This is a genomic window from Shewanella surugensis, from assembly GCF_023284005.1.
Lineage (GTDB): Bacteria > Pseudomonadota > Gammaproteobacteria > Enterobacterales > Shewanellaceae > Shewanella > Shewanella surugensis.
Map to the genome: position 1 here is coordinate 57,672 of NZ_JAKIKS010000001.1, position 57,671 is coordinate 115,342.

The 57,671-nt window shown below is 42.3% G+C and carries 53 protein-coding genes and 1 pseudogene (2 of these 54 cut by a window edge); 21 read left to right on the forward strand and 33 right to left on the reverse strand.

What is annotated here, in order from left to right; translation table 11 throughout:
• Positions 1 to 880, forward strand: the 3' portion of a protein-coding gene (locus L2764_RS00240) for a glycerophosphodiester phosphodiesterase family protein (RefSeq protein WP_376708354.1). Its footprint begins 488 nt before the window's first position; the window shows 880 of its 1,368 coding nt (coding positions 489-1,368); the start codon falls outside the window, past its left edge; its stop codon occupies positions 878 to 880.
• 126 nt (positions 881 to 1,006) lie between these two features.
• Here L2764_RS00240 and L2764_RS00245 read toward each other — a convergent pair whose 3' ends face one another.
• From L2764_RS00245 to L2764_RS00260, 4 genes are all read right to left on the reverse strand, one after another.
• The gene (locus tag L2764_RS00245) at positions 1,007 to 1,507 is read right to left on the reverse strand and encodes a DUF4447 family protein (protein WP_248938227.1); all 501 of its coding nucleotides are present in this window, start codon (positions 1,505 to 1,507) and stop codon (positions 1,007 to 1,009) included.
• Between the two features lie 24 nt (positions 1,508 to 1,531).
• Entirely contained in the window at positions 1,532 to 1,939 is a 408-nt protein-coding gene (locus L2764_RS00250; RefSeq protein ID WP_248938228.1) for an SMI1/KNR4 family protein, read from the reverse strand.
• 162 nt (positions 1,940 to 2,101) lie between these two features.
• On the reverse strand, positions 2,102 to 2,890 hold the full coding sequence (locus tag L2764_RS00255; RefSeq protein WP_248938229.1) for a RelA/SpoT domain-containing protein: 789 nt from the start codon (positions 2,888 to 2,890) through the stop codon (positions 2,102 to 2,104).
• Positions 2,891 to 3,083: 193 nt separating this feature from the next.
• Positions 3,084 to 5,168 carry a M13 family metallopeptidase gene (locus tag L2764_RS00260; RefSeq protein ID WP_248938230.1) on the reverse strand — a complete coding sequence of 695 codons (2,085 nt, stop codon included), beginning with the start codon at positions 5,166 to 5,168 and terminating at the stop codon, positions 3,084 to 3,086.
• 282 nt (positions 5,169 to 5,450) lie between these two features.
• Here L2764_RS00260 and L2764_RS00265 point away from each other — a divergent pair, with 282 nt between their 5' ends.
• Positions 5,451 to 6,182 (forward strand): pseudouridine synthase, encoded by a 732-nt coding sequence (locus tag L2764_RS00265; RefSeq protein WP_248938231.1) that lies wholly within the window; start codon positions 5,451 to 5,453, stop codon positions 6,180 to 6,182.
• Between the two features lie 73 nt (positions 6,183 to 6,255).
• Here L2764_RS00265 and L2764_RS00270 read toward each other — a convergent pair whose 3' ends face one another.
• Positions 6,256 to 7,218 carry a DUF4097 family beta strand repeat-containing protein gene (locus L2764_RS00270; RefSeq protein ID WP_248938232.1) on the reverse strand — a complete coding sequence of 321 codons (963 nt, stop codon included), beginning with the start codon at positions 7,216 to 7,218 and terminating at the stop codon, positions 6,256 to 6,258.
• Between the two features lie 486 nt (positions 7,219 to 7,704).
• Between L2764_RS00270 and L2764_RS00275 the strand changes: the two genes are divergently transcribed.
• From L2764_RS00275 to L2764_RS00285, 3 genes are all read left to right on the forward strand, one after another.
• A complete protein-coding gene (locus L2764_RS00275) occupies positions 7,705 to 8,163 on the forward strand; it encodes a hypothetical protein (protein ID WP_248938233.1) in 459 nt (152 codons plus the stop codon).
• Between the two features lie 80 nt (positions 8,164 to 8,243).
• Complete coding sequence (locus L2764_RS00280) at positions 8,244 to 9,194, forward strand: hypothetical protein (protein WP_248938234.1); 951 nt, start codon at positions 8,244 to 8,246, stop codon at positions 9,192 to 9,194.
• A gap of 104 nt (positions 9,195 to 9,298) precedes the next feature.
• Entirely contained in the window at positions 9,299 to 9,868 is a 570-nt protein-coding gene (locus tag L2764_RS00285; protein WP_248938235.1) for a DUF4879 domain-containing protein, read from the forward strand.
• 5 nt (positions 9,869 to 9,873) lie between these two features.
• Here the strand turns inward: L2764_RS00285 and L2764_RS00290 are convergent, their stop codons facing one another.
• The 7 genes from L2764_RS00290 to L2764_RS00320 form a co-directional block, all read right to left on the reverse strand.
• Positions 9,874 to 10,674, reverse strand: coding sequence for a hypothetical protein (locus L2764_RS00290; RefSeq protein ID WP_248938237.1), 801 nt, complete (start codon positions 10,672 to 10,674; stop codon positions 9,874 to 9,876).
• Between the two features lie 283 nt (positions 10,675 to 10,957).
• Positions 10,958 to 13,312 (reverse strand): penicillin-binding protein 1B, encoded by a 2,355-nt coding sequence (mrcB, locus tag L2764_RS00295; RefSeq protein ID WP_376708355.1) that lies wholly within the window; start codon positions 13,310 to 13,312, stop codon positions 10,958 to 10,960.
• Between the two features lie 12 nt (positions 13,313 to 13,324).
• On the reverse strand, positions 13,325 to 15,970 hold the full coding sequence (hrpB, locus tag L2764_RS00300) for an ATP-dependent helicase HrpB (protein WP_248938238.1): 2,646 nt from the start codon (positions 15,968 to 15,970) through the stop codon (positions 13,325 to 13,327).
• A gap of 286 nt (positions 15,971 to 16,256) precedes the next feature.
• Entirely contained in the window at positions 16,257 to 16,679 is a 423-nt protein-coding gene (locus L2764_RS00305; RefSeq protein ID WP_248938239.1) for a helix-turn-helix domain-containing protein, read from the reverse strand.
• Positions 16,676 to 17,359 (reverse strand): hypothetical protein, encoded by a 684-nt coding sequence (locus L2764_RS00310; protein WP_248938240.1) that lies wholly within the window; start codon positions 17,357 to 17,359, stop codon positions 16,676 to 16,678. Before L2764_RS00310 ends, L2764_RS00305 begins: the two co-directional genes overlap by 4 nt.
• A gap of 9 nt (positions 17,360 to 17,368) precedes the next feature.
• Positions 17,369 to 17,689 (reverse strand): hypothetical protein, encoded by a 321-nt coding sequence (locus tag L2764_RS00315; protein WP_248938241.1) that lies wholly within the window; start codon positions 17,687 to 17,689, stop codon positions 17,369 to 17,371.
• Positions 17,690 to 17,973: 284 nt separating this feature from the next.
• Positions 17,974 to 18,870, reverse strand: a complete 897-nt coding sequence (locus L2764_RS00320; protein WP_248938242.1) for a LysR family transcriptional regulator — start codon at positions 18,868 to 18,870, stop codon at positions 17,974 to 17,976.
• Positions 18,871 to 19,106: 236 nt separating this feature from the next.
• Between L2764_RS00320 and L2764_RS28585 the strand changes: the two genes are divergently transcribed.
• From L2764_RS28585 to L2764_RS00330, 3 genes are all read left to right on the forward strand, one after another.
• A complete protein-coding gene (locus tag L2764_RS28585; protein ID WP_512701016.1) occupies positions 19,107 to 19,259 on the forward strand; it encodes a hypothetical protein in 153 nt (50 codons plus the stop codon).
• Between the two features lie 83 nt (positions 19,260 to 19,342).
• Positions 19,343 to 20,686 (forward strand): aldehyde dehydrogenase family protein, encoded by a 1,344-nt coding sequence (locus L2764_RS00325; RefSeq protein WP_248938243.1) that lies wholly within the window; start codon positions 19,343 to 19,345, stop codon positions 20,684 to 20,686.
• A gap of 66 nt (positions 20,687 to 20,752) precedes the next feature.
• Complete coding sequence (locus tag L2764_RS00330; protein WP_248938244.1) at positions 20,753 to 21,538, forward strand: 2OG-Fe(II) oxygenase; 786 nt, start codon at positions 20,753 to 20,755, stop codon at positions 21,536 to 21,538.
• 67 nt (positions 21,539 to 21,605) lie between these two features.
• Here L2764_RS00330 and L2764_RS00335 read toward each other — a convergent pair whose 3' ends face one another.
• The 11 genes and pseudogenes from L2764_RS00335 to L2764_RS00380 all read right to left on the reverse strand — a co-directional run.
• Entirely contained in the window at positions 21,606 to 25,022 is a 3,417-nt protein-coding gene (locus L2764_RS00335) for a DUF6531 domain-containing protein (protein WP_248938245.1), read from the reverse strand.
• 202 nt (positions 25,023 to 25,224) lie between these two features.
• Positions 25,225 to 25,347 (reverse strand): hypothetical protein, encoded by a 123-nt coding sequence (locus L2764_RS27635; protein WP_283106868.1) that lies wholly within the window; start codon positions 25,345 to 25,347, stop codon positions 25,225 to 25,227.
• Positions 25,348 to 25,427: 80 nt separating this feature from the next.
• Positions 25,428 to 25,712, reverse strand: coding sequence for a type VI secretion system PAAR protein (locus L2764_RS00340; RefSeq protein ID WP_248938246.1), 285 nt, complete (start codon positions 25,710 to 25,712; stop codon positions 25,428 to 25,430).
• Positions 25,713 to 25,827: 115 nt separating this feature from the next.
• Positions 25,828 to 26,376, reverse strand: a complete 549-nt coding sequence (locus tag L2764_RS00345; protein ID WP_248938247.1) for a hypothetical protein — start codon at positions 26,374 to 26,376, stop codon at positions 25,828 to 25,830.
• Positions 26,377 to 26,397: 21 nt separating this feature from the next.
• Positions 26,398 to 26,844 (reverse strand): hypothetical protein, encoded by a 447-nt coding sequence (locus L2764_RS00350; RefSeq protein ID WP_248938248.1) that lies wholly within the window; start codon positions 26,842 to 26,844, stop codon positions 26,398 to 26,400.
• An 87-nt stretch (positions 26,845 to 26,931) separates the two neighbouring features.
• Entirely contained in the window at positions 26,932 to 27,990 is a 1,059-nt protein-coding gene (locus tag L2764_RS00355; RefSeq protein WP_248938250.1) for a hypothetical protein, read from the reverse strand.
• A 112-nt stretch (positions 27,991 to 28,102) separates the two neighbouring features.
• Positions 28,103 to 31,687: a hypothetical protein gene (locus L2764_RS00360; protein ID WP_248938251.1), complete on the reverse strand. Its 3,585-nt coding sequence runs from the start codon at positions 31,685 to 31,687 to the stop codon at positions 28,103 to 28,105.
• Positions 31,677 to 32,630: a DUF4123 domain-containing protein gene (locus L2764_RS00365; RefSeq protein WP_248938252.1), complete on the reverse strand. Its 954-nt coding sequence runs from the start codon at positions 32,628 to 32,630 to the stop codon at positions 31,677 to 31,679. The genes L2764_RS00360 and L2764_RS00365 overlap by 11 nt, the downstream gene beginning before the upstream one ends.
• Before the next feature lie 5 nt (positions 32,631 to 32,635).
• Positions 32,636 to 34,846, reverse strand: a complete 2,211-nt coding sequence (locus L2764_RS00370) for a type VI secretion system Vgr family protein (RefSeq protein WP_248938253.1) — start codon at positions 34,844 to 34,846, stop codon at positions 32,636 to 32,638.
• A 262-nt stretch (positions 34,847 to 35,108) separates the two neighbouring features.
• Positions 35,109 to 35,627 (reverse strand): Hcp family type VI secretion system effector, encoded by a 519-nt coding sequence (locus L2764_RS00375; protein ID WP_248938254.1) that lies wholly within the window; start codon positions 35,625 to 35,627, stop codon positions 35,109 to 35,111.
• Positions 35,628 to 36,292: 665 nt separating this feature from the next.
• A pseudogene (locus L2764_RS00380) lies at positions 36,293 to 36,439 on the reverse strand (transposase); the annotation flags it as partial.
• A gap of 72 nt (positions 36,440 to 36,511) precedes the next feature.
• On the opposite strand from L2764_RS00380, the gene L2764_RS00385 reads away from it, so the two are divergent.
• Positions 36,512 to 36,748 carry a hypothetical protein gene (locus tag L2764_RS00385; protein ID WP_248938255.1) on the forward strand — a complete coding sequence of 79 codons (237 nt, stop codon included), beginning with the start codon at positions 36,512 to 36,514 and terminating at the stop codon, positions 36,746 to 36,748.
• 261 nt (positions 36,749 to 37,009) lie between these two features.
• A complete protein-coding gene (locus tag L2764_RS00390; RefSeq protein ID WP_248938256.1) occupies positions 37,010 to 37,876 on the forward strand; it encodes a hypothetical protein in 867 nt (288 codons plus the stop codon).
• 457 nt (positions 37,877 to 38,333) lie between these two features.
• On the opposite strand, the gene L2764_RS00395 is transcribed toward L2764_RS00390, so the two are convergent.
• Positions 38,334 to 38,540, reverse strand: a complete 207-nt coding sequence (locus L2764_RS00395) for a hypothetical protein (protein WP_248938257.1) — start codon at positions 38,538 to 38,540, stop codon at positions 38,334 to 38,336.
• A 142-nt stretch (positions 38,541 to 38,682) separates the two neighbouring features.
• Here L2764_RS00395 and L2764_RS00400 point away from each other — a divergent pair, with 142 nt between their 5' ends.
• Positions 38,683 to 39,030: a hypothetical protein gene (locus L2764_RS00400; protein ID WP_248938258.1), complete on the forward strand. Its 348-nt coding sequence runs from the start codon at positions 38,683 to 38,685 to the stop codon at positions 39,028 to 39,030.
• Positions 39,020 to 39,547: a hypothetical protein gene (locus L2764_RS00405; RefSeq protein WP_248938259.1), complete on the forward strand. Its 528-nt coding sequence runs from the start codon at positions 39,020 to 39,022 to the stop codon at positions 39,545 to 39,547. Before L2764_RS00400 ends, L2764_RS00405 begins: the two co-directional genes overlap by 11 nt.
• A gap of 210 nt (positions 39,548 to 39,757) precedes the next feature.
• Here the strand turns inward: L2764_RS00405 and L2764_RS00410 are convergent, their stop codons facing one another.
• The 7 genes from L2764_RS00410 to pepB form a co-directional block, all read right to left on the reverse strand.
• Positions 39,758 to 39,958, reverse strand: a complete 201-nt coding sequence (locus L2764_RS00410; RefSeq protein ID WP_248938260.1) for a hypothetical protein — start codon at positions 39,956 to 39,958, stop codon at positions 39,758 to 39,760.
• The gene (locus L2764_RS00415; RefSeq protein WP_376708356.1) at positions 39,933 to 41,120 is read right to left on the reverse strand and encodes a bacteriophage T4 gp5 trimerization domain-containing protein; all 1,188 of its coding nucleotides are present in this window, start codon (positions 41,118 to 41,120) and stop codon (positions 39,933 to 39,935) included. Before L2764_RS00415 ends, L2764_RS00410 begins: the two co-directional genes overlap by 26 nt.
• A gap of 150 nt (positions 41,121 to 41,270) precedes the next feature.
• Positions 41,271 to 41,753 carry a hypothetical protein gene (locus L2764_RS00420; protein WP_248938262.1) on the reverse strand — a complete coding sequence of 161 codons (483 nt, stop codon included), beginning with the start codon at positions 41,751 to 41,753 and terminating at the stop codon, positions 41,271 to 41,273.
• 28 nt (positions 41,754 to 41,781) lie between these two features.
• Positions 41,782 to 42,261, reverse strand: coding sequence for a hypothetical protein (locus L2764_RS00425; protein ID WP_248938263.1), 480 nt, complete (start codon positions 42,259 to 42,261; stop codon positions 41,782 to 41,784).
• Positions 42,255 to 44,975 (reverse strand): type VI secretion system tip protein TssI/VgrG, encoded by a 2,721-nt coding sequence (gene tssI, locus L2764_RS00430; protein WP_248938264.1) that lies wholly within the window; start codon positions 44,973 to 44,975, stop codon positions 42,255 to 42,257. The genes L2764_RS00425 and tssI overlap by 7 nt, the downstream gene beginning before the upstream one ends.
• A 225-nt stretch (positions 44,976 to 45,200) precedes the next feature.
• Positions 45,201 to 45,719, reverse strand: coding sequence for an Hcp family type VI secretion system effector (locus tag L2764_RS00435; RefSeq protein WP_248938265.1), 519 nt, complete (start codon positions 45,717 to 45,719; stop codon positions 45,201 to 45,203).
• A 432-nt stretch (positions 45,720 to 46,151) separates the two neighbouring features.
• Positions 46,152 to 47,429 carry an aminopeptidase PepB gene (pepB, locus tag L2764_RS00440; protein ID WP_248938266.1) on the reverse strand — a complete coding sequence of 426 codons (1,278 nt, stop codon included), beginning with the start codon at positions 47,427 to 47,429 and terminating at the stop codon, positions 46,152 to 46,154.
• 282 nt (positions 47,430 to 47,711) lie between these two features.
• Here pepB and sfsA point away from each other — a divergent pair, with 282 nt between their 5' ends.
• The 8 genes from sfsA (at position 47,712) to grxB (ending at position 54,677) form a co-directional block, all read left to right on the forward strand.
• Entirely contained in the window at positions 47,712 to 48,416 is a 705-nt protein-coding gene (sfsA, locus tag L2764_RS00445) for a DNA/RNA nuclease SfsA (RefSeq protein WP_248938268.1), read from the forward strand.
• A 168-nt stretch (positions 48,417 to 48,584) separates the two neighbouring features.
• Positions 48,585 to 49,028, forward strand: coding sequence for an RNA polymerase-binding protein DksA (dksA, locus tag L2764_RS00450; protein WP_248938269.1), 444 nt, complete (start codon positions 48,585 to 48,587; stop codon positions 49,026 to 49,028).
• Between the two features lie 184 nt (positions 49,029 to 49,212).
• Positions 49,213 to 50,094, forward strand: coding sequence for a tRNA glutamyl-Q(34) synthetase GluQRS (gene gluQRS, locus L2764_RS00455; protein ID WP_248938270.1), 882 nt, complete (start codon positions 49,213 to 49,215; stop codon positions 50,092 to 50,094).
• 237 nt (positions 50,095 to 50,331) lie between these two features.
• Positions 50,332 to 51,645 carry a polynucleotide adenylyltransferase PcnB gene (gene pcnB, locus L2764_RS00460; protein WP_248938271.1) on the forward strand — a complete coding sequence of 438 codons (1,314 nt, stop codon included), beginning with the start codon at positions 50,332 to 50,334 and terminating at the stop codon, positions 51,643 to 51,645.
• Entirely contained in the window at positions 51,642 to 52,130 is a 489-nt protein-coding gene (gene folK, locus L2764_RS00465) for a 2-amino-4-hydroxy-6-hydroxymethyldihydropteridine diphosphokinase (protein ID WP_248938272.1), read from the forward strand. Before pcnB ends, folK begins: the two co-directional genes overlap by 4 nt.
• Before the next feature lie 46 nt (positions 52,131 to 52,176).
• A complete protein-coding gene (panB, locus tag L2764_RS00470; protein ID WP_248938274.1) occupies positions 52,177 to 52,971 on the forward strand; it encodes a 3-methyl-2-oxobutanoate hydroxymethyltransferase in 795 nt (264 codons plus the stop codon).
• 37 nt (positions 52,972 to 53,008) lie between these two features.
• A complete protein-coding gene (panC, locus tag L2764_RS00475) occupies positions 53,009 to 53,854 on the forward strand; it encodes a pantoate--beta-alanine ligase (RefSeq protein ID WP_248938275.1) in 846 nt (281 codons plus the stop codon).
• A 172-nt stretch (positions 53,855 to 54,026) separates the two neighbouring features.
• On the forward strand, positions 54,027 to 54,677 hold the full coding sequence (gene grxB, locus L2764_RS00480) for a glutaredoxin 2 (RefSeq protein WP_248938276.1): 651 nt from the start codon (positions 54,027 to 54,029) through the stop codon (positions 54,675 to 54,677).
• Between the two features lie 196 nt (positions 54,678 to 54,873).
• Here the strand turns inward: grxB and L2764_RS00485 are convergent, their stop codons facing one another.
• Positions 54,874 to 55,728, reverse strand: coding sequence for an alpha/beta fold hydrolase (locus L2764_RS00485; RefSeq protein WP_248938277.1), 855 nt, complete (start codon positions 55,726 to 55,728; stop codon positions 54,874 to 54,876).
• Positions 55,729 to 56,075: 347 nt separating this feature from the next.
• A complete protein-coding gene (locus L2764_RS00490; protein WP_376708358.1) occupies positions 56,076 to 56,696 on the reverse strand; it encodes a LysE family translocator in 621 nt (206 codons plus the stop codon).
• A gap of 749 nt (positions 56,697 to 57,445) precedes the next feature.
• Between L2764_RS00490 and L2764_RS00495 the strand changes: the two genes are divergently transcribed.
• Positions 57,446 to 57,671, forward strand: the start of a protein-coding gene (locus L2764_RS00495; RefSeq protein ID WP_248938278.1) for an EamA family transporter. The gene runs 671 nt beyond the window's last position; the window shows 226 of its 897 coding nt (coding positions 1-226); the start codon lies at positions 57,446 to 57,448; its stop codon lies beyond the right edge, outside the window.

The following is a 57,671-nucleotide window of genomic DNA, read 5'->3' on the forward strand; positions in this document are numbered from 1 at the left end:
GGGAACCCCAGCTTCAGCCACTTGCTGCACCAGTGACATTACCCTCGCTGAATTTAAAAGTTTATGCGCTAAAATGGACGGCAACAACCCAGATGCCACCACAGTAGAAGAATTTATGGCGGGCACGCCTGATTGGCGCACCGATCTTTATGCTAGCTGCGCAACCGTGATGACTCACAAAGAAAGCATTGAAATGTTTAAAAAAGCGGGGGTTAAAATGGTACCCGAACTCAAAGAGCCTAGCGTAACGATGCCCTTTGATGGTTATACTCAAACCGATTATGCTCAGCAGATGCTCGATGAATACACTGAAGCAGGTGTAAAACCTTCTCAAGTGTTTGCTCAGTCTTTTAATTTAAATGACATCAAATACTGGATAGCCAACTATCCTAAATTTGCTAAGCAGGCTGTCTTTCTTGATGATCGTTATGACACCGACAATCTCGATCCTAATGATCCCAGTACTTGGACCCCAAGTATGGCGGAACTCAAAGATTCTGGCGTCGAAATTATTGCACCACCACTTTGGGTATTAGTGACCTTGGATGATAACAACAAGATTATTCCTTCTGCCTATGCAAAAGCAGCAAAAGAAGCCGGTTTAGATATCATCGCTTGGTCATTAGAGCGTTCAGGGCCACTCACGACTGATCATGGTGGCTGGTATTATCAAAGCATTAGCAAAGCCATCAACAATGATGGCGATACGCTCAAACTACTCGATGTGCTTGCGAAAGATGTGGGCGTGAGAGGCGTGTTTTCTGATTGGCCAGCAACCGTAGTCTACTATGCCAACTGCATAGGCTACTCCAGCAAAATGGCAACCAAAGAGCCAACGAAAGCTGAAAACCTTTTAGGTAAAGATAAGCCTTCGAATTAATCACAGAGTATATTGCGTTAATACCTAATATACTTGTAGGAATAAAAAGTGCTCAGCAGATGTTGAGCGCTTTTTATTTTTATCCATAACACGATAGAGTGTATCCAAATACTTTAGGAAAGAATGTTAAATTTGCGTAGCGGCCCATTTAGCACGACTATCTGGACTCTCTTTTAAGCCTGTTTTGTCTCTAAAAGCTTTGTAAGACTCAAGTTCCAGCCCTACTAAAGTAACGTCAACCTCAAGCATTAACTTGCATTCTTTTTTTATGCGCCAAGCAGACATATTGTAAAGCTCATTAAAAGGTAGAGCGCCTAAAAACTCCGAATTATACTGAGCGTATAACGCTTGGGTCGGGTAAACAACAAAACTTAATCGACGTTTAGGCTCTTTCTCGAATAAAGCCTCAATACCATCACAAGTATTAAGCACTTGCATTTCAATCGTTTCATCTATCTCTAATAACTTCTTTTGCACTGGTATATGAACGGGCTTTTCACCTGCTTCCCATGCAATCACATCAGCTTCCGATCCCTTACCTAATTCAGCCACTTGAGCGGTAGTCAACGCCAAGGAGTGACGAAGGTATTGCATTTCTAAGGCGTTATAGCCTACATCTTTAGCCATTATTTACTTTCCAATATTATTCATTTAATTATTTGTTTGCAGCCAAACCTCTTCGACCCATTGCCAGAGAGACTCCCAGATCTCTTCTTGGACTTCGCCCTCACTCCACAGCATGACTTGGCTTTGTTGATCAATACAAAAAAAGCTATCTCCCTGCTGACAAATAGCAATATATTCCCTCGACATACCAATAGACCAAGCGTAGCTCGTCACTTCGGGTAAATAGGTATGAGAGTGAGGATCGCTAGCAGTAACAGGCTCTAAATAACCATAAATAACATCACTGGCTTCGAGCAAGTATTCTTTTAAATCCATAGGCAACGGAATTAAAATTTGCTCTTCTACCTCCACCAATTGCTCAAATGTCGGTAGTTCCAATGGCACTGGCACGGTTTCACTTAAGCTTTGCAGTTGCTCAATGATTTCATTCATTAGGGGGTTATCATATTTCATGCATCAATTTAGCGAGTAGTATATACCTAAATAGCTTGGGTATACACCCAAGCCACTTGAAGAGCGACGCTGAAACACACCGCTTCAACGGATTTAAGTAACCCGAAAACCTGCTTCTCAACCCATTTGGGGTTGAGACGACTACGCGGCTGCAACGGGTAACAGGCGTACATCACACATACGCTTATAATTCAGCCATGCTTTTTGATAGAGTTTAAAAGAATCTTGCCTAAGTTGAGTAATGCTAGCCAATTCAAATTCTGACAATGCTCTTTGAGCGTGTTTAGCCCTCGCTTGAATATTCTGTATATGCTGATAAGTCTGATGTTCGGGACCACTTTTAATATCGGCAATCTGTCTAAGGTGCAGCTGGACTTCACAGATCATGTTTGATTTCGGTAATTTTACCAGCAAGTTTAAATCCCGATAACCCGACGCTTTAGGCACAGCAAAGCGATTTTTGACTCCCACTACCTCAACTTGAGCAATCAGCGCTTGATACGCACGCATTAACGCATTCACATTATCAGCCACTAAACTACCACGTGCTAAGTCTGTGATCTTTGCTCCATCACCCTCCAATTTATTGTGGATTTTTGCTTGTGCTCGCTCGACACTTTTTAACGGGGCCGTTATCGCTTGGGTTTGGGTCGCCGCACTAATACTGCTAAGAAGCGTATCTAAGTCTTGCTTGGTGTGGGAAGCTTGATGGTATAAAAGCGTTAAATCGGAGTAGGGTTGAATGGGGGATGAATAGTGTTTTGATGGGATGCCGATAAGCTCAGAAAAATCTGTTGAAACGAAAGAGGAGGTTGAGTAAGGAATACTTTCCGTCTCACTCCCTCCCACAATATGAGGTGTTTGTGCAAAGCCAGTTCGAGCCGATAATAAAAATAAGAAAATAAAAGACGTTTTAAATAATCTTTTCATGGCAGTCCTTATGCAATAACGATATAAAAAATATAAGGCCTTAAACACAAAATAAAACCCCTACTCTGAATTAAATTTTATTTATTTTGCTAAAAAATATACTTTATCATTGAATAATAACTTAATTTTTTTTATAAAAAAGATCGCCCAAGGCGACCTTTATATTAACTATAAACAATGTTAGAACAAAAAATCACCAAATCTTTACACGATTTCCAGGAGGGATATACATGGCATCATCGGGCTTTACGCCAAAGGTTCGATAAAATGCGGGCATATTAGATAATGCCCCCAAACAACGAAATTCGGCAGGAGAATGAGGATCCGTTGCCGCAAGATTACGCATGGTTTCTTCTTTAATTTTAGAGCGCCAAACCTGCGCAAAACCAATAAAGAAACGCTGATCACCCGTTAGCCCATCGATAACAGGCGCTTGTTGACCCTTTAAGGATTTTTTATAGGCTCGATAAGCTATCGTTAACCCTGATAAATCACCAATATTTTCTCCTAAGGTCAACTTACCATTGACATTTAAGCCTTCAAAAATAGAATAACCATCATATTGAGCAATTAACGCTTCACCTTTCTCGGTGAATTTCTCAAGATCCTGCTCTGTCCACCAATCCGTCATATTGCCTTTGCCGTCAAACTTAGCCCCTTGATCATCGAAACCGTGGCCCATTTCATGGCCAATCACAGCCCCAATCCCCCCATAATTTACCGCATCATCAGCCTGCATATCGAAAAAAGGCGGTTGTAAAATGGCAGCCGGGAACACAATTTCATTCATGGCAGGATTATAATAAGCATTCACTGTTTGTGGCGTCATGAACCATTCCCATTGACGAATGGGTCCACCGAGCTTGGACATTTCGTTTTGATGCTCAAACTCACTAGCCCGAATACTATTACCGACAAGATCATCCACTTTTATCTTAAGTGCATCATAGTTTTTCCATTTATCCGGATAACCAATTTTTGCCGTAAATTGCGCTAATTTCTCTTGAGCCGCGGTCTGGGTTGTATCACTCATCCATGTTAACGCATCAATACTGTCACCGTAAGCTTGTCGCAAATTTTCCACTAGCTCTTGCATACGCGTTTTTGCTGCAGGCGAAAAATAACGCTTCACATACACCTTGCCAACAATTTCACCCAGTTGACTATTGACGATATCCACTCCTCGTTTCCAGCGAGGTTTCGGCGTTTCTTGCCCATTTAACACCTTATCAAAAAACACAAAATGCTCATTATCCAATGCGGCATTTAAATCGCCCGCCATATTCGATAAAAGTTGCCATTGCAGGTAAGTTTTCCACGTGGCCAAATCTGTGGTTTTAATGAGTTGACCAAGCCCTTCAATATAACTGGGTTGATTGATCACAACATCTGATGCTTTAGATGCGCCCATTGCCGCTAAATAGGCTTGCCAGTTAATATCGGGCGCAAGCTTTGGTAAATCTGTTATTTTATATAAATTATAGGTTTTAGTACTATCACGTATATCAACCACATCCCACTGACTGGCAGCGAGATCGGTTTCTAATGCTAGCACTTTTTCAGCACTGGCTTTAGGATCCGCCAATCCCGCTAAGGTGTACATTGTTTCAATATGCTTCAAAAAAGCTTGGCGGATTTTGACAAAACGAGGGGCAGTATTTGTATAATAATCTTTGTCAGGTAAACTCAGTCCATCTTGCCAAATAGAACTCACATAACGCTTCGAATCTTTCGCATCTATATCAATATAAAAATTTAATGGACTTACACCGCCGATAATTTGGCTGTGAGCAAAATAATCCATCAATTCATCGGTACTGTTGATCGCAGCAATCTTATGAAACTCATTTTGTATTGGCTTCACGCCTAATTTATCGAGTGTGTTAACATCCATAAATGAACGATATAAATCAGCAACTTTTTGTTCGTCACTACCGACAGTTAAGTTATCTGCCGCTGCTAATGATGCAATAATGGTTTTAATATCTTCTTGAGACTTATCTCTTAAATCATAAAAAGCCCCAATACTGGTGCGATCGCTCGGGATCTTAGTATTCTTGATCCAAGTGCCATTAACGTAATAATAAAAGTTATCCTGTGGTCGAACCGATAAATCAAAATTAGAAAAATCCACACCTGAACTCAATACTTTCTTAACCACTGTCTCGGTATTGGTTGGTCTGCTCTGTGGGATTTCGGGGGCGGGTTTATCATTATCACAAGCCGTTAACCCTACAATTAAAGAGGCACATAAACCTCCTAATACTATTTTTTTCATCAATATTCCTTAGTCTGAAGCCCGCAATTTATACTGCCAATATCGTTCGATAATGCAACATGTAGAATAGCCGAATCAAGTAATGGTTCCATCATTAATTTATTGAATGTAAAAAGACATTATCTAGATTATGGTCATCCGCCGTATGTAAACAAGTGTATATAAAAAATGCACTGTCATCCGAAAACTTGATAGCTTGTCACTAAGTGTCGATGTTATACCAATCAAGGCAGATTAGTATTATTCAAATTCGCATTTTCAATTGACTTGAGGATCAGTATAATGACGCCATTATGTTTTCATTCTGAGTTTATTGTGCGTCTAGACAAATTTATCTGTGGTTCCACTGAATTAACCCGCTCTTTAGCTAAAAAAGCCTTGCATCGTAGCGATGTCACTTGCAACGGTGAAATAGTTAAAAGCTCTGATTTTAAAGTTAAAGATGAACATGTAATTTGTTTAAATGGAGAACAGCTTCACTTATTGGGTACGCGTTTTATCATGCTCAATAAGCCAGTTGATACTCTATGCTCAACCATAAATGAAGAATACCCATCCGTATTAAAACTCGTTGATGTGGTCAAAGTAGACAACTTACATATTGCTGGCCGTCTTGATGCTGATACGACTGGCCTAGTGCTACTCACAAGTGATGGCCAGTGGTCTCATAATATCACTTCACCTAAAAAACTGTGCATTAAGCGCTATCTGTTAGAGGTTGCCGATCCACTTGATGATCAATTAATCGACACCTTCAAACAAGGAATCGCCCTCAATAATGAAGACGGTTTGACTCAACCGGCACGATTAGAAATATTGGGCAGCCATCAAGCCCGCTTAACCATTACAGAAGGTAAATATCACCAAGTTAAGCGAATGCTCGCTGCGGTAGGAAATAAAGTTGTCAAACTGCATAGAGAAGCCATAGGTGACATTGAACTTGATACTACCCTAGCCTTAGGTGAATGGCGCTATCTCACAGCAAATGAAATAAGCTCAGTCAACTCACATTAATAGCAGCCAAAAAATGCCCGTAAAATAACGGGCATTGATGACTGACATAGTAAGACTCAATAGAAAACGAACATTATTCTATTAGCCTTTGTTTTCTTATTTGAATATGTCCACTGATACTTTTAACAAAGAAATCTGCCGCCCCTTCCCCAGTCATAAACCTTAAGTAAGTATTCGGTCTATACTTCTCCTTTGATGGCTTGTCTTTAGTAAGTGTATTAGTGATCTTACCACCTGGCCCTGCATCAATATCAAAATTACAGCTGGGCATTTTAGAAAACTGAGTAAAAATATCACCGCTCACACTACTAATATGAGCGCTATTCGTTAAACTGTCTAAGTTTAATTCAAGAGCGCCACTAATGCTTTTCACGCTAAGATTATCCACCGTCGTTAAACGCAAAGTCGTATTACCAGAAATCTGTTCCACAAACACATTCTTCGCTTGATTATTCGCACTCAAATTTCCATTCACTGAGCTATAACGCATGGTTCCTTGGCTATCATAATCGGCTATGGCACCCGAAACAGTATCTAAACTTGCGTCGCCTTGAAGGCCTTTAGTAATAATATCCCCTGAAATCGTATGCAACAAGATGGTTCCTGAGAGCTGATCGGCTTTTATATGCCCGCTCACGGTTTCGATGCTGAGCTCTCCACCCAGCTGACTCACATCATAATTTGCCGATACCCCCAAGACCGTAAGGCTAAGAGACGCTGGCACCGTTATCACTAAATCTGAACCGTATTTATTCTCGCCAGTCACTTTTTCAGGTAACTTATCTTCGATAACCACTTTATTGCCTTCCTTATCGAAAACAAAACCTTCACTGAATTTATCTAGACTTCCCGTTACCTTAATGGCATGTTTTTGCCAAGTTTGAATCAATACTTTGCCCCGTAATACCTTTACGTTTAAGGATACATCACCTTGTAATTGCATTTGTTTGTTGATGCTTTTGGCTGCAAAGCTTGCTTGACTAAAAAGTAAAAAAGGAATGAGTAAAAAATTGATCATTCTTGTGGATCGCATCATGTTTCTCCTCGATTATTTTATTTAATATCCATCGACTGCTGTTCACAGTATAAGATTGTGTCTATTTCCCTAAGTTTTGTATACCCCTTATCTTTTATTATTTTAGACTCATTTTGGAAAGATTATCTTTTCTCTTCAATGCATAAAATAAGTCACCTTAAAAGATATTTAAAGTAACAAAACATAAATATCAACAGAAGCAATAAGTTACCTGCATCATTCACGATGAGTCACTTAATGTGATATTACTCTTTGAAAATTAAAGAAATAAATAAAGCGAAAGATCTATACCCGTGACACTCAATGATGCATCATTATTTTTGCTGGGTATGTTAAGAGCCTAATCAGAATATCCTGAATGTACAATGATACTACAGAGCGGGTTTTACTCAATATCAAAATCTCTACCCATTTGATAATGATGACTTTTTTTATTATAATATTTTCATCCCCATAAAAAAATTATGATATAGGAAACATATAGCCATGTATAAAAAAAATTTTTTATTAATGCTAGTATTGTTTATAGTCAACCCACTATCAGCATTAGCAATGCCTATACCCATTGCTAGTATTCAACAACTGGACTTTCTTAAGAATAGTTTTAGTTTGGCTGAATACCAAGATTGTCAGCTACGAGTAGAAAAGTGTCCGTCTTACCAAAATACAAACCACGCCACATGCATTGCTAGCGTAATAAAACAATGTCCTTCTTGCCAGCAGACAAGTCAACTGGCCAATTTTTTAGGGGTGTTTATATCGCAAATATCAATATCTACATTCGGCCAGTTTAAAAAGGTTGTCGTCTATTTCCCTGGTGATGGAGGGAGCATCTTTTATCTCATTTCCCCCGCTGGACAATTACTCAATACCATTAATCCAGACTCGCTCAAACGTGACGACTTTCCAGTCAATTTACAAACATTTTTTCCTCACAAAAAGTAAAGGCCATATTATTTAAGCCTATACACTAGCATTATGTTACCATTTGAAAATTAACGGAATAAAAGTAAAATAGGATCAGTATGTACTTAGACGAGGCATTACAAAGAATCGCGATTATCCATCAGCAGCACAGCATAAAGTGCTTTCTTTCACTGAACTATTTACAATCCCACTTTGACTGGCCTAATGCCGAGTGGCAAGACATTAAAATGATTATCAAAATGGAAGAGCCTTATTTTTCAGGAACAATATTAGAGCACACAAGCAGTATTGATGTGGTAATCAAGAGACGTCATTGGGTTTTACAACACGCTCTCTACCCTTACTCATACTTTGTCATGCAGCAATGGATCTCCACTGAAGGCTTTGACACGGTATTCAACTATTACCTTAAAGAATGCCTGCAATCTAACCTTTATTTAAACCATCATCTTTCTATTTTATTGGCCTTTAATGAAGCCTTTACGCTACTTGAAAATAACAACCAAATATTACGCTTCACCGAACGATTTTGTGAATTTGTCACCTCAACCTTTTATGGCAACAATCAAACACAGGATCCGTCTTCCCCAAGCGACTCCCCCTTATTAGCAAATCACGGTACCCCTGATATACCAAAGGTTTTGCAAGCGTGTTTAACTCAACCTGGCTTTTGGGGACATAACTTAATCACCTTAAGCTACCTATTAAAAAATGAAGATAAACTGACAGAAGCACAATCCAAACAATTTCTTCTTCATCTTTATGAGCAATGTCATTGGGATTTTCCCGAAACGGCAGATAAGCCAAATATAAACACCCTTACCGAAAAAGAGCTGAGCTTGAAAAGCAAAAGCACCAATAAAAAAGACTTAGGTAAAATGAGTTCATTGGAAGCTGCATGCAAACAACTATTACTCCAACATCAAAGTAATTTACATCAAATCACCTTAGCCGCAGCCGTTGTTTATCTCTTTAAAAACCTATCACTGAGCCAAAAAAATGAACAAAGATTATTGAGTATTGCTCATTATTTTTCATTGCCACACTAGCTCACAAACAGGCCTGTCAGTCATAAGATAATTTGAGTTTTCAAGCAAACTACTCTATACCCAAATGTAGGCTCAAATCTTATTGGTAGAGGCAGAAGCAACACATGAGTATTTTATCACGCTTACTTTATATCATACTCACTGGCATGCTGTTTTTTAGCACCACCAGCCAAGGCGCTGATATAGAAGATGGCGTCATCATTAACATCAATCAATTTGCAAATCGACCCAGCTTGCAAGGAAACAATCTTCCCATCTCTCCATTGTTAACTTTACTACCTAAAAATACACGCCATATTAGCACCAGAAAACGAGGCATTAGCTATTTTGAAATCGTCTCAGTGGGATCGAGTCAACTTGGATGGATAGATGTTGGTCAATCACAAAGGGCGACGGAACTCGCTCATGGAGGATCACAATTACTCATCGCGGTCCTGCAATATGGTAAAGGTCATTCACCACAAGCCAGCTTAAATGGCATTACTCAAACAACCCGTCACTTAGAATATTTATGTGGAAACTTAACTGAATTACACTTGTGTCAAGCCGGAGAGAAAATCAGTGCTTGGCTACACTATTTCGATTTTAGTGGTCAGAACCAAGGCTATTTAAATGTCACTTCCTATTCTGATGGCCACCCCTTTTACTGGAGTGACACGCTGTATGTACAGTAATCTATTTATTGAATACTGTCGGTTGTTTTGAGTAAACCTTCGGCCTCATATGCGGCTCGAGTTTTGATTTCATACAAGATAAAAGCTTCACGACTCCGCGTCCAAGGTTGGCCTGAGTCTGCGTCATAATGATTCGGTAACGCATATCCTTTAGGTGAGTATGCATCAATTCCCACCTCTCGTGATAAATTAACAGCACGCAGACTATGATCATAAAAAGCCACCACGATCGCCGTCCCTAACTGTTTAGTGCCTTTTGCAAGACGCGCCGCTTCCTCGGCAACACCCAAGGTATTTAAATAAATCACCTCGCCTCCCGCATCTATTTTAGGATAAATCGAGAATAAAAACTGAGGGGCAATACGATCGCCTATTGCCTGTGCGACTTCCCATTGTGCATATACAGGTTTAGGGTTTTGATTGTAGAGATCAACAACAAGATCAGCAAGTTGCTCATTCATCGGCCCTGGGAGCTTATTACCTTTCTCATCAATTCGATTACCAAAAGAATACGCTATGATACTATCAGCTTGCTTCACATCCCGCGTTTCGGCTTTCCATGTGAGTACTTGTTGCATTAAAAATGCAGTGAGCTCTTCAGCCAACTGAGGATCATTCAACTGAGCTTGAAGGCGATGACTGATTGCGCTTGAGAGTTGCTGCTCACTGAGTTCTGGCTTTACTTCTGGTTTAAGTGCTGATTGTGAAGTTGATTTTAAATCTGGCGTATTTTGATTCGGTGCAGCGATAACTGGCTGACCAGAAAGCAGCAAAGGTAATACTATAGCGGGCGCTAAGGGTTTCATAAACGTCATACCTCAATAACAGATAAGCCACCCATACTCAAACACCTTGAAAATGGCTTAATTAACAATGACGTTCCTTCGCAAAAAATTAAATATAAAAAGTTCAAGCAATATTGAGGATCGCATAAATTGCGTCACTATTCAATAATACTATTTAACCAATTGTTTTAAATAAATAATAATCCCTTTCTTTTTACTCTCGCATACTCTTGTACACTCAACCAAAAGTCGTGTGAACTAAACAGTACAGGGCTCGGCAGCCCTGTACTTCATGATCTAACATTTAATTCAAAATACGTTGCCACCACGATAAGGGCTTACCACAATTAGCCGCTGGTTGATAACTCTCTGTGAGTGCGGGTAATGCCACCACATTGCGACAATCATCTTGCTTAGCGATCCCCGATGTACGTTCAAAATACCCATTCACGACACCGCTTACCGGCGCCATACGCAAACTCATCGGTGGACGATTATTTAAAAAGGCTTGATACACTGCCATGGCACCATTGCTGCCATAAAGTCCCGTTTTACCATTATCATCACGACCCACCCAAATAGCAGCTACATTACGCTCATCAAAACCGGCAAACCATGAATCTCTTGAGTCATTACTGGTGCCAGTCTTACCGGCTAACTTCACCCCCGGAAAAGCTTGACCTAAACGTGCTGCAGTGCCTGATTGCACCACTTGCGTCATCGCATATTGCACCAAATAATCGGTCGCAGGAGAAATCGCTTGTTTTCGCTCTTCTCGTCTCACCGGCAGTGCTTGGTTATCTGAATCTAACACTGCTGTAATAGACGATAAATGTCGATAACGCCCACTATCGGCAATGGTTTGATATGCCTGTGCCACCATGAGTGGAGAGCCATTAACGGCACCGAGTAACATTGAAGGATACTGCGAAACATTATCTCTCCACCCCGCCGTTTTCAGAGTGTTGCCGACATTTTTCACCCCAATGGCCATGCCTAAGTTAACGGTAGGGACATTCATCGACTTCTTAAATGCAGTCAATAAGGGCACTTGTTCACTATATTTTCTATCCACATTTTTTGGCGACCAGGTTTTTCCTTGGCCATTTTTAAGGGTAATAGGCTGATCTTTCAGTGGGGTGGCTAAGTTGTATTTATCACCTTCACTCAAGGCTGTGGCGTAAACAAAAGGTTTAATCAAAGAGCCTATAGGGCGTCTTATTTCAACAGCGCGATTATAACCATGATACCCCGGCACTTTGTCACCCACCATAGCCGCTATGCCACCGGCATACTTATCCGTGACGACCATACCGACTTGCAATGATTTATCATTTTTACTCAAGCGCTTCATGGTGTCTTTGACTGCTTTTTCAGCCGCCTTTTGAGCCATAGGATCTAAGGTCGTATACACCTTAATCCCAGAGCGCTTTAGTAATGCACCGCCGTACTTATCATTCAGTTCTTGCTTCACAACGGCAAAAAAAGCCGGTAACTTTTGATGAACAGGTTTATCCGATTTACGCAGTCCAAGCGGCGATTCCACTGCGGCCTTATATTGGGGCACCGTTAACTTTCCTGCATCCATCAGCAAACGTAAGACTAAATCTCGACGCGCTTGTGCACGCTCAGGAGAGCGCCAAGGATTATAGTAAGAAGGCCCTTTAATCACCGCCACCAAAAAAGCTTGCTGGGGCAAAGTCAGCTCGGCAATGGGGCGACCAAAATAAAATTGCGATGCGAGTCCCATCCCATGTACCCCTCGCGCCTTATCTTGTCCCATATACACTTCGTTAAGATAAGCCTCTAAAATGGCATCTTTTGAATAGCGAAAATCGATAATAATCGCCATCAAGGCTTCGCGCACTTTACGGGTTAACGAGCGCTGACTCGATAGAAAAAAGTTTTTCGCTAACTGTTGGGTTAATGTCGAGCCACCTTGTACCGTATGCCCCGCACTAATATTTACCATTGCCGCACGCACAATGGCAAAAGGATTCACGCCGTAATGCTCATAAAAAGTACGATCCTCGGTCAAAATTAATGCATCGATAATGGGCTGTGGGATCTGTGCTTTGGGCACAAATAATCGGTCTTCCCCATCACCAGTAATGATACGATCGAGCAACACTGGCTCTAAATGAAAAACAGCTAATTGGCGATGATCGCTCAGCCTTGCGACTGAACTCACACCTCGTGTATTAAATGCTATCATCACACGCTGAGCAGGTTGCTGACCCTGAGGATGTAAAAAAGGTCGTCGCCATAAATCTATCTTGGTTTTAGATGCTGAAAATTCACCCACTTGGCGAGGATTGGCCACCTTACGATAGCCCAATAATTTCAGCTCAGACAATAATTGGTTATGACTAATTGCCGCACCAGGATACAAAGCCATTGAACGACTGAAAACTTGTGCAGGCAAATGCCATTTTTGCCCTTCGAATTTATTGGCAATGATTTGATCTAAATAAATACAATAAAGGCTGACTATCGCCACGACAATAAGGCCTAGTTTCCAGCACATGGACCACATTTTTCGACCCGCTCCGAGCGAGCCTTTACGTTTTGGCTTTTTACTGTTAGTCGTCGTGCTTTTTTTAGCCCCTTTTTTCTGAGGTACCACATCTTTTGTATTTCCGCTCGCTTTCGTTTTCATCGTCTATCCAAATTACTTCTGAGCATTTAATGTTTTTTTCTTAGTAAATTTAGTCGGCTGAGTATTAGCAGGATCGTCTGGCCATAAATGCTTTGGGTAACGCCCTTTCATCTCTTTTTTGACCTCTACATAAGGTCCTTGCCAGAAACTCGCTAAATCTGCCGTTAACGCCAAAGGACGTCTTGCCGGTGATAGCAAGGCCATCGTCACTACCAGCTTGCCTTGAGCCAAACGTGGACTCTCTTTCATGCCTAACGCTTCTTGTAAACGAACACTTAAGGTCGCACGTCCAGTATCATCATAGTCAATACCCACCTGCGTGCCGGTTAACATGGGCCAGTGAGTGGGTAACAGCGTATCCAACCTTTGCTGTTGCTGCCATGAACAGCCATTCAATAGCAGCTGATAGCAATCAAGCTTCATTAATTGGCTTAAACTGCTTACATCGTTTAAGTAAGGTGCCAACCAAATCTCTAAGGTTTCTAACAAACGATGATCAGATATATCTGGCCAATCTTCGCTCGTATCCAGTATCATCGCCAGTTTCATGCGATATTGTAGCTGCCGCACCTTATCATTCATGTGCAACATTTGCAGCCCTTTGCTGCGAATTTGTACTAACAATGTCTGTATGACTTGCGTACGTTCGGGCTTTGAACCAGCGGTTTTACTGAGTAAAATCTTATCGATATAGCGTCTATCTTCTGAATAGAAGCGGCCTTTTACTTCGTTCCATGCACAATAATTAATCGACGATACCAAAAAAGAAAGATCATGGCTTAATGCTATATCTGTCGTATTATGGTCTCCTTTACCCAATCGCTGCGTTAACAACGCCACAGGGAAAGGCGCCGCTAAATACACCCGCCCAGCCGTTTGCGCACCTTCTTGAAAGTCCGCAATCACTAACCAAGGCGACTGGGTTAAAGGATCGTTATCGGGTAATTCCACCCCTGTGCCATTTGCCAGTTGGTAACCTTTATTGCCTCTGGCTTTTGCAATTCTGTCAGGATAAGCCAGCCCCAACAAGAAAGCCACACTGGATGGAGTGGCATGAACAATCACATTGTCTAAACTCACCGTCTTTACATTCAGTTTGCGCACAAACTGCTTGCTAAATTGCGCCGCCTCTCCCATTAATGCTGCTTTTAGATGATCCAATATATTGACACTCATGCCGACTCGCCCACGGGCACTCAGCACTCCAGCCAACACACAGGCAAGACCCACTAACTCAGCATCACTATTTTTGAGTGCTAACGTCTTGGCTTTGAGCATCATATGAGCCAAGCGGGGATCGCAACCTAATTCATATGCGCTGCGCCCATGAGGAGTCATTTTATGGTCATTATCCACCAGCGCCAATTTTTGCAATAATTGCCATGCATAGGTTTCATTGCGCGAGCTAGGCACTGTGAGCATAGGTAATTCGTTCACCGCCTTGACGCCCCAATAGGCACAGTCGAAGACCAAATTTGTCAGCTCACTGTGTTCAATCTCTGCTAAATCCATTTTGGCCAAGCGGCCTTGCTCTTCTTGGCCCCAAAGACGCAATGCCAAGCCGTTGGATAACCGTCCCGCACGACCACTTCGCTGAGCACTCGAGGCTTGGCTAATGCGCTTTAAACTGAGTTTACTCGTCCCCGTTTTAGGATTAAAAATGGCTTGTCGTTGATACCCTGAGTCCACCACCATGCCAATGCCTTCAATGGTTAAACTCGACTCGGCCACATTGGTGGCTAATACGATTTTTCGCACGCCTTTCGCTGCTGGCGCAATCGCTTGATCTTGCGCTTTAGGCGGTAAACTGCCATATAAAGGGCAGATAACATATTGGCGATGATCGAGCCTCGCGTCGAGATAAGTCTGCAAACGCCTAATTTCATTTTGCCCCGGTAAAAAGGCCAGTAAGCTCTTATCAGCTAACCCCTCAAAAGATGTCACTTGGGCTAAAAAGGCGTTGGATTTATGAGAAGGTAGCCTGTCAGGCGTACTCGCACTCGCCTCAAGCAAAGCCACAATCGCGGCCCCCATGGGCTCAAGCCAAGGTTGTGAACGCTGTGAATTTGTCCCTATGATAGACTGATAAATCACCTCCACCGGAAAACTGCGGCCTTCACTCTTAAGCGAAATAGCCTCGGGCATCAAAGTGCTTAATGCCATTCCCGACAACGTTGCTGACATCGCCAGTATGGCCAAATCCTCTCGAAAAGACTGCTGCACCTCTAAGGCCAAGGCTAAGCCTAAATCAGTGGTGAGATGGCGCTCATGAATTTCATCAAAAATAATCATGCCGATCCCTGCTAATTCGGGATCTTGCTGGATCATGCGGGTTAAAATACCTTCGGTCACTACCTCAAGTTTCACTCGAGCGCTAGACTGCGCGTCCCCCCGCACCCGATAGCCCACTTCTTCCCCCAAGGCCTTACCATTGACCTGATAACGCTGAGCCGCGATATAGCGCGCCACACTTCTAGTGGCGACTCGTCTTGGCTCTAGCATGATAATTTTGCCCGTTATTTCAGGCCAATCAAGCATGGCTAACGGCAACGCGGTAGACTTACCCGCGCCCGTTGGGGCTTCAAGGATCACTTGGTTATGTTGGCTAAAAGCGGTGCGTAAATCGCTCAGTAAATCAAAAACAGGAAGTTGACTCAAAGCAGGCTCAAATAGATTAATCGATACAAAATAATGCTAAGCAGTGTACTCGTGTTCGACACAAAATAAAAATGGCGCTATTTTCTACACTTGTCATTCTCAATTTATGCACGGTCAAAGTTGAAGAATACGCCAGCGCCATGAAGGTCGATATACAAGACATCAGCGCCGAACAAAGCAAAAAATCGAAGAATTTATTACGCTAACCTTAGTGCAATAAAACAAAAAACCGACGTTGATGAGGCGTCGATTTTTGATTACATAAAGAGTGAACAGACAAACCACATCAGGTTTTTAAAATCTGTTTCATCTCTAACAAGGCATCTGACATAAAGCTTAAGCTACCGTGATGTAACGCATTTCCATCAGTCAATAGCAGTAACATATTGGTCACTGAGGTCACCTGATTAAGCTTAGTGCGTACTTTCTCATTCTCTTCTTGGCTCAGTTCAGGCATGAGCGCATTGTCTTCACAATCAGGATTAAAAGCAGGCTGATCATCACGGCCAATCATAAATTCCTCATTCGATGAGTCCTGTACTAAATAATGGCGACTGATAAAGCCAAATAGCTTACATAACTTGCGTGTAGAAGGTTCGCTCGTACCCAATTGCCACTGGCTCACTTCCCCCTCTTTCACTTCCATTATTTTCGCTAGCTCAGCCACACTTAAATCAAAGCGCTTCGCAATACTCTTTAACTCTGTCACAGCCTTACTCCCTTAATTCTTTGTTTTTGGCTCATCCCCGCCTTTACTGCAAAATAACTGATCATCACTAGCACTATCATCTCAGCGATATTAATCGGTAAACGTACATAACGATATAAATCATAAAAAAGCCTTGGTTCAAAACCAACAAAAACACTGCCCAGTAAATCATGACGAATAAGGTTTTCCATGCCCGTCATCAAATTGGTCAATACAAACAAGCCATACACGCCCAGCAATAAATATTCCTGAGCGAAACGCTGATAATGCACCTTTAGTTTTAAAACCTTAGCAATGGGGCCGCGATACCAAATCAAGGCCATCACCAACACGTCGTAGCCGATATAACTCAAATAAAAGGCCCAGCTAGGCACTTGAGTTAACAAATACTCATTTAACCACAGTACATCCACGAGTTTCATCACAGCGGGTATGGCAATTAAATAAGCCCAATTAGGAAAGCGTCGACACATAAGCACGCTCGCGAATAACGCCACTCCCAGACCTATGTTACCTAACCAGTAATACTCCTTAAATAAAACCCCAATCACGATAGTTAACGCCAATACACCGCTCGCCACAAAGGCCCCTAACCATAACACTGGCTTTTTATTGGCAAAATAAATCACTCCTGAGCTGATCAAACCTAAACCGACCAGCAAGACAACAAATACATCCATAATGACACCTTAACAAATAGATATAGTTAATAATTCAGGTTCACTAGTCCCCCCACCACCCAACGGCACTGGCGACAGCCAACCTTCACCCTCTAATAACGCAAATTTTACATTTTCACCTGATCCTGGTTGACCCCCACCACCCAACGGCACTGGAAAACTGACGCTCATGGCACTCAATGCAATAGCATTAGGCTTAGTGGGAGAGTTCATTAATAAATACGTAGTATTAAGGGGTGTTACTGCCACATTGGATGTGGCGCTTATCGTAAGCACTTCAATAGCGGCGGGAACATTGGTATCGACAACGGGGGGCATATCCATGAACATAATTTTTCCTTGTTATTAACTGTTATTACTTTTTATAAAAGCGGAGGAGCATCCATAGCTCAATGAACAAAAACCCACTGAAGATCCATTCTGTGAACATTTTGTGACGGTCATATCAGTACAACATACGTTAACTAATTGATGGCTTAAGATGCTTTATCAAACATAAATTAATCATTATTCAACAAATAAATCAAGGCTAATCACTTAATCCCTATAAAAATAGCGGGCTTGAGTCATTATGTGTACTTGAAATTGAATTCGGGGAAGGAAAACATAATGTTTTAATGCGCTTCGATAGCTTCGCGCATCTTCGCTAACATCCACTTGAGTACCGGATCACGCTTTGAGCGTTGATGCCAAGCTTGGATCACTTCAAAGCTGGGCGGGTTTTCCTCTAAATGGATCACACTCACCTGCTCGTTTGGCAATAACCGAGCGGGGATAAACGCGACTCTGTCGGTGGCGCCGACGCAGGCTAGCACCGCAGAAAAGCTCGGCAAGGACATCACAATGTTGCGTTTTAAACCCCGCTTTGAAAACCATAAGTCATGGGAGCCTTTTAAATTAGCCCGTGAAGGAGACACGATAATTTGCGGTAATAATGCCAATTGCTTCAACGAAAGTGTTTTATTGGCTAAAGTTGAATTCGATGCACAAACACACACATGTCGTTCAGTAAACAAGGTTTCAGACAACAAGTTATTAGGGATGAACTCTGGAAAAGTCAACGCGAGATCAATGGCGCCTGACGCCATTAACGCTTCTAAATTATCTGACTCAAATTCTCTTACTATTATTTTTAATCTAGGGGCTAACAAGGCAATGTGACTCAATAGATCGGGCAAAATCACCAGCATGGCATAATCACTGCTGCTAATGGTAAACACTTGATCGAGTTTGCTAGCATCAAATATTGCTTGTTCAAATAAGGCTTCCACCTGCGATAAAATCTGCTGTATCGGCTCTGCCAGTGCCTCAGCCTTAACGGTGGGGATCACTCCATAACTGCTGCGAATAAAGAGTTCATCATTAAAAATATCGCGCATTTTTTTAAGTTGCTCACTCACGGCTTGTTGAGTCAAGCCCATTTTAGCAGCCACTTTAGAGACATTCTTTTGCACCAATAATGCCTCTAATAACCTTAGTTGTTTCAACTCCAGCCTATTGATACCACTCATACTTGTACCCTAAACATTATTTATTTGTTTTATATTGTATCACCTATTGATTAAGCTGACCCCATTCAACAAGTTTATACCTGATTAGGAGGCCAATATGACCATGACAATAACGACATCACCTCCCCGTCAACAATATGCGCCGATATTAACTGCAGCCGATATCATTTACGCTGCAGCTAATCAAACATTTGTATTCACACCATGAAAATCACCGCTGGTATTACTACCCTAATATGACATCAGACGAAGCATTGATTTTTAAAGTTTATGACAGTGATGATCATCAAGCGGTACCGGGAGTGCCTCACAGCTCTGTTCGGCTTTTAAACGCTAAACACAGCGAGCGAAACAGTATTGAATTTAGAAGCATACTCCTTTTTGATTAAACAGCCGATTGTCGATACACGTCCGCGACATTTTCAAAATGACGTTATTTTACACCCATATAGTTAATGAATAGGTTAAACAAATGACAGCACAATTATATTCATATAATCCCAGTAATGGTGAGCCCATCGGTTCAGTGACTATCACGCCCATAGCGGATATTCCAAGCCATGTCAGCGAGGCTAAACAGGCACAAAAAAAGTGGTCACTGCAGCCACTGCAAGAACGTGCTCGCATCGTCAGCCAAGCCTTTGCACAGGCTCAACCGCATCAAAATCAACTCGCTCAGTTACTCAGCCGTGAGATGGGCAAAGATATTCGCCGCGCTAGTGGTGAAGTCATGGGCGCAATATACGTCGGGGAAGCTATTTCTCAGGCCGCCGCTAATGCCTTGGAACCACGTAACATAGGACGCAATACCCATATTCACTATCAAGCACTGGGCGTCGCTGCGGTCATTTCGCCTTGGAATTATCCTCTGGCCATGGCGTGTAATTTATTGGTGCCCGCTCTCATTGCGGGTAATGCTGTCATTTTTAAGCCATCAGAAGAAACACCGCTGATCGCCCAAGCATTCATTGAATACATCAACGAGATTTTGCCCGAAAATCTGTTGCAAATTGTATTTGGTGATGCCCAGTTAGGCAAAGCCATCGTCGAAAGCCCTGTTAATTTGATTGCCTTTACCGGCTCAAAAGCCGCAGGGATTGACATCATGCAGCGCGGCGCTCAGTCACTAAAAAGATTAGTGATGGAGCTGGGCGGAAACGATCCCATGATTGTCATGCATGATGCCGATCTCGATGCGGCGGCAGGCTTTGCGGTGGCCAGTAGCGTCGAAAATGCCGGGCAAATGTGTACCTCAACCGAACGTATTTACGTCGACCAACGGATCGCTAAACAATTTGAAGCCAAAGTCACTCAAATCGCCATGCGTTATCAAGTCGGGCCTTGGGATAAAATGGGCGTCAATATCGGCCCGCTGATAAACCTCAAGCAACATCAACAAGTGGTGACTCACCTTGAAGATGCCAAACAAAAAGGTGCTCGCTTCCTATTAGGTTCAACAGAGCAACAAGCCCCCTATATTCAACCTACCGTCATTGCAGACATTACAGCTGACATGCTGATAGAGCGAGAAGAGACCTTTGGTCCTGTGATTGCCATCGCCCAATTTAATGACATTGATGACGCAATCGCTCGTGCCAATGATTCTGAATTTGGCTTAGGCGCGGTTGTTTTTGGCGCACAAGGCGCCAATGACGTTGCCAACCAATTAGAAGCCGGCATGGTTGCCGTCAATAGTGGTGTGGGCGCTGGAGGCGACGCCCCATGGATTGGTGCCAAACAAAGTGGCTATGGTTTTCATGGCTCGGCAGAGGGTCATAGACAGTTCGCCCAAGCCCAATTAATAACAGTCAGTTAATGACAGTCAATGAATGAATAAACCTGAACTCATTATTCCGAGTTCAGGTTAGATTAGGAGCTTAGCATGACAGCAGTCAACACCACCAAGCCAGAGCAGGCTTTTGTCGTCAAATATGAACCGGGGGCTGAAAATCCTTCTCTGCCCACTTGGGGCAACAGTGATAACGATCCTATTCAGCTAAGCGAACAGGACAACAAACCTGTTAAATTGGTCGAAAACATAGGAGTTCCCGGTGGCTTTCAATTATTGAATGTATTATCCAAAGCCGAGTGTCAGCGCCTCATCGATTATACTGAAGCCTTAGGTTACTTGCCCGATGCCGCGGTATCCTTACCCCGAGAAGTCAGACACAATCACAATGTCACTTGGGTTGTTGATGAAGCCACAGATCAGCTTATTTGGGATCGTGTCAGCACCCTCGTTGAACACGCTGCAACTCATTATCAGGGCAAGAAACCACTGGGACTCAATGGGCGTTTTCGCTTTTATCGCTATAAGGAAGGGGATTTTTTCAAAACCCACATTGATGGATCTTGGCCCGGAAGCCGCGTCATTGATGACGAATTGGTGGCCAATGCTTACCCGGATCGCTGGAGCCAAATGACATTTCTGATCTTACTCAATGATGATTTTGAAGGCGGTGCAACGCAGTTTTGGATAGATAAAAATGATCCCAGCAAGCCGACTCGCGTGTTGGAGCAGGCAAATATTGTTGATATTCATACACCCGCTGGCGGAGTGCTGTGCTTTCCTCATGGTATGCATCCACTGCATTGCCTTCACAGCTCAGATAAAGTGACCAGAGGCAGCAAATATATTATCCGCACCGACATGTTATTTGAGATTTAAGCCATTGAGTACATTAAACAAGCCCTGTAAAGGTCAACCACAGGGCTTGCCTTCATTTTAAATGATATCAACGGCTTTGCACGTATTCTAAATCAATCAACCTTGCTAAACCGTCATAATGACAACGCCAGCTATCGCCCGTAGGTAATAATACCGCCAGCAACTTATCTTCTTCATCCCAAAAATATTGCGTTTGTTTTGGGCTAAGATCGATATGATTGACCACTTTTTCACGCACGCGACCAGCCACATCAAACCGATAGGCGCTGTTAGCGATAACTTGCACACTATTGGCATAACGCTTATCGACCAAAGCAAGACTGATTTCATCGGTCACAAGCGGCTCTGATAAAAACGCCTCTTCGCGCTGAAGGCTCGATTTATTCTCATGCAGGCTATCCATTGCATTCAATAATGTTTGTTGTAATGTAATAGGATCACGCTCAAAAAAACGTGTAGATTGCGATTCTTGAGCCCTTAACGTTTGCGTGATTAACCCTGTATTCTGAGCCACTGTTGCAGTAGAAAAATAATCAATCAATTCTTTATTCTCACAACCCATTTGTTTGAAAAATAGCGGGCTTAAATACTCACCGCCGATGCACTCATTGATGCGTTCCTTGACGACTCCACCATCGGCATCTAACTGATATTCTACGCACATTTTTTGGCTGCGATTGTCATCGGTTCTCACCTTAATCAGCTGTGAACTGGCATCATAATCGAAGAAGGTATTATTCATCACCGTATAGCTAATACTACTGATATTCGTTCTTGACGATAATGGCTTTGAAGGCTTAAGCGCTTGCTTTTGAATGAGACGGCCTAATACATCGTAATAAAACCGCAGCTGGGTCCCATCTAAGGCTGTACGCTGTGAAAGCCTGCCTAAGGCATCGTATTCAAACTGCACTTTGCGTCCATCACCATACATTAACGCGCTAATCTCTCCTGAAGTATTAAAACGATAACACCAATGGCTGCTATCGCTCTTCATCCCCAGCAACTGACCTTGCCCATGGTAACCATATTGCACTTTTGGAGCCTGTTTCAAGGCTGTTTCAGAGCTGTCATGCTTTCGCAAACAGGCAAACGCGCCGTAGGTAAATCGCTGAATGCCGCTGGCAAATTGTTTACGCTGATTTGGAGGGGAATTCGCCTTTCCACTCTGACGATTAAGCATATTCGGCGCTGAAAATCCACTTGATTTAATGAGGTTGCCTGCATGATTATATTGAAAATGACACTGTGAATAATCAAATCTCGTCCAAGTCTCGGGATTAAGGGATTGCCCTTTATAAGACCAATACTGCGCTTTAACAGACACTTTATCGACTTGCCATTGTTGTGACATAAGCCGACCAAATTCGTCATACTCAAACTGTAATTGAGTCATGTCTTGTGGCAAGTGAATTTCACTTAACTGACCGTTTACTTGGTAATGAAAACCAATCTGTGAGCCGTCTTGATGAATAACCCAAGCCAGCTGTCCTCGGCGGCTATATTGATAAAAAATGGCTTTTTGAGAAGGTAATAGCGTTTGAATGCAATTGCCTTTTTTATTATAGGTGTATTGCCATGTGCTTCCCGCGGCATCCATGGCCGAGAGTAACTTTCCATTGTCATTAAAGGTATAACAATATCGACTGTTATCATGATGAAGTACGTCACACACTTGGCCCCAAGCATCATAATGCCAGCGGGTTCGCTCACCAAGCGGATTAATCTGACTCGTTAATTGATTGGCTTGCCATTCGAAAGAAGTGATCCCCCCTTTAGCATCAATCCACTTCACCATTTGGCCTTGTTGATTTCGATGATAACAAACAATACCTTTATGGCTGGTTTTATGATAAATAATCAAATTATCATCATCATAGCTAAATTGAGCGTGGCCTAAGCCATCCGCCCCCAGACGGGACAATGCTCGCGCCTTATCATCATAAGTATATTGCACCCATGACTGCCTCGAGCTGATTAAAGGTTCTGAATCAACTGAAGGCTCTGAAGTATCAGCTGTTTTTAATAAGCAGTCTCGTTTGTCATACTCATAATAAACTTGGTGAGTCGCAGGGGCATTCGCCTCAACAAGTTGCAAACTGGTATTGTAGCTAAAACTCACTAAGGTTTTTAGTGGCTTTTTCCCCTCATCGGTTAATACTAGCTGCTTAATACAGCCTTCTTGCATACTCACTTGAATGTAACGATCATCACTCAATAATACCCACGTTAATAAGCCTTGCTGATAAATAAAGTGAATGCTATTGCCATTATTATCCGCAATTTCAGATAATAACAAACGATTTGACGCCCCCATATGAAAGCCACTGACATGAAAACCATACGTTAACCCACTCACATGCCGCATATGATAGCGGCCCTGTTCTCGGCGTAAGCGCCAAGCAGGGAGTGTTAAGCTACGCACTTCTTGGCCTTCAATCGGAAACACATAACAGGCTTCTGTACCTGTCTCGTCGATAAAGCGGATCTGTCCAGATTCCATCAATAAACAAACATCCCAACTACACCACCACGTTCTGCCTAATAACCCCTCAGGCTTATCGACACCTGAGGTCAAATGCTGTGACGCTAACTGAGGTAAAATCGCTCCCGATGAATAGAAACGTGTAAACACCAAGGGAATAAAACCTGCAAGGCTAAACTCTTGCTGCCAAGCAATGACATGCCCAGTCCGATTGTCCACATATTCACAGGCTTGCTTATTCACCTGTAAGCCTTGGTGAAATGAAAACGCTTCAAAGGTATCAGCTGTCAACATGGATGGATTAGCAACGCCAGCCTCAGGCTTACCATTGTCTGGTATAGGGCATGGATTTAATCGCGACATTTTCACTTGCTCAAGCGCCTTTGCTGCACTATTAGAATTGTCGAGCCGACATAAATCTTGATGATAAGATGCTGTGGAATAACTTTGTATTCGACTTTCAGGATCACTTGAGCGATAAAAATCAATGACGGCACGTGGAGGAAAAGTCACATGACGACGATTAAAGCAAGGCGTCACCAAATGCTCATCAAATAAAATGTCATGAGACAGAGCAGCTTGAACTTGGTCCTCTTGATGAAAAGCGCTGTTTTCAAAATAATAATCACCCTGCTTATTTTCCACCGCTAAGGAAGCAGCGCGACCGTTATCTAGATTAGCTTGCCTAAGAAAAAGTCGACTGATGCTGTCGGTCGGTAAACGAAAAGAAGGTGTATAGCGCTTAGCCAAAATATCGATATGCTTTAAAGATGTCTGCGGCCAACTCAAGCGCCAATTTATTCCCTTATGGGTGCCATCGCGGCTTTTTAAGGGCATGCTTATTTGGCTCGATAACCCCCGAGTGGATAACAAGCCTTTAGCTAATAAAAAGCCTTTAGCGAAGAAAGATCCCTCAGCCAATGAAAAGCCTAAGCATGTCGTTATTCTTATCATCTTTTCAAAAAAACCATCATCATTGTTTTTTATTTTATTCAACATCACATCACCGATTTAATCCCTCAAACTATAATCCCTAAGCAATAACATCACCCTATTGTCACCTATCAACAATCAAGCTAGCTATGATGTTAAGGGCAAAGAAACGGATCGCCTACTCTGTCATTCACTATCGGTGATTTTTATACACAATCACTTCAATCTTATACAAAGTAACAAACGTTTAAATAACATATTAGTGAGATTATTCGAGATAAATAAAGGCTGTATCGTCTAATAGACAGAGTGTCACATCGGTGAATAGGCTCTCAGTGGTAGCCTGATAGGTCTTTCCCTGTTTTGTCATAGACTCAGATGAGTTAACCATACTCGTTATCCTTTTCGAGTTAATTTATGACGGTCAGTCGACTAACCGTCTTAGCCCCACACTAGTGGCTAAGTGAACGGCTAACCGATATTAACGGTGCCACCGCCCGATACTGTGCCGCCACAATCGACGGCATCACCACTGCGGGCCGCCGCTTTGCCATCGATAAATACCGTGCCTGAACCTGCCGAAATTTTTCGCCCATGAGGCGGATGCTGGGGTTTGATGTGCGGCAAGAGTGGATCGCCGACTCTGGCTAAGGGGACACCATCACCTTTTACCGTGCCCGATCCCGACACCACTGGCGTGGGGAAAAATCCATCATGATCTGAGCCAATATCACCCACTTTTACTGCATTACCCATAGTGTTTTCCTTAACATGTTTAAATGACAAAAAACAGACGAATTAATCATTGAATATTCTACTCTTTACTGACTTTATTGTGGAGTGTTTTTCAAACGTTTTTCGTTCTATGCTGTTAGCTCTTGGCGATGGTTTTCAAGGTCTGTTCAAAGTCGTCATCGCTCATGTTGCGCCAAAAATGACTGTCTCTAGGATTTCTCAGTTCGCCTTTTTTCACATTTTTTGCAGCTGTCTTTTTCGTAATAGCGACGCCAAAGGTCGTTCCGCGCAAGCCTTGAGCGTCAAAAGCTTTAGTAGTGGGGTCGCGCTCACGGGCTTCCTCCAGCACCAAAATATCAGGCATCGGGGAAGTGACGTCCATATAGGCTTGTACCATGTTCCACAAATAATGATATTCCTTCACTAATGGGCTGCCCGGCATCAAACTGTGCAGCGGTACACCGTAGGAATAACCGTTATAGCGGTGTACTAGAAACAGCCCGTAATTCATTACACCCTGAGGAGTCGGGCTGGATGTGAGAATACAATCAAACTCATGAAACGGGTGGCTAAATAGGGCTTTACCGCTGCCTTTAAAAAGAGTCACCATGCCCGTCTTGCGATTCAGTTCATAATGCTTCTTGGCCTTGAGAAACCAAGGAGTAAAATAACCTCGGTTCATCAATTCGAATTGCCCCCAAATAACTCAGCACGGCAAAAAAACATAAACAATAGGATAGAACAGTACATCTATTGATTCAGAAAAGGATACATCTGAAAATAGAATAGAGAAAAAATAAACCAGTAAGTAGATTGGGAAGAAAAACTGGCACACAATTTTCCCCAATCCAGATGCGTATAAGTAAATTGCCGTCCAAGTACTTAGTTTTTCTTGCGATAGCTTCGTTTCCGTCCAAAAAAATCCTTTATGTTTATTTTCTGGATCTTGGTCAACCTTTCGATATTCAGATGGCGTCATATCGGCAATAGCCGTGGTCGAAACCTTTTCACTTGGCTGAGTCAAAGGTAATAGTGTGCCTTGGCGAGCCAAACCTTCCCATAAGCCCATAGGATGCACAGCACGTTCTGCTATCGGTTTATCACTTCGGTAAGCCGTCTCACTATAATCAAGTTGCTCTAACGATGCGCTCATGTTCTTCCTTAAAATCTGCTTAAAAACGGCATCCCTGCGCTTTTATTTTCATCATAGGTACTTACTGTGTCGCTGTTTACTAATACATTATTGGCTCTTGGCGATGGCCTTTAAGATTTGATCAAAATCTTCATCACTCATGTTGCGCCAAAAGTGGCTGTCTCGACTATCTCTCAGTAAAGCGTCCTGTTTCACATTTTTTGCAGCTGTCTTTTTCGTAATAGCGACACCGAAGGTCGTGCCGCGCAAGCCCTTATCATCAAAGGCTTTGGTGGTGGGGTCGCGCTCACGGGCTTCCTCCAAAACAAGAATGTCCGGCATCGGGGAAGTCACGTCCATATAGGCTTGTACCATATTCCACAAATAATGATATTCCTTCACTAAAGGACTGCTGGGCATCAAACTTTGCAATGGCACCCCAAACGAATAACCGTTATAGCGATGCACTAGAAACAGCCCATAGTTCATCAAGCCCTGAGGAGTCGGACTGGAAGTGAGGATACAATCAAACTCATGAAACGGATGGCTAAAACGAGGTTTGCCATTGCCTCTATAAAGCGTCACCATGCCTGTTTGGCGATTCAACTCATAATGCTTTTTGGCCTTGAGAAACCAAGGGGTAAAGTAGCCTTTATCCATCAGTACCAGCTGCCCCCAAAACAAAGTACTAGGTAATAAAAAATAAACTGTTAAGTTATAATAAAAATCAACCAAATCAGAAAATGAAAAATACTCACTAAAAAGGGCGAGCAAAAAAATAACCACATAAGAAAATGGCAAAAAATACAATGTCATAAACTTTGCTATCACAGAGATATTTAAATAAACAGCGCCCCAGCCACTCATTTTTTCTTCTTTTAAGATCGTTTCATTCCAATATAAATGCCTTTCACCTGATGCAAGCTTATCTTTGATGTCCTGATACTCTGAGGGCTTAAAACCTGTCGCGAACTGAGTAGATATAATACTACTAGGCTTAGCAAAGGCTAACTCTGTCCCTTTACGGGCCAAGCTTTCCCATAAGCCCTTAGGCCCGATCACTTTTTCTTGTAACGGCCTATTACTTCTATAGGCACTGTCAGCATAGCCATCACTAACAAAAGTTCTTCCGGTCTCTTTTTCTACTTGTAATGCTGACACTGCCATTTTTATAATCCTTAATCTAATGCATATTTCGATTTTCAGTTATCGACTTAACAAATTGTAAATGCGATTAATATTCAACTAGTCATGAATGATAATCAACTTCCCCCTCCCTTTACCTCAACGGATAGTGCAGCTCATCGGCCCAATAGTAATCTTTAGCGGTAAATTTAGGCGCATCTTTAGGGGTCGCCACTTGAGTCAATTGATCTAGCGGCAAGCGAGGAAAGGCTAACTCATTAATAGTCAATTGCGCCCGCACACTAAAGTGCGGCTGAAAGCTCTCCTCCCTGAAACGTGACCATAACCACACAAGTTCACTCTTATCTTGCGGCACCTTAAGGTTAAAGTTCACTAGGTACAACTTGCCTTCAATGCTGTCGATGGCTTCTATTATCGGGCTATTGGCTTTGGCCACATTGATAATCTCCACGTCTGGATTAACCTTGCCCATATTAGCTCGAGTGGTATCTTTGGTGCTTTTTTTAATGGCTTGACGGGCAAAAAAGCGTAAATTCACTTGCTCGGCGTTCAGTAGCTGCAACAAGTTACTGCGTACAAAAATGCCGTGGGTAACGCCGCGCTGCTTAAATTTTGCAATAGCAGCAGCCGGGAACTTAATTTTATCAATAGGGTAAGTGCTGATGGACAGCGACATCACAATATTGATCAGCTGCATAAAGGCCTCTTTAGGGTCTTGCAGCTTAGCATAATCACCATCGGTAGCAGGCGCTTCGCCAAAGGGGCCATTTTTCAGCCATGTCTCGATGGGGGTGTCTTTGAAATAATAATACAGCAGACCACCCGCCACCGCGATGCCAATGCCCAACCACGCAATGGGACCAAAACCTAAGAAGGCACTGCTTGAGGTAAACAAGCCTGAAGCGATACTCGTCATGGCGGTGCCCACTGCCACCATGCCCATGGCTATGGCCGCATCATTATCTTTAGCGCTATAAAGCCGCACAGTATCCCACACAGCAATACCTGCGGTGAGCATACCAGCGGCAAAACCCGCCATCTTTAAGACTTGCAAATGTTGTACTAGTCCTATTTTACCCGAAGCCGAGGTAAATCGAGCAATAGTTTCATCTGAAAAACTGTATATGATCTTTTCACTTTGCTTAGCCAAGCGAGAAGTATTATTAGCGAGTAAATTATGAGCATTAACTAAGGAAATCCCCAGATCAGCTGTAGCACTAATGATATTCGCACCTATCTTTGCAGCATTAGATTCAGTTTTCAGGCCATCTAATGTCATCTTTAAATTAATGATCTCGATCGCCACCAGCCAATAAGGCATGCGTAATTTTTCATAGCTGTTGCTAATGCTGCGGCCTTGCTTGTGTACATCTTTGAGCACCTGCCGCTGCATCATCTGATCTTTCGCCAACTCGCTCTCCTCAGGCAAAATCACCACAGAGACCTTTTGACGACTCAGCGCCGCCCCTGCGATAGCCCCCTCGTTAAGCTGTGATTTTTTGGTCGAGGCGATTAACTGGCCATTGTCATCGTGTAAGCTGCCATAGGCCACATTGCCTTTGCCTTTACCATACACATAACTATCGGCTCCTTCAGGCACGCCGTACTTGAGCCCCGCACCATGAACACCGACCACGTAACCTTTAACCGCTTCACCCGTGGTGGGCACATACTTCATTTCGCTTAAATATTTCGAATTCACCGCCTTTAACGTACTCAATGCCGGCGCATACAGCGCGGTAAAATCAATTTTTATAGTGTTATTCATCACCGCCGTCTGAAATGCAAGTAAACTACTGAACATACTATCAAAAATATTCCCCATCACCCCCGAGATACGCCTAAAGTTGCCAAATTGCCCTTCGCCATTATCCACCATTTTGGTGGCGTTCAATAAATCAAGCGTCTCAATTTTATCGTCGCTCATCAGCAGATTGTCATTGGCCCAGCAAGCAATATTGGCAGGCGTGGCCAAGCCTGAGCCATCGTTATCGCCCTCCGGCGGCGTATACTTGCAATCTAACGGTACCTCATCAGTACTGACAAATAAAATTTCATGCAGCGGATGTTTATCAGCAGGATTAAATACCTTAGCTAGAGTATTCACATGGGCATGGGGCTTTTTGTCCTCCGCAGGCAATAAGGTGTCGATGGCATCGGGGTCAATATTCAGCGCACCCAGCGCACTGCTTGCCAGAATATGCGCCATGGCACCATTAATATCATTCAATGAGCTGAAATCTTTTAGGCAAATAGCGGTTTTCTCATCATTCAACACTTTGGCCAATGCATCTTGTAACACGCGGCAATCACGGCGAAATTGACTGCGCTCAATGCTGTGCACGCGGCGATGAAATGTGCCCATTAGGTTGCTACCCACCTCATCACTGTATTTGTAATAAGGATTGGTTTTATCGCCCATTTTTTTGGGCATGATAATACGTTGCACCAGTTCGGCACTGTGGGCATGGGGCTCTTTACCCGCTTGCTTTTGCACATCTTGTAAATACTGGAAGCAAGACAAGGTCATGGCGCTATGATGACGTAATATAAAGCTTTGATCCAAAAAGGGCAGCACAAAGAGCTTTCGGTCGACGGCATCTTTAAGGTAATCGGGGGATTTTTCCTTCACACAATCAAAAGCGATACCTTGCTTAGTCGCATTTGTGATCTCTGCCAGTGCCGCACATTTGGCGCCATATTCTAATTCGAGATCCGCATAACTATCAGGCACGCTACCGCCCTCTTGTTGCAATTTTTGTTGCTCAGATTTGACTTTTTGATACAAGCCCTTGATGTACTTATCTGATAAGTCACGATTAAACAACAAAGGATTAGCCAACTTAAGCTCGACCTCGACCGCTCTTGACCGCATGGTTTTTTTTAACGTTGAGGCTTTAATTAAATCCACATTGTTATCAATATTGACCTGTGAAAATGCCACTGTGCGCTCAGCTTGTGCATCTTTATTTTCTTCAAGATAATTTAACCTTGCGCCACTCCATTGCACCTCAGAATAGGCAATCCGCCCCAACACGCCGCTTTTATTATCTTTAGCTGGCAACCAAATATCATTAAGCGGCACACCTGTCGCTACACGGGGATCGCTGCTAAAAGGCTTATCTCGCCCTGCACGATAAGCATAAAGATGCACATCTTTAAGCTGCACACTACCGTCATCTTGGGTGCGAATTTCAATTTCTCGCCACGCCCTGCCTCGATTAAACACATATAAATAGCCATTACGCACGGGGGCAAGCCTGTCTTTATCTTTAACGGGGGCAAGCCTGTCTTTATCTTTAATAGCCGGATCAAAACTCGGCATTAGCGTCAGTGGCATAATGGCATGCAATAAATAGTTTTGACGACCGTCAACGCGCTTCGACGGCACCACATCATCATACAGAGGCAGCATAATATCTTTCGATTCGGTGTTGTCTTCTGACTGAGTCTTTACCGCTAGCCATGCATTTAGTGGTTTGGTTTGTTTGCTCCAAATCCAGCTATGAATACAAGAGTCTTTAACTGTTTCCGCCTTTAACTCTTCTTTTTTACAGAAATCAACTTCTTTTTTTAGGAATTCTTGTTCTGTTTTGTCTTCCTCATCAAATAATTTAATACATTGCTGTTCATCGTGTTTAATACCAGTCACTTCAATAAACAGTCTTTTTCCATCACCATCACACGCCGGTCCTGGGCTAATTTTATTAACTGACATACAGAGCATCCTTTCTGAGCATAGAGTCTAAAAATTGTAATTTTTCGTTAACGGTTAATGTTTCCAAGCTGGGATCGGACAAACGCGCTTGATTGATCCTTGGATATTGCCGCCGTAAGGTAAAATAGGCGTCAAGTTCTTGAGTTTGATAAAAGCTCAATTGTTCTGCCTGCTTGATATAAGTGCGGTATACATTGCGTTCATCCAGACTCGGCACCGACTGCATGGTCTCGTTGAAAAAGCGAACTATATTTTTGTCATCAAATTGCAGCTCTAGTGCCTGTTGTTGCGACTCTCGCAATTGCCATAACGGCATGCTTTCATAGCTTGCTTCATCACCTCCACTCGACTGGGCTTGAGAAAAAAGCTCATAAGTCGGTTCAGGGTTCTCAACTTGTCGCCATTGACCTTGAGGATCTCCCGCGCCACAGTGCCATTGCTCATACCAATGCAGATACAATAACGGCCCCATCCATTCTTGGGTGTCTTTGAGCTGGGCTTCTCCAAAAAAATAACGGGCGATTTTTGGGTTTTGAAAGTGAAATACGCCTTTTCGTTTCCCCGAAAATTGAATCAATACCCGATGACGTAAATAGGCTAAAACCATTTCAAAAGAAACCGTGGCCCTAACAGATACGATGATCCCCGACCAAGGTGCTTTCTCACTCTTAGTACTTTTGTCATTATGGACATGGTGTTGCTGAGCATTTTCTTGATATACCTCAAATAAGGGATCATTTTGAAAAATACTCACCACGTAAGGACTTTGTTCGATTAAGCTGGCCAGCGAAGTGTCAATATAAAGCGGCGCGATGTCAGCATCACCTGCATATGTGTATATTTCTCGTGCTAATTCAGGATGAGCATGCGCCACTAGATAATGAGACAACATGATCCCATCACTGTCCTTTGTCGGTAACATTAAGCTGTTTTCTATACTCATCGCTTTTACCTGCAAGGACAATCAGTGAGTGGGCAAGAGCCATCGGCTTGTTTTTGACAAACCTGCGTAATAGCCTCATCTTCACGTTGATCGATGATCACCTTGTGCTTTAAAGCGGGCGTCACTACAACTGCCGCAGGCGCTTCATTCGCCGCGAGCTCGACGGCGGTGTAATCAAAATTGGCGGCGCCGATGGCGCTTTCGAGTGTAGCGGCCTGTATAGCCAGATCGCTCGCTTCAGGATTGATGGCATCTTCAATATTGTCGGGTAAGGCGGGTTTTTTAGGGCTGGCACCACTGCCGCTGCCTTTACCTCCACCTGCGTTGAGGTTAATGGCGCCGCCCGATAAATGTACCCCACCGCTATCGACTTTAACGAAACTTCCACCCGCTTTGACGGTAATGCCTGACGCCGCTTCGATGACGACTTTTTGGCCCGCCTTGATATGAATTTCGCTGCTGGCTTCATCGACCCAAATTTTACCCGCTTTTACATGCAAGCTACCACTGACGTGTAGATGGTGATCTTTTTTCACTAATGTACGGCTTTCGCCGTCAATATTGACATGCTCATTGGCGCTTATTTGGGTAAAGCGCTCACCTTCAATATGATTATGTTGATCATGTTTAATATCTTGCAGGTGATCGTTTTCGACTAAGGTATTCATATCTTTTTGGGCATGCAGATAAATTTCTTCTTCCCCCACTTCATCGTCAAAATACAGCTCGTTACTGCCTTCGCCTTTGTGAGTTTGGGTTTTCAGTACCATGCGGCTTTGATGTTCAGGCAAAGGATAAGGCGGCAAGTTCACCGCATTGTGCACTCGCCCCGTAATAATAGGTTGGTCGGGATCGCCCTCAATGAAAGACACAATCACTTCATGGCCAATGCGCGGCACCGACATCATGCCATATTGACTGCCTGCCCAACCTTGGCTGACACGTACCCAGCAACTAGAGAGATCATCACCATTGCTGTATCGGTCCCACGGAAACTGTAATTTGACTCGGCCAAATTCATCACAATAAATTTCTTCTCCTTCCGGCCCCACCACCACGGCCTTTTGCACGCCATTCACTAACGGCTTAGCGGTGGGAGTAGCTTGCCACGCACTGTCTGCTGGGATCACCCTAAAACGATTATCATAGGTGGTGGGCGTGGTGCTATTGGCCTCTTCGCTGGCCGCGCCTTGAACGCCCTTATGGATCAGCTGAACAAGTAGCCAATCTCGATTGATATTGTCATCACTGTGGCCCGTTAACGGGAATTTATACCCCGCCTGCATGGCCATGATGTTACCCAAACCGGTGGCCTCTATCGCGTCACGGCGCAAATAATCGAGCCGCGTTTGGGTAAAGACTTGCCCTGCCTCATCATCTTTATAACGACCCGGAAAATCAAAATGCTCATAAGTATCCGCTTGATGCTGAAGATCTTTCGCCAGGCTTTCAAGTAAAAAGCTATAGGCCGGATTTTTAAAGCTGGCATCTTTGAGGCTGACACTCGACGGTTTCACTTGATGCGTCAAGGTAAATTGCCTAACGAAAGGCTGACCCGCAGCGCCGCCACTTAAGGCATTATAAGGCACATAAGACTGTAAATAACTGAGTTTCAGGGTGGTATCACTAAAGACTAACGTATGACTAGTCTCAGTATGCTCGAAATGATAAACCAAGCCTTCCTCGGCCGCGAGACGAGCAATAAAGTCAAAGTCGGTTTCACGGTATTGCACACAATATTCGCGCAAACGCTCATCGATGGCGGGATCGCAATTAAAGGCAAAGTCGGTGATCCCCATCTCGTTAAGCAAAATAGAGATAATGGATAAACTGCCTTGCTGTTGGAAAATACGGCTATTATGCCGCAATTTTAGGCGAGAAAGGGCTGGCACTAAGGTTACACAGTATTGAGTATGGTGATGGCCAGTATCCCCTTTAGTAAACTCACTGACAATGCCATGGACTTGACGTTTAATTTCGCCATTCACCGCCCATTGCAATAAGCCCGATAAATCCACCACATCACTAGGATTAAGATCACTTTGACGACTGAGTAAGCTTATCTTGACTTCGAAAGGTGTTGATAGGCCTTCATCAAAAGTAAACTCGGTTAATTCAAAACTGTCTGCTTCGAGCCCTTCAGCACTAAATTGATAGCGCAATCCAGAACCCGTTAACATCCCACTCGCCACTGTTTCACTACTTGATGTCGCCATAGCCGATTAAAATCCTTTTTGTTATATCCCTAAGCTCTCTGCATCTTGATTGGATCGGTGTCCCTATCCAAAAAACACGCACATTGCTAAATGTTCCAGCCAGCTGCATACCGATATTTTTCGATCCTTATCAATATGGCATTATCTGATCTGACTTAGCAATATGCTCGTTATGTTAAATAAAAAGGCTTCAATCGAAGCCTTTATTAAATGCTGTTTTATCGACCTCGCAAACTCAATGGTTCAAGAGGCACACTAAAGCTTACGCTTCAGTTGGCTTACGCCAATCATCTGCACCCGATGTACCCGCTGAAGTGTGATCCCATATGATCTTACGATAAGCAAGCGACACTTTAACCAGTTGAGTGAAATCTGATTGAGTTGGATCTTGGCAATGCGGCATATGGCAATCGATATCCACAATCGTCGCGCCTTCTAAAGAGGTTGAGAAGAAGTGCTCTTGTTTGCCTTCGACTGACGTGCGGTACCAGTTCATGACCACTGTGTCGAGTTTTTCACCGGTTGAAAGCGCGTTATACATCAAAGGAACGGCTTTGTTTAGCGCCACGGTGAAAATAAAAGGCTTATGAACACGTTGACCTGAAGGCTGACCCGATTGTGGATCTGTCGGGACTGTTACCACGTGATTGAACTCTTGGACTAGCATCTCATCTTCATGACCTTCAACGAAGATATCGCCGACTGAATCAGACGTGAATGCACCCGCAGTGATGTGACCCTGAGTTTGACCTTCGATGGTGATATAACATGGAGTTGGCATAGTTTAATTCCTTTTTAGTTAACTATTTATTGTTGATTTTCGTTACTTCATGACTTGTGCCTTGAAGTGACAAAGTAAGTCCTTTTTGTATCAACTTACCTCGAACGATACTGCTTACTTACTTATCTTTATTTACTTCTTACTTTCTATATCGATGTAACGACCACTGCATGGTTAACGTTCTCCTGTAAAACACGCAATGGATGTCACTGATGCTGTCTCTCTATACTTGTTATAAAGCACTTTACGTGCCAACTTTCAATTAGTTGTTTTTATTGAAAAAGATATTTACTGTACACATTCCTGAGCAATAAGTTGCCTGAATTGGGCAATTTATTGCCCAGCTGAGCAATTTATTGCCCAGCTGAGCAATTTATTGCCCAGCTGAGCAATTTATTGCTCAGCTTTTAATGCGTTCAAATAATTTTAAGCTGGAACACTTAAAAGTAGGATTGTTGATTGGATAATTAAGGTTAATGCTCAGCAAAGTGCACCACATTGCATGAATGTTTGCTATCGAACTATGGTCTCTTCTTGATAATTAGCTAATGTATTGACAGCAAGCTGAGAAATGTCGCCTTCGCTTTTCTAAATGCTCACAATAACGCGTAAGTTCTTGTAATGTCCCCACTGGACCATGAAAAAGCCGACCAAATTCATTAGTGAGTTTCTACCCAAGCACGACGATGATCATAATTCTTCCCTGAGAATTTGTCTTCACCACACAAATAAGCTCGACGAACAACACGACTACAACAATGATAATAAGACGTATCTTCAATACTTATCTGGGTTCTTCTTGGACAAGGCACGGTACAACTCCATTTCACCAACACCATCAATCTCTAAAGTTTAGTCAAATATACAACAATAGGCTATTAACAATGGCTGGCCTTATTGTTCTTAAACCTAAACCAAAACCATCAACCAAGCTGCCCCATTCCTTACCAAAGAAGATGCCCAAGCCTCTCTTCACTGAGTTAGTTAATGGCCAGACCCAAGTGAAGGTGGTGCATAAAGGGGAAACCCTGCTTGAGATCACCGCCAAGGGCAGCCATGCCTTACTGACCACCCAAGCCAAGCTATTGTATCAAAGCCTGATAGACACTGAGGTTGAGTGAGGTAAAGGCCACTAAAGGTGAGGTGGGGCAGCTTGCCCCACTTGGTGTTTTTATCAATAAAAACGACCATCAACCCAATTGAAATACACTGGAGCTTGCTTTTGAAATAAGAGCGCCCCACTTTTCACTGATAAAAGGATTTTGTGATGAATTATTCAATTAGGAGAACCTTATTAATCTATTGTTTATTTAGACTAATGGATAGTTGATTGTTTGTTTTTTAGAGTTATATTTTAACTTCGATTTTATGGAGTAGTTAATATGTTGAAGTTGAGCCTGTTATTTAAAGGATTATCGTTATTTCTAATGATGTTTATTACATCAAATCTAGCTTATGCTACGGAGGAAGAATTAACAGATAATGATAAAGTGGCTGAAATCACACTGGAGTGTACTACTGAAGTTTGTTCTATCGATTTAGAAATAACAAAGTTTTTAATATTCACCAGTTATTTAAAAAATCAAGATGTAATGTTTTATTTACAGTCAGATGCTGCAATTATAGATTCAAAATTATTAAGCACATTCATTTCAGAAAATTTTCCTATTGAAGCATCAAAAGATAATTTAAAAGATAACGATGAATTAAATGATTCAGTTAATTCATTTTTAAAACAAAGCACACGTAAAACACGTCTTAGTAAGTATGCTAGGGCTATGTATGAGTTAAAATCATATGTAAACAATATGGCCAATGTGAACGATTTTCCAGAAATGGAAATAGTCGTAACTCAGGGGTTAATTGACTCAAACAATAGAGCTAAACAACTTGTCACAGGTGCTCTGTTAGCCATTCCAACGGGAAGAATCGCTTCATTAATGGCTACACTGGGAAAAGGTCTGACTGAAAAATTTTTATTAGAATCAATGACCGCTATGTACCTAGCAGATCTAATCTCTAATAATTTGAAAAGTGATACTCTGGAAGTGGGTGATATCATGGTTATTTCAAAAGGAAAAATGAAGATAGTAAAAAAGGGTAGCAGTAACAACACTGGTAGCGGTGGTGGTAGCGGTAATGAGGGAGGCGGTCACAGGAGTGGTGGTATGGATTTACTTGGGGATACGCCTGTTAGGGTATGCACGGGAATATTAGGTAGTATGAGTTGCTATTGGATATATTTATAATTTTAAAAAGTTAAATTGATTATTTATATAGCTAGATTTTATTTATAATTTCTAGCTATTAATATAATATAGGTACATATGGTGAAAAAGAACTTTATCCACTCAAATATATTTATTGTACTTATGGCGATCATCATGATCTGTTATATGTTATTTAGCGGTAAACCGATAGAAACTATTGACTTTTACTTTTCAATCCCACTTTTAATTTACTTTTATGTAATTTTTTTTATTATTAAAAAATATGAAAATTTAAAATCTATTAACTACATTCATTACATTAATGCATTTATAGTCATTTCGACTGTCATTTCATTAGGGATAAATGTCGCTATTATTGCATTAATTATATTCTCAATTGTTAATTTAATATATAAACTATTACATCAACCCACTTAACCCACTGGGGCAGTCTGCCCCACTTGATACTAAAACCATAAAACAAGCCGTTTCTGCTTTAATGACTCTCTTCAGTATCATCCATAATAAAAATCGTATCTAAGTATTCAGGTGACAAAAAATCATAGTCTTCTTGATAAGACCAGTGAACCAAATTCACAATAATCGCAGCCACGACAATAATCCCTATGCGGTATAATTGCATTAATACTACCTCCCTATTGGTTTGTTTTAACCTAACACCCACTGGGGCAGTCTGCCCCACTTTTTCCCCTTTCCTAATCACACCAATACTAGAAGAGATTAAAGGCTAGTGGTTAATATTTCTGACGATTACTTCAAAAATTAACCAAAAAACGTTATGCTAATTTCACTATTAATTAGTTGAATTATATTAGGATGTTTTAATGAAAGGGAATTTTTGCACAGTTAGGAGCTTCAAGCCCTCTGCGCGTACACTTGAAACGATAAAAGAAATGAATCGGATCACTGATATGGCAACCTTATTAGGTACGATAATGACTTTTATACCACTATTTCAAATTTTTGCGGGGCGGAAAACTTATCCTTTTGCGAGCAATGGTAATACTAAAAAATTACAAATCGCTAATAGTGATTGGAAAATGTTTGCAGATGCTTTGTCGTCAGTACCTAAAGTTGAAAGATTAAAGCTAGAACAATTAGCGCTTGGTATGGAACTTCGTACAACGGGTGAAGAAAGAAGCTTTTGGGGATGTGTATCTAATGCGTTATAAAATTAGTTTTTTATTATTTATTTTAATGCCTTTCTCTTTGTGTGCTGCAAGCTGGCCTTATTCTGAAAAGGTTTTGTTGAAAGAGTTAGATGATGCTTATGCAAAGGTAGAAGAACGGGCTAATTTCTGTTCTGATTTAAGATCACGAAAAATTACTAAAATTAATAGCGACTGGCTATTAACCTTGTCTGAACATCAACGGCAAATAGCCTTGTTTGCCGTCAGTAATATGGCGCTTGATCGTTGTATGAAGCAAGTAGAAGGTGATTACAACACTGCATTGATTAATTATACCTCTAAGACTGGTGATAAAACGAAATTTGATCGATGGATGATATTGAACTCAAATTACCCAAAAGAAATACAAGCAGATTTTAATAAATTAGATCAAAACGAGCTCATTAAACTATCTAAGCAAGCTGAGCTTTCTATCCCTTTCTATCCAAAAGTTGATAAGAGCATCATTCTGCCTAATGGCGATGATAACTCTCCATTTATCTATAAAAATAATGATTAGAAAGCGGCTGTAACACTCAATCCTAAATCATAAACACTGGGGCAGTCTGCCCCACTTATCTTTTCGCTTTGATATAACTATTCCTCGGCATGGGCGCATCGTTTTCAGCCAGTATGGTGACTTTCTCATTATGCACCAACCCTTGATCAATCAAGCGTTGTAATGACGCTCGTAAAGTGGGCCATGCTTGCTGTGATTCGTTTTTTATGATTATTTCAACTTTTTATTAGCAGGGTATCCATGAGTCTTGATGAACTCGGCATTAGCATCGATATGTTGCTTTAGCTTTTCAATGTAGTCACCTCTGAACTGTATAGCGACTTCAAGCGCGTTATTGTAAGAGCCGTATTTTTTTACGGAATACTGCTTTAAAGCACTGCTATTATCATCGACATTCTTCTTGTATATCACTTGTAACCCTGCAATATTTCCCGATCCCTAATTGCACGACTTTCATATTGCTAAGGCCATAGGCTGGCGCATTTAAGACTTTGCGTATTCCTGCGTATCCGGTAAATTTGATCATTTCGGTTCCAGCCTTATTCACATAAGTCGTGGCTTGGATCCCTAATTTTCCAAACTGGGAAATAATCATTGATGTTGTGACAACATCTTTGCCATACAGGCCGTAATTGATTACTACTTGACCTGTGTTGGTATTAGTCACTTCTTTCCAAGTTGTTTTGACCTCATCCCAACCTAAAGCTTGTAATGCCTCAAACCCCTCTCCTACATTAAGTAACATCACGTGTTGGTTGTTGGCCTGTAATAAATTTTGTAAGTCATTATCAGGAAAGGTACGGGTATTAATAACGAGTAACTCTTCAGACTCCTCTATTTGGCTACTCCCTAAACTCCCACCTTGGTTCGAAGAGGTTGCGACGCCAGCACTCTCTGTCATTACACCCTGTGTTTGCACCATCTCCACGGCGGTGTAATCAAATTCCACCTCTTCGATGTCGGTGACTTCCATTGTGGCAGCCTGCTTGATCACTTCTCCAGTCTCTGGATTGATTGCTTCTTCTAATGCGGTTGCGATTAATGGCGCTTTCCCTTTATAGCCACTGCCTTTGTCTGCCCCTCCTCCCGAGTTCAAATTCACCTTCGAACCCACCAAATGCACGCCAGCGGGATCCACTTTTAAGAAGCTGCCACCGCCACTCAAGGTAATTTCAGAACCCGCATCTAAGATCAGCGTGCCTTTTGATTTCAGGTGCACTTCTGCGCCGACATCGACTAGTTGTTTTTTACTGACTTTTTGATGATGACTGGCTTTCACATTTAACGTGCTGTCTTTGGTGATGGCCACCAGACTGTCGGCATCGATCGTGAGATGATCGGTTTTTGTCACTTGGGTGAGTCGATCATTGGTGATATTCCAATGCTGATCGGCCAACACATGCTGACTCTGATCATTTTCAATGAGCATTTGCAGGTCTTTTTGAGCGTGAAAATACAGCGCCTCTTCGCCAGCTTCATCCTCACCGGTTTGCTCTTCAAAAGAGGGCTCATTGCTGCCCTCGCCTTTATGGGTTTGGGTTTTTAATACGGTGCGGGTTTGATGCTCTGGCAGTGCCGCACTGGGAAATAGTGCGGTAAGTTAATCGCATTGTGGGTGCGGCCAGTGACAATGGGTTGATCGGGATCGCCTTCAACAAAGGAGCTTTAACAATGCCTGTCCTTGTTATTCACGCTGGGAGACTTAGCCGTACTGACTTTGCTATCAATTGGATGCTAAATTGGATTCTTTAACAAAAAATATTTTATCATCCAGAGACATATTACCAATTCTTGAATAACGATTTAAAAAATCATATATGCAATCCATTTCTTCGATCATTAAAACACCATTATAATAAACGGTCACACTTGATCTTGTTTTCAACATAAATATCAATGGCCTGCCAGAAAATTGAATTGATCTTACTTTGTAATCATCACAAGCTCCAACCTGACATGAATCTGCATAAGAGGCTTTATTATCCTCAACAACAATTTCGCTGGGCCTCCTCATCAAAGATAAAATAAAGTCTGATGCTTTTTTATTAGAATACAGTAGATCAAAGTTAAATACTTGATTAACTTTGCTATCAAAACTTTCGTTTTTAATCAATGAATTTGTATCGTTAAATTGTGCAATATTGATTTCTATTGCATTGCAATAAAAACATAATAAATACAAATTTATAAATAATACTATTTTCATATATCCCTTTAAAAATAACCATCACAACTCATTGGCAAGAAGCAATTTTATCCACTTTATAAAAAAAACCATCAAAACTTTTCATTAGCTTATTTTGGCCAATCACTTCATAACGAGTATAAAAATATTTTGCATCAATAGTTTTGAACACTTCGATATAATGAATAAAATCTCTTTCAGGCATAAACCCGTAAAACACACTATTCTTTGGCGGAACCACTCCCTCTTCTTTTTCTACTTTTTCTACTTCCATTTTGTACACGGGTGGTTTTATATTACTAACAAAATCACTAAAAATAGTTGGGCAAATAGTGATTTTATCTCCAATTCGCTGTTTAGCTTGCTCTATTGTTGTCAACCCTCCACTATATCTTTCAATATCAACTACTTCATAATGGCCATAATAAAGCTTCATTTTATTTTTAGGTTCACTGCTGCCAGCACATGCAAACAACGTCACTGTCATAGTGATAAAAAAAATTAATGATTTAAACGCATGACTTACCATGTTTCATATTTCCCTTCTGAATAAATTTTCCATTCATACTTTCTTCTATTTACTAAACCATTACTGACACGTTTTTTCCCATTCACCGTCTCTTTATTCCAAGCTTTCCATGCATCTTCTAAAGAGTTATAACCGTTAACCGAACTGATATTGGGATCATTAATCATTTTAAGCGCACTGGAACTCATAAAGCCTCCATCACCAATATTGTATGCAAAAATGACTAATGCATCGAACTGTTCTTGAGTAACCTCAACTGTAACGTTGTTTTTAACTACAGGTGTGAAATCATTGAGATCATTTTTCAATAAAAGCTCTGACTGCTCTTGTGTAATACCGTTTTTAAATAGCTCAAAATTCTCTTCAGAGGTAATTAAATGTCCAATTCCAATCGTTGCCCCTTCAACATAAGAATTAATTTCTTTGCCTGTGGCATCATCATAAGGTTTCAATCGTTCTTTTTCCACATCCTTAAGCCAGTTAACCCCCGTATCAGAGAACTCTAATTCACTTGCTTTCTTTTTAGCATCCTCATCCTCAGCCGTTTCATCACCACTCGCAGCACTGGATCCAGTCGCTCCACCAGCAGCACTATTACTATCACTCCCAGCATCATTGGCATTACTACCACCAGCATTCTCAGCCGCCATTCCTTGCGTTTGCACCATCTTCACGGCGGTGTAATCAAATTCGACTTCTTCGATTTCGGTGACTTCCATGGTCGCGGCCTGCTTAATGACTTCGCCCGTCTCAGGACAAATGGCTTCATCTAATGCGGTCGCAATTAATGGTGCTTTCCCCTTGAAACTACTGCCTTTGCCTGCCCCTCCTCCCGAGTTCAAATTCACCTTCGAACCCACCAAATGCACACCCGCCGGATCCACTTTTAAGAAGCTGCCACCGCCACTTAAGGTAATTTCTGAGCCCGCATCCAGTACCAGTTCACCTTTGGATTTGAGGTGCACTTCTGCGCCGACATCGAGTAGCTGTTTTTTACTGACTTTTTGATGATGGCTGGCTTTCACATTTAACGAGCTGTCTTTGGTAATGGCTACCAAGCTGTCGGCATCGACCGTGAGATGATCGGTTTTCGTTATTTGGGTGAGCCGATCATTGGTGACATCCCAATGCTGATCGGCCAACACATGCTGATTCTGATCATTTTCAATTAACAACTGTATGTCTTTTTGAGCATGAAAATACAGCGCCTCTTCGCCAGCTTCATCTTCAAAATACAGTTCATTACTGCCTTCACCTTTATGCGTTTGGGTTTTTAATACGGTGCGGGTTTGATGATCCGGCAAGGCATAAGGCGGTAAGTTAATCGCATTGTGAGTGCGCCCAGTGATAATGGGCTGATCGGGATCGCCTTCGACAAAAGAGACGATAACTTCATGGCCAATGCGTGGCACCGACATCATGCCATATTGCCCACCCGTCCAACCTTGGCTGACCCGCACCCAACAGCTGGAGATATCATCGCCATTACTGTATCTGTCCCACGGAAATTGCAGTTTCACCCGGCCAAACTCATCACAAAAAATCTCTTCACCTTCTGGCCCTACCACCGTGGCGATTTGCGGGCCGTTCACGCGCGGTTTAGGCATAGGTTTAGCTTGCCAAGCCGTACCTGCTGGAATGGCGGTTAATTCATTATGGTAAGTGGTGGGCACCGACGTATTGGCCTCTTCACTGGCTGCGCCTTGAATGCCTTGATGTTTGATGCTAATTAATAGCCAGTCACGGTTAAAGCTATCATCGATGTGCTCCATCAAATCAAATTTATAACCTGCGCTGGCCTGCATGATATTGCCCTTACCTACCGCGACTTTGGCATCACGCCTCAAATAGTCGAGCCTTGCTTGAGTAAACACTTGCCCTGCATCATCATCTTTATAACGACCGGGGAAATCAAAGTGCTCATAAGACTCAGCTTGGTATTCGAGTTCTTCGGCGACACTTTCGAGTAAAAAACTGTAGGCGGGATTTTTAAAGCTGGCATCTTTTAAACTCACACTGGCAGGTTTGACTTGATGCGTAAAGGCGAACTCACCAATATAAGGTGTGTCGGCCACGCCGCCACTGATGGCATTATACGGGAAAGGAAAGCCAATATTACTCAGCTTTTGGGTGCTGTCACTAAAGACTAAGATATGACTGGTTTCGGTGTGCTCAAAGTGATAGAACAGGCCTTCCTCGGCGGCGAGGCGACTGATAAAATCAAAGTCGGTTTCACGGTATTGGACACAATATTCGCGCACACGCTCATCCAATGCGGGCTCACAATTAAACGCCACATCTGTGATGTTCATTTCGCCAAGAATGGTCGAAATAATCGATAAGCTGCTTTGGGCTTGGAAGATACGGCTATTGTGGCGCAATTTCAGCCGTGACAGCGTTGGCACCAGCGTGATGTGATAAATCGTGTGATGATGACCGGTATCGCCTTTAGAAAAGGTGCTGACGATCCCGTGCACTTGGCGTTTAACCTCGCCATTCACGGCCCATTGCAATAAGCCGGATAGATCCACCACGTCCACCGGATTGAGATCATGCTGGCGACTCAAGAGAGTGAGCTTGACTTCAAAAGGACTCGATAGGCCCTCATCAAAGCTAAAATGCACCAGATTAAAACTGTCTTTATCGAGTCCTTCGGCGCTAAATTGATATCGTAGACCTGATCCTGTCAAGATCCCACTGCTTGATGTCGTCATAGTAAAATCCTTTTTTATTCTTTCCTAGCTAGCTAACCACGCGCATTGCTAAACCTTCACTGGCCTAAATTAACTCGTTTAACTTAGCCAGTAAATACTTAGCAATACACTCGCTTAATACTTTTATGTTAAACAAAAAGGCTTCAATGGAAGCCTTTATATTGATGCATTAGCATTGAAACTTATTGGATGTTCGCTTTATGTCATTAAAGCGAAATCATCCGATTAAGCTTCAGTTGGTTTACGCCAATCATCAGCACCTGATGTGCCCGCAGAGGTGTGATCCCAAATGATCTTACGGTAAGCAAGCGACACTTTAACCAATTGAGTGAAATCCGATTGGGTTGGATCTTGACAATGCGGCATATGACAATCGATATCCACAATCGTCGCGCCTTCTAATGACGTTGAGAAGAAGTGCTCTTGTTTGCCTTCAACTGACGTGCGGTACCAGTTCATGACCACAGTATTGAGTTTTTCACCGGTTGAAAGCGCGTTATACATTAACGGTACCGCTTTGTTTAGCGCTACAGTGAAGATAAAAGGCTTATGAACACGTTGGCCTGAAGGCTGACCCGATTGTGGATCCGTAGGCACCGTCACCACGTGATTGAACTCTTGAACTAGCATTTCATCTTCATGACCTTCAACGAAGATATCACCGACTGAATCTGACGTGAATGCACCCGCAGTAATGTGACCCTGAGTTTGACCTTCGATGGTGATATAACATGGTGTTGGCATAGGTTAATTCCTTTTATTTTTAACGACTTTATTAAATGATTTTACATAGCTTGTCGTTTATTGTTCGACTTGCCATACTCGATACCCTTAGCAATAAAAGTATTAATATGGGTATCGATACGCTTTTATTGCAGCAAGATTAAAGCATTAAGTGTGCCAACAGTTAACATGCTGTTTTTTAATGACATTGTTTTTATCATTATTTTATCTGAGCAATAAATTGCCTGAGTTGAGCAATAAATTGCCCAGTTGAGCAATAAATTGCCCGCACTTTTATGAATCAATGGCCCTTTATCAATGAGGCAGCATGAAGAGACATGCAGGTAAACGCTGGGCACAAAAAAGCCCACCTCTGTAGGCTTAACGACTGTTTAGCCGATAAAGTAAGAGATGGGCTTACACGCAATCAATGGTGATCTTTCAAGTACTCTTTTAATCTTGTAATAGATTGGCGATTGTCAGTACACCGTGAGCCGTTCCGCCCGCGGCCCAAAGACTGTCACCTGAATCTGAAAATGCAGACGCCAAATCCATATGTAACCAGTTAGCCTCAGGTGTCACAAAACGTGCCAGGAAACCAGCCGCATTAGACGCGCCACCCGCACCACCGCCTTTCATCGCACGACTATTGGCCGTATCGGCATAGGCCGATGGACACATGTCTTTATGCCAAGGATCCAGCGGCAATGGCCATACTCGCTCACCGACTTGCGCCGCTTTGACTTGAGTGAGGCTCAATAATTCGGCTTGCGGTGAGAAAATCGCATTATAGTTCGTGCCCAGCGCCATCACTGCCGCACCCGTTAAGGTCGCCGCATCAATGATAAGTCCTGCGCCGGTTTCAGAAGCCGCTTGTAAGCCATCGGCTAACACTAAACGTCCTTCGGCATCGGTATTGACCACTTCAACTGTCACGCCATTTTTATAGGTTAAAATATCGCCTAATTTATACGCATGGCCACTGATCAAATTTTCAGCGCAACACAAAAACAGTTTCACCCGTTTATTTAAGCCTGACTTTATCGCCAGGCCCAATGCCGCTGTAACCGTTGCCGCGCCGCCCATGTCACACTTCATGCCGAGCATGCCCTCTGAGCCTTTAATGCTGTAACCACCCGAATCAAACGTGATCCCTTTACCCACCAATGCAACAGAAACAGGCGCATCATCACCTAAAGGATTAAAATCCAGTTCTAATAATGCCGGCGGACGTTCGCTACCACGGCCAACAGCATGTATACCATGCCATTGCTCAGCTAATAGTGCTTCGCCTTCAATGATACGATAAGAGACTTTATCGCCCGCGATTTGCGTTAACCACTGCGCCGCTTGCTCGGCGAGTACCATTGGCGCGAGATTTTCAGGGGTTTCATTGACTAACTGACGCGCAAAAAAATTGCACTCCAAACGATGGGCAAGCTCTGTGCGCATGGCTTCATCGCCAGTCCAATGAATATCGGCAATATGACGCGCTGTCGCAAAACCTTGCGCGAAACTCCATTGTTTATCGAGATCCCATTGCTGGCCGTCTAAGTTCACTGCCGTCACGCCTTGAGAACGTAATTTACGTGCCGCTTGCTGAATTTGGCGTAATTCATCCCCTTTACTCAGATGCACAATGGCTTGATCATCTTGAAAGGTCACTTTGGCTTGACCCCAATGGGCAGCAGCGGGCTCATGAGTTAATTGCACTTTCATTTTATTGCTCATTTTGACTCCTGTGACACTCTCTTTTTCCCTAATACAGCTAATTCCCAAGGTATTAAAGCATAAATCAGACGTTACCTCGCCCAACTTATTAGAGAGTTGTTGTAAAAATGTAGGATTTATAATGCTGGCAGTTTACTCGATTACCGCTTGCAAGCACACCGTTTATCCGCGACGAGTCCCTTAACTTTGATCTCTAACTTTAGTGCTTTCGCTTTAACAGCTTATTTTTAAAGCGTGAGCTTGTTATCCTATCCCCAACTCTTTATACGTGATGTGAATACGATGAAATTTTCTCCGTCTTTTGAAAGCGGTACTTTAATTACCCGTTATAAACGCTTTTTGGCCGATATTCGACTGGATGATGGCAGCGAAGTCACCATTCATTGCCCCAATACTGGCTCAATGAAAAATTGCTTATATCCAGACCATAAGGTGTGGTTTTCAACATCAGATAACCCCAAACGTAAATATTCTCGCACTTGGGAACTCATGCAAACACCCAATGGAGAATGTATTGGCATCAATACCGGACGCGCTAATACCTTGGCTGAAGAAGCTATTCAAGCGGGGACCATTGCAGAGCTATCGGGTTACAAAACATTAAAAAGAGAAGTCAAATACGGTAGCGAAAATAGTCGTATTGATATTTTACTTGAAGACGATAATCTGCCGCCTTGCTATATAGAAGTCAAAAGTTGCACCTTACTTGAAGGCCACCAAGGCTATTTTCCCGATGCCGTGACCACTCGAGGCCAAAAACATTTACGAGAACTCATGGAAATGGTGGCAAAGGGTCACAGAGCCGTTCTATTGTTTGTGGTACAACATACGGGGATACAAAGTGTTAAAGCCGCCAAGCATATTGATCCCGATTATGCCAACTTACTCAAACAGGCGAAAAAAGCGGGCGTAGAAGTTTTAGCATACCGTGCCAGCCTTAGCTGCGACGAAAGTAAATTGATTAAAGCTTGTGCGGTTGAAGATTAAATTTAAACCAAGTATTGATAAAAAGCCCCTTGGCGCCCATAGTCTTAGATAAGATTTTGCTAAAATAAAATAAAAATAAATTATTTGCGTATACTTAACTATTCTGGTATAGATAGCGGCCATAAATTATGGACACCCAGAACGCGAACGATTAACAGGAGATGCGTTATGCCTGAAGGCAACAAAAAACTTGGCGTACTCGCTATAGCAGGAGTCGATCCTTACCAAGAAAAACCGGGTGAGGAATACATGAATTCAGAGCAGTTGAGCCATTTCAAGGTCATTCTTGAAGCATGGCGTGGACAACTGCGAGAGGAGGTAGATCGTACCCTCAACCATATGCAAGATGAAGCTGCCAATTTCCCTGATCCTGTCGATCGTGCAGCCCAAGAAGAAGAATTTAGCTTAGAGTTACGTGCTCGTGATAGAGAACGCAGACTGATTAAGAAAATTGAAAAAACATTACAGAAAATTGAAGAAGATGATTTCGGTTTCTGTGATTCTTGTGGTATTGAAATTGGTGTTCGTCGTCTCGAAGCTCGCCCTACAGCCGACCAATGTATCGATTGTAAGACACTAGCTGAAATAAAAGAAAAACAATTGGCGGGTTAACCTCTCCAATGAATAAGCGATGGTCAATCTTTGTCTATCGCTTATTTTTTTGCCTTTCTACTATGCTTTTTTTCTTCGCATCAGGTTGCGTTACTTTACCATTACGACCTTATAACCCTATTTTTTACAAGCCTATTTTTATCACCCATCCCTTTTCTCAATCAATATTTATCACTTAGCTCTCATGACAAATCCGACTCACTCGACTTACCGAGGCCGCTTCGCTCCCTCACCGTCAGGCCCCTTACATTTTGGCTCTCTGATTGCCGCACTGGGCAGTTATTTGCGCGCGCGCTCCAAGCGCGGTCAATGGCTGGTGCGCATGGAAGATATCGATCCTCCTCGTGAACAAGTGGGCGCCGCCGATACCATATTGCACACCTTAGAAGCCTTTGGTTTTGAATGGGATGAAAAGGTTTTGTATCAAAGCCAACGTGTGATCAGCTACCAAGCGGTGATCCATCAATTACTCACACACAATCAAGCCTATTATTGCCAGTGCTCTCGCAAACAGATTAAAGCCATGGGGGGCTTTTATGATGGCCGCTGTGGCCAACGCCTCCAAACTCATCAACAGGGGGCCATTCGCATACGTAACCCCGGCCCAACAATCCAATTTAACGACATGATTAAAGGCATGATCCCTATCGACCCTCACTTTGCCGCAGAAGATTTTATCATTAAGCGCAGCGATGGCCTTTATGCTTATCAGCTAGCAGTGGTGATTGATGATGCTTTTCAACAAATCACTGAAGTGGTGCGCGGGAGTGATTTACTGCTCCCTACCGGCAGACAGATCAATTTATTTCAATTATTAGGCAAAACGCCTCCACACTGGTTACATTTACCCCTAGCCTGTGAAGAGAAAGGTAAAAAATTATCAAAACAGAATCATGCAACAGCCATTGATATACACCAGCCCCAAATCAGTATTAATCAAGCCCTGTGCTTTTTAGGCCAAGAAACCGTGACGGTTGAAACCGACACTCGGCTCATGCTGGCACAAGCGATAGCACAATTTAAACTCGATAATATCCCGACTCAAACTGAAATTTTGTTAGATTAACCTCCCGTTTTTCAGGCCACTTGAAAAGCATGCATTCTGTCAGCTGAAAACCTGAATTCATCTCACTTGGGTATATATAATTTTTGGGGTATCATATGCTCCTAAATTTTTAATCTTAGTGACAATCTAAATCTGAGGTGTCCCATTTTTCGCCGTATTAGTCAATTCTGCAAACAGCTATTTGAAGATAAACCAACAATAGAAGCAGCCGCATCCAACGGGCTTCGTCTTGATGTTGTGCCGAGAAGCGCCCATACCATTTCTCGTCGACAGATTAGCGAAAATGCCCTCAAGGTACTGTATAGATTACACAAGTCCGGCTTTAAAGCTTATCTAGTGGGTGGCGGTGTCAGAGATATCTTATTGGGTCTTGCGCCCAAAGATTTTGATGTGGTGACGAATGCGACACCAGAAGAAATCAAACGCTTATTCCGTAATTGCCGTTTAGTGGGGAGACGTTTTCGCTTAGCCCATATTGTCTTTGGTCGAGATGTCATTGAAGTCGCCACCCTACGCGGCCATCATGTTGACAATACTGACAGTGGTGACAAAATTGCCAAAACCAATGCCTCGGGTCGTTTATTACGTGATAATGTCTACGGCACCATAGATGAAGATGCTGAAAGACGTGATTTTACCGTCAATGCACTTTATTACGATATCAGCGACTTTTCGATCCATAGCTATGGCGGTGGCCTGCAAGATCTAGACTCTCGTACCTTAAGGTTGATAGGCGATCCAGAGACTCGTTACCGCGAAGATCCTGTTCGCATGTTACGTGCGGTGCGTTTCGCCACTAAATTGGATATGAATATCGAGGCAAAAGCGGCCGCACCTATCCCCAATTTAGCCCCCCTGCTGAAGGATATTCCAGCAGCACGCATGTACGAAGAAGTGCTAAAATTATTTTTTGCTGGTAAGGCTAAGAAAAACTATTTAATGATGCGTAAGCTTGGATTATTTAATCCCTTGTTTCCGCTAATTGATACCCAGCTGAATGAAGAAGACAATGCACCCGTTGTTAAGCTCATTAGCCAAATGATGGATAATACCGATCTTAGGATCGCAGAAGAAAAACCGGTCACACCGGCTTTCTTCTATGCGGCCCTTCTTTGGTACCCATTGAGTCAGCGGGCTGATGATATAGCCCTTGAAAGTGGCCTCAGCTCCTATGATGCTTACTATGCTGCCATGGGCGATGTCATGGAGCAACAGTGCAACTCGATTAGTATTCCAAGGCGTTTTAGCACCATTACAAAAGATATTTGGCAATTACAGCTGCGTTTTGAACGTAACCGTGGTACCCGTGCTTTTAAGTTTATTGAGCACCCGAAATTTAGAGCCGCTTATGATTTACTCTTATTGCGCGCCGATGCTGAAGGTGGCGCTATCGCTAAGAGCACTGCTTGGTGGAAAAGTTTTGTTGAAGGCAACGAAGAGCAGCGCAGTGTGATTGCCCGTTCGGCCAGTAAAAATTTGCCCCGTAAACGTCGTTCGAATCAAGGTCGTCGACGTAAGCCGACAGCCGAGCAGGATAAAACAGACTCATGACCCTTGTTTATGTCGCATTAGGGGCTAATCTAGCGGATCCCATTACGCAGTTAGATAACGCCTGTAACGCATTGTCATTATTAACCGAGTCTGATGTACAAGTGTCATCTTATTACCGCTCTCGCCCTATGGGCGAGGTCGTTCAGCCCGATTTCATTAATGCTGTAGCCTGTTTCAATACCTCATTATCGGCCATCGCCTTACTCGATGCATTACAGCATATAGAAAATAGCCAAGATCGCGTTAGATTAGAACGTTGGGGACCCCGAACCTTAGATTTAGATATCATCCTTTATGGGAATGAACAGTTCGCAACCCCGCGATTAACCATTCCTCATATTGGCATGACACTGCGCAGCTTTGTCCTTATCCCCCTATTTGAACTTGCGCCTGAACTCATTTTACCCAATGGCAGCCCATTAAGCGGTTATGTTACACAGGCATTACAAGATGAATTAAGTGTGATTGAAACGTCAGTAGCGTAAAGTCTGGCTCAATAACTACATTATTAATTAGGTTTAAATTAACATTATGTCAAAAATTACCAGTTCGACCTTACTCAAATTTAAGAAAGAAGGTAAAAAGTTTACCTCTTTGACGGCCTATGATGCGAGCTTTGCCAATGCGTTTGATAGTGAAGGGGTAGATGTATTACTGGTCGGCGATTCCATGGGAATGGTACTGCAAGGACACTCAGATACCTTGCCTGTTTCAGTTGACGATATTGCTTATCATACTCGCTGCGTTAGCCGTGGTATTGAGCGGGCATTATTGATTGCTGACATGCCTTTTATGAGTTATGCCACACCCGAGCAAGCCATGACAAACGCCGCTATCTTAATGAAAGCGGGTGCGAATATGGTAAAAATAGAAGGGGGCCATTGGTTGCTTGAAACCGTCACCAAACTCACCGAGCGCGGCATCCCCGTTTGTGCGCATTTAGGTCTTACACCTCAATCTGTTCATGTGTTTGGTGGCTTTAAAGTCCAAGGCCGTGATACGGATAATGCACAACGTATTCTTGATGAAGCCAAAGCAATAGAAGCGGCGGGAGCACAATTACTGGTGGTTGAGTGTATTCCTGCTACATTAGCTAAAACCATCACTGAAGCCCTTACAATCCCTGTGATTGGCATCGGCGCTGGCAGCGATACCGATGGTCAAATTTTAGTGATGCATGATGTTTTGGGTATTTCAAGCGGCTATATTCCGCGCTTTTCTAAAAACTATCTTAAGCAAACGGGTGAAATCCGCAGTGCTATTCGTGCTTACATCGATGAAGTCGCAGAGGGCACTTTCCCGAGCCCTGAGCATACCTTTAGTTAATTAGATATAACCAATATTTCGATAGGATCAAGCTGTTATGATCACCATTCACACCATAGATGAAGTACGGACTCACATCCGCCATTGGCGACAAAAAGGTGAAACTGTTGCCTTAGTCATGACCATGGGTAATTTACATCAAGGCCATGTGAGCTTAATCAAAGCGGCAGCCCAAAAAGCCGATCATGTGGTCGCATCCATTTTTGTCAATCCCATGCAATTTGGCAAAAATGAAGATTTCGACACTTACCCAAAAACCTTAGCCGTCGATCAGCTTGCCTTATCCGAAGCAGGAACAGCATTATTATTCGCGCCCAATGCCACCACGGTTTACCCCAATGGCATGGACACACAAACCTTTGTTGAGGTGCCTAGAGTGTCAGAAGAGCTTTGTGGTGCGGGTCGCCCAGGCCACTTTCGGGGTGTCGCCACAGTGGTATGCAAATTTTTTAATATTATTCAGCCTGATTTTGCCTTTTTTGGCCGTAAAGATTTCCAACAACTCTTAGTCATTAACACCATGGTTGAAGACTTATCACTGCCCATTGAAGTCATTGGAGTAGAAACCATGCGTGAAGCCTCAGGCTTAGCCATGAGCTCCCGTAATGGCTATTTATGCTCAGATCAAAAACAACAAGCTGCCAGCATTAAAAAAGTCATGGATGCCATGTCGATAGATATCAAACAAGGTAAAGCCCTTGACGCTGTGACGCAAGAATACCTACAAACCTTAATCAATACTGGCTTTGTGCCTGAGTATTTAGAAGTGCGCAACGCAAAAAATCTCTACCCTGCAGCAGATCTCGATAAAGAATTAGTCATTTTAGTGGCCGCAAAAATGGGCAGCACGCGCCTTATCGATAATCAATGCGTTAATCGTTAATATCAATGCCTAACAAATCATTAGGGCTAAAAAATTTTTAGTCCATTGCTTTAATATTCCCCGCATTACTCACCTCATGCGCCTTTTTGTTCACGCATATTTTGCACATCATAGGTTTTCTAAGCTTATCAGCGTAAGATGACGTATATACACACTTTAGAAGTCAATTCACATGAAACTCTTTCTCTTTGATCATTGCCCTTATTGCATCAAAGCCATGATGGTGGCAGGTTATAAACAAATTGATGTGGAATTCATCTATCTACAAAACCATGATATTCAGGCCCGTATTGACAAAGTCGGGGCTAATTTAGTGCCTATTTTACAAAAAGCAGACGGCAGTTACATGGCAGAAAGCTTAGATATTGCTCGCTATCTTGATCAGCGAGAAGCTGAACCGACACTTGATGCTCCTCGTTTTGATGCAGCCATTAATGAATGGATAACAAAAACGAAACGGTTAAGTTCTGCCTTAGTGTATCCTCGCTGGCTAAAAATCCCCCTCCCAGAGTTTCAGTGTAATGAAGCAAAAGATTGGTTTACGGGGAAAAAAACATCGACACTGGGAATAAACTTTGAAACGGCTTATCAAAATACGGCTGAATACTTAACAGCGCTATATCCACAACTTGAAGAGATTGATTGGTTAATATTACCTTCAGAGCGAAAAAACCGTTTAAGCTATGATGATGTGAATTTTTTTCCAACACTGCGTAATCTCACCGTCATCAAGGACATTGAATTCCCCGTACATATTCGCCGATATATTGAAGAAGTCTCTGCCATCACAGCAATACATTTATACGATGAGGTTGCGGTTTAGATTTCAATGCTTAACTAACCTGACTTAGGGTTAAGCAGTACCACTTAAATAGCGCTATTTTGGCCCCTAGTAAAAAATAGGCGCAGCAAATTTTAAATATCATTTAAGTGCTATTTAACACTCGTTATCCCAAATTCAGGTTAACTAAAATAAAAGCAGCTCATTAGCCTGATTTTATTTTTCATTTACGATACCGTTAATGCGCTTTCATAAACTCATCCACTAAGTGATTAAATTGATCCGCGCCTTCAATAAACATAAAATGTTTACCCCCTTCTTCCTCATCAAAAATAACTAACTGAGAGCCTTTAATCTGTTGATGCATCCATTCTTGAGAACTCACCGATGTTGGACTCGCACGGCCACCAACAATCAGTGTTGGCACCGTAATTCGAGGGATCACATCTCGCCAATCTTGATGAAAATGATTATAAATTAATGCTGCTGCTAATTTACCCGGGAAGTTAATACTATTTTGAATTAGCCACTGCTTTTCTTTTGCAGGCATTTTACTGGACATTTGGTGGTTCAATAATATGGCTTTATAGTTATCCCCTTTAGCACTTATAAGCGTATTATAGATTTCCATAGCGGAGTCAGGATCCACTAAAGGCCCGAAATCAGCTATCTCTTGAGGCGTCCATTCGGGATTACTCACTAATGCTGCGACTCTTTCAACTAGAATTAGCTTGCTTATTTTATCTGAGCCAAATAAATCCCAATAGCATAAGATCACTGCTGCACCCAAGGCATGGCCCAATAGCACGACATTATCTAAGGATAAATGCACTAACAGCTCATCGACATCTTTCGCCAAACGATACACTTTATAACCATACTCCACTTGCTGCGAAAGGCCATGTCCTCGCATATCGAGGGCAATGGTTCGATACTTCTGACTCAAGGTTTGAATTTGATAATGATACTGTTCAACGGACTGTGACCAACTAGGGAGCATCACAATGACTTGCCCCTCGCCTTTGTCGAGGTAATGTAATTTAACGCCGTCATTGGTGTAAAAATAATGGCTCTCTTTATCTGCTAAGCCCATGGCTTTGTCCTTAGGGGTAACGCGCTCCCCATCACCTTTAATTAATACTTTCCATTATTGATAAAGAAAAAACGAATAAAGCAAGTGAGTCATTTTGGCATCTTAGATTTACGGTGAACTCTCTGTCGATCTCACTCTACTAGAATAGCAAATCGGTGAATATTTACCGAAAATAAACGTATCTAAACATTTGCTGTAAAGACTCTATTTTCTCATAATGGGAACAGTATAAAGAACAATAAAACAAAGTGATAATAGCACTCTATCTAAAGATAATTAATGGATAGGAATAAGTTAATAATAGGTATATTACTCTAAAAGCACTCAATATTTAGCCTCAATTCATATTAAACACTCAACATCGGAATAATTGCCGTGATTAATAAGCCTGCCATAATATAATTGAATTTATTCTGATAGGCTTTATTACTCAATAATGGCTGTAAAAATTTTCCCGAATAGAGCCACAGTAAGGCACAAGGGATAGTCACCAACAAAAATACTGCTGCAATCATTAATATTTGCATATCAATTTCTTCTTGTGTATTTGAAGTGAAGGTGGCTATCGCTGTTAAAGCCGCCACCCAAGCTTTGGGGTTAACCCATTGCAATGAAGCAGACTGTATGAAGCTGAAAGGCTTCACTCTTTTTTCACCCTCTATCTTGGTATTGCTCATTGCAATGCACCATGCTAGATATAATAAGTATCCAATGCCGACATATTTTATCCCTGTTTGTACCACTGGGTATGTATGAAAAAAGCCACTAAAACCAAACCCTGTCACCAACACTAAAGCAGGAAACCCCACTCCGATCCCGAATAACTGAGGACAACTTCGTCTAAAGCCAAAGTTGACCCCTGATGACATCAAAGTGATATTACTGGGACCTGGAGTAATCGCATAAAAAAAGCAAAAATAGCAATACTGGTTAATAAGGTGATGGTCATTTCGATCGTTTAACGCTATCAATGGGCAGATGGCGGCACTATAATGCGCAAATATGACAGAAAATAGTGACTTTCAGCTCATCTTCAGTAAATAGACACCATTTCTGACATTTTTTATGATTAGTTCAGCTTGCATAAAGTAATACGCTTAAAATGTTAAAATTTGTTATATTCTATACAGTAAAGACATTACGCCTTCTCTTTATGTATGTATTTGAAATGTTATGCAAAACACTTATATAATTGAATTTTAAATTAAAATAATAGATCGATGTCAGTCATCGATAAAAATCATAACCTCATCCAAAGTGCTAAATACTGAATATCAAATACAACATTCTGAGGCATTAAACAAAATGGTTTGATGCCTCATCAGCGACAATGAGTGTGTCTGCATGTCACTTAGCAGGCAAAGTCGCTTTTGCAAACCTTGTAATGCCAAATAAAAATCCCCGCAGCAAGCTATCTCGCCTTTGGCTCAACTTCGCTACGCGAAGCGGGGTATTAAGATACTGAAATACTAAAACTTACGCAGCCAACTGCGGGGAATCAGACCCACTGAGATTCAATTGATAGGCGGCATCCAATACCACTTGTTTATCGGCTTACACTCGCTGACCCAGCCTTTATTATTCTCCTTTTGTTTTCTCTGAAGTGGGATATTTAAAAATCCACCTACAATAGAATATTGAGCGGCCTCTTTTTAAAGTATTTTCACCGATAAGCTATCCTCATTAATATCCATAAAAGAGATCATTTAGGGAACATATGTCTTTTAAAAGTATCCTACTTGCATTAATAACCGTTATTGTCATCGGCCTTAGTTATCCTATTACTAAAATCGCCATGAGAGAATTACCCCCTATTTTGTTAGCCGCATTGAGGTTTATCTTTGCAGCAATTCCCTTTGTTTGGTTTACCCCCTTTCCAAAAACATCTATTTGGAATTTATTGGGTGTTGGCACTTTTCTTGGGGTCTTTGCCTTTGGTCTTA

Coding starts and splice junctions, on each gene's coding strand:
- L2764_RS00250 (WP_248938228.1), bottom strand. CDS start 1,939: ATGAATGAAATCATTGAGCAACTGCAAAGCTTAAGTGAAACCGTGCCA.
- L2764_RS00260 (WP_248938230.1), bottom strand. CDS start 5,168: ATGAAAAAAATAGTATTAGGAGGTTTATGTGCCTCTTTAATTGTAGGG.
- L2764_RS00420 (WP_248938262.1), bottom strand. CDS start 41,753: ATGAAAATAGTATTATTTATAAATTTGTATTTATTATGTTTTTATTGC.
- panC (WP_248938275.1), top strand. CDS start 53,009: ATGATCACCATTCACACCATAGATGAAGTACGGACTCACATCCGCCAT.
- L2764_RS00375 (WP_248938254.1), bottom strand. CDS start 35,627: ATGCCAACTCCATGTTATATCACCATCGAAGGTCAAACTCAGGGTCAC.
- L2764_RS00265 (WP_248938231.1), top strand. CDS start 5,451: ATGACGCCATTATGTTTTCATTCTGAGTTTATTGTGCGTCTAGACAAA.
- L2764_RS00435 (WP_248938265.1), bottom strand. CDS start 45,719: ATGCCAACACCATGTTATATCACCATCGAAGGTCAAACTCAGGGTCAC.
- L2764_RS00285 (WP_248938235.1), top strand. CDS start 9,299: ATGAGTATTTTATCACGCTTACTTTATATCATACTCACTGGCATGCTG.
- L2764_RS00365 (WP_248938252.1), bottom strand. CDS start 32,630: ATGAGTATAGAAAACAGCTTAATGTTACCGACAAAGGACAGTGATGGG.
- L2764_RS00405 (WP_248938259.1), top strand. CDS start 39,020: ATGCGTTATAAAATTAGTTTTTTATTATTTATTTTAATGCCTTTCTCT.
- L2764_RS00370 (WP_248938253.1), bottom strand. CDS start 34,846: ATGGCGACATCAAGTAGTGAAACAGTGGCGAGTGGGATGTTAACGGGT.
- L2764_RS00350 (WP_248938248.1), bottom strand. CDS start 26,844: ATGAGCGCATCGTTAGAGCAACTTGATTATAGTGAGACGGCTTACCGA.
- pepB (WP_248938266.1), bottom strand. CDS start 47,429: ATGAGCAATAAAATGAAAGTGCAATTAACTCATGAGCCCGCTGCTGCC.
- L2764_RS00315 (WP_248938241.1), bottom strand. CDS start 17,689: ATGTTCATGGATATGCCCCCCGTTGTCGATACCAATGTTCCCGCCGCT.
- L2764_RS00245 (WP_248938227.1), bottom strand. CDS start 1,507: ATGGCTAAAGATGTAGGCTATAACGCCTTAGAAATGCAATACCTTCGT.
- gluQRS (WP_248938270.1), top strand. CDS start 49,213: ATGACAAATCCGACTCACTCGACTTACCGAGGCCGCTTCGCTCCCTCA.
- tssI (WP_248938264.1), bottom strand. CDS start 44,975: ATGACGACATCAAGCAGTGGGATCTTGACAGGATCAGGTCTACGATAT.
- L2764_RS27635 (WP_283106868.1), bottom strand. CDS start 25,347: ATGGTTAACTCATCTGAGTCTATGACAAAACAGGGAAAGACCTATCAG.
- mrcB (WP_376708355.1), bottom strand. CDS start 13,312: ATGAAAACGAAAGCGAGCGGAAATACAAAAGATGTGGTACCTCAGAAA.
- L2764_RS00340 (WP_248938246.1), bottom strand. CDS start 25,712: ATGGGTAATGCAGTAAAAGTGGGTGATATTGGCTCAGATCATGATGGA.
- L2764_RS00270 (WP_248938232.1), bottom strand. CDS start 7,218: ATGATGCGATCCACAAGAATGATCAATTTTTTACTCATTCCTTTTTTA.
- L2764_RS00485 (WP_248938277.1), bottom strand. CDS start 55,728: ATGGGCTTAGCAGATAAAGAGAGCCATTATTTTTACACCAATGACGGC.
- L2764_RS00425 (WP_248938263.1), bottom strand. CDS start 42,261: ATGGTAAGTCATGCGTTTAAATCATTAATTTTTTTTATCACTATGACA.
- L2764_RS00325 (WP_248938243.1), top strand. CDS start 19,343: ATGACAGCACAATTATATTCATATAATCCCAGTAATGGTGAGCCCATC.
- dksA (WP_248938269.1), top strand. CDS start 48,585: ATGCCTGAAGGCAACAAAAAACTTGGCGTACTCGCTATAGCAGGAGTC.
- L2764_RS00355 (WP_248938250.1), bottom strand. CDS start 27,990: ATGGCAGTGTCAGCATTACAAGTAGAAAAAGAGACCGGAAGAACTTTT.
- L2764_RS00385 (WP_248938255.1), top strand. CDS start 36,512: ATGGCTGGCCTTATTGTTCTTAAACCTAAACCAAAACCATCAACCAAG.
- L2764_RS00335 (WP_248938245.1), bottom strand. CDS start 25,022: ATGTTGAATAAAATAAAAAACAATGATGATGGTTTTTTTGAAAAGATG.
- folK (WP_248938272.1), top strand. CDS start 51,642: ATGACCCTTGTTTATGTCGCATTAGGGGCTAATCTAGCGGATCCCATT.
- L2764_RS00290 (WP_248938237.1), bottom strand. CDS start 10,674: ATGAAACCCTTAGCGCCCGCTATAGTATTACCTTTGCTGCTTTCTGGT.
- L2764_RS00255 (WP_248938229.1), bottom strand. CDS start 2,890: ATGAAAAGATTATTTAAAACGTCTTTTATTTTCTTATTTTTATTATCG.
- L2764_RS00310 (WP_248938240.1), bottom strand. CDS start 17,359: ATGGATGTATTTGTTGTCTTGCTGGTCGGTTTAGGTTTGATCAGCTCA.
- L2764_RS00390 (WP_248938256.1), top strand. CDS start 37,010: ATGTTGAAGTTGAGCCTGTTATTTAAAGGATTATCGTTATTTCTAATG.
- L2764_RS00320 (WP_248938242.1), bottom strand. CDS start 18,870: ATGAGTGGTATCAATAGGCTGGAGTTGAAACAACTAAGGTTATTAGAG.
- L2764_RS00275 (WP_248938233.1), top strand. CDS start 7,705: ATGTATAAAAAAAATTTTTTATTAATGCTAGTATTGTTTATAGTCAAC.
- grxB (WP_248938276.1), top strand. CDS start 54,027: ATGAAACTCTTTCTCTTTGATCATTGCCCTTATTGCATCAAAGCCATG.
- L2764_RS00400 (WP_248938258.1), top strand. CDS start 38,683: ATGAAAGGGAATTTTTGCACAGTTAGGAGCTTCAAGCCCTCTGCGCGT.
- L2764_RS00330 (WP_248938244.1), top strand. CDS start 20,753: ATGACAGCAGTCAACACCACCAAGCCAGAGCAGGCTTTTGTCGTCAAA.
- sfsA (WP_248938268.1), top strand. CDS start 47,712: ATGAAATTTTCTCCGTCTTTTGAAAGCGGTACTTTAATTACCCGTTAT.
- L2764_RS28585 (WP_512701016.1), top strand. CDS start 19,107: ATGACATCAGACGAAGCATTGATTTTTAAAGTTTATGACAGTGATGAT.
- L2764_RS00280 (WP_248938234.1), top strand. CDS start 8,244: ATGTACTTAGACGAGGCATTACAAAGAATCGCGATTATCCATCAGCAG.
- panB (WP_248938274.1), top strand. CDS start 52,177: ATGTCAAAAATTACCAGTTCGACCTTACTCAAATTTAAGAAAGAAGGT.
- L2764_RS00360 (WP_248938251.1), bottom strand. CDS start 31,687: ATGTCAGTTAATAAAATTAGCCCAGGACCGGCGTGTGATGGTGATGGA.